The sequence below is a fragment of the Pedobacter changchengzhani genome (assembly GCF_004354365.1).
Taxonomy (GTDB): domain Bacteria; phylum Bacteroidota; class Bacteroidia; order Sphingobacteriales; family Sphingobacteriaceae; genus Pedobacter; species Pedobacter changchengzhani.
Genome location: NZ_SJCY01000004.1, coordinates 1 through 57,671 on the forward strand (window position 1 = coordinate 1; position 57,671 = coordinate 57,671).

Sequence of the window (57,671 nt, forward strand, 5' to 3'; positions counted from 1 at the left end):
ATAAAATATTTAGGTGCCTATATCGGCGGTGTCCACCTCTTCCCATTCCGAACAGAGAAGTTAAGCCCGCCAGAGCCGATGGTACTGCAGTAACATGTGGGAGAGTAGGTCGGTGCCAAATCTTAAAGAAGCCCCTTAACGAAAGTTATGGGGCTTTCTTGTTTTTATTGCAAATCCCGAAAAAAAATTATCAGTACTTCCCTCCCGGTAGCTATCGGGACCGAACAGAGAAGTTAAGCCTGCCAGAGCCGATGGTACTGCCTGGTGCATTGGCGTGGAAGTCCCGCATCCGCGGGATAAAATCCGGTCGGTGCCAAATCTTAAAATGCAGCAGTGCACGTTAACGGAAAACCTTTCAGCTAAAGCTGGAGGGTTTTTTCCGTTCACGACCTTTTTTTTGCATTGCATACTGCCGGATGGAAGTTCACTGTCTGTGGTCCCGTCTTTGTATGTCAGCCTCTGCCTTCCCGATATGCACCGGGACCGGAACGGGAAATAAAGCCCGCCAATCCCTGTGGTACTGTCCTGGTACATTGGAGTGGAAGTTCCCGCATCTGCGGGATAAAATCCGGCCGGTGCCAGGTCATAAACACCCAAAGCGGTATTTAGCAAGAGATCCTTCAGCTAACGCTGGAAGTTTTTTTCGTTCATAACCTTTTTTCCCCGCTTCCCCCCGGTACCGCACCCGTATCAGATGGCCGTTCCTCAATTGACGGGACACTGCCCCCGGCCCGGGCTTTCCCCCCACGGTCCTTTGTTCATAAACCTGATGGGAACGGAAATCCTTTTTGGGAAATACGGATTCCCGTTCCATAACAAGATCCCCCAAAAAGATTGAAGCGGACAGCAGGAACAGGGCCCCGTTTGAAAAACTGCAACTGCTTTTCGAATGATTTGGATTAGAAGACTGCTTTTTTTTTATGTGCAAAGGCTTGAGATTTAAATCATAGTTTGAATAAAGCAACTATGGTATTTGAACCAAGAATTTTTTCGTTATTTGTTTTCGATAGTGTGAATTTTTGTAAAACTCATTGTGTGCAAATATGTTATTATAGTATTGATTGCCATTATATTTGGTTATATTTGTGCATAACACTATAAAAATATACAGATGAGTTTTTTTGCAGATAAGAGAAGGGAAGTAATGATGCATATTGAGAAATATATGCTAGAATCTATGGATACTTATTTAAAACCTATTGATACTAACTGGCAACCATCGGATTTTTTACCTGATTCTACAAGTGACACCTTTTACCAAGATATTAGAGATTTAAGAGATAATGCGAAAGATTTATCTTACGATCTTGTTGCTGTGTTAATTGGTGATACGATTACGGAAGAGGCTTTGCCTACTTATGAATCGTGGTTAGCGATGGTAGATGGGCACAGTGGGAATGAAGAGGGTGGTTGGATGAAGTGGGTGCGCCATTGGACGGCTGAGGAAAATAGACACGGAGATTTATTGAATAAATACTTATATCTTTCTGGACGAGTAAATATGCGTGAAATGGAGATTTCTACGCAATATTTGATAGCCGATGGTTTTGATATTGGCACAGGACATGACCCTTATAGAAATTTTATTTACACGAGTTTTCAAGAAATGGCAACTAATGTATCACACAGAAGGGTTGCTTCTTTGGCAAAAAAGGATGGCGATTCGTTATTATCTAAAATGTGCGGTGTAATTGCTTCTGATGAGGCGAGACATGCAAAAGCATATAAAGATTTTATGAATCGTATTTTTGAGGTTGACCCTAATGAAGCGATGTTGGCATTTGAAGATATGATGCGTAAGAAGATTGTGATGCCTGCGCATTTCTTGAGAGAAGTAGGTTTGAAAATTGGACAGACTTTTGGTCACTTTACAGATGCTGCACAACGTTTAGGTGTTTATACTGCTGTTGATTATGTAGAAATTATGCAACAGCTAATTGAAGACTGGAAAATTGAAGGTATGCAGGATTTGAATGATGCTGGAGAAAAAGCGAGAGATTATATTATGGCATTGCCTTCTCGTTTACTGCGTGTTGCAGAGCGTATGAAAAACCCTACAATGGATTATAAATTTAGCTGGATTGCTGGATAAAAAAATATAAATATGATAAAGCCAGTTACCAAAATGGTAACTGGCTTTTTTTTACTTAAATCTATCGTGGAAGGCTCTGTTTAGAGTTTCTATATGAGATGGATGCGCGATGCTGATTAAAGCTTTTGCTCTTTGTTTTAAGTTCATCCCAAATAAATTTACAGTTCCAAATTCAGTAATAATCCAATGTACATGGCCACGTGTGGTAACTACGCCAGCACCTTCTTTTAAAAAAGGGGTAATTCTAGATATGCCTTTATTGGTTATAGATGGTAGCGCAATAATTGGTTTCCCACCTTGAGATAGTGATGCACCTCGCATAAAATCCATTTGACCGCCAATGCCAGAATACTGATAAGTACCAATTGAATCTGCGCAAACTTGCCCTGTTAAATCGATTTCGATAGCACTATTGATGGCGATCATATCATTATTTTTTCTGATGATACTAGTGTCATTCACATAGCCTATATCTAACACTTCTATTTCAGGGTTATCATCAACAAAATCGTAAAGTTTTCTTGAGCCAGCCATAAAACTGGTGACAGATTTGCCTTTATTAATTTTTTTGAGACTGTTATTTATCGCACCATTTTGAATTAGTGGAATTACGCCATCAGACAGCATTTCTGTATGTAAGCCTAAATTTTTATGGTTGCTAAGGTTTTTTAAAACTTGATCTGGAATGGTACCAATACCCAGTTGTAAGGTTGAGCCATCATCAATTAAACTTGCAATGTTTTTTCCTATTTTGATAATTGCATCTGTTGCACCATCTTCGTAGTTAATTTCTGGTAGGTCGGCTTCGTGCCAAACCATACTATCTATTTGGTTGATGTGAATAAAACTGTCGCCGTGAGTGCGAGGCATTTTTGGGTTAACCTGTGCGATAATAAATTTGGCTACTTCTACGGCTGCTCTTGCAATATCTACTGAGGTGCCTAAGGAGCAATAACCATGTTTATCTGGTGGAGAAACATGAATTATAGCAACATCCACCGGTAGAATATTAGTTTTAAAGAGTTGAGGAATTTGACTTAAAAAAATAGGAACGTAATCGCCATAATTACTGTTTGCGATTTGTCGTGTGTTTGCAGAAACGAACAGGGAATTAATAAAAAAGCTTTTTCTATATTTCTCATCATTAAAATCAACATCGCCAAAACTGGTTATGCTCACCAATTCTACATCTTTTAATTCCTGATGTCTGTTTTGGAGTGCGTGGATGATATGAATAGGTGTGGCTGCACTGCCATGAATAAAAACACGTTGACCAGATTTAATATTTTTTACTGCATCTACTGCACTTATATAATTTAATTGTGACATTATTTTATGGTTTTTAATAAACGTGGCTAAGTTAAATACGGTGCTATAAAAAATGTATCATTATAGTATTGAAATAAAGTGATTTTTATTACAAATGATATTTGCTTTACATATTTCTTCTGTATTGTCCGCCAACCTCATAAAGTGCATTGCTTATTTGTCCTAAAGAACATACTTTACATACTTCCATTAGTTGTTCGAATATATTTTCGCCAGCTACAGCCGATTTTTGCAAGTTTTTTAATAGGTCTCGCGCTTTATCTTCATTCCGGGTTTTAAATTTTTCTAAGGCCGCGATCTGATATTGCTTTTCTTCTTCGGTTGCTCGAATTACTTCGCCAGGAATAATTGTTGGTGAACCATTTTTATTAAGGAACATATTTACACCAACAATCGGGAATTCACCGGAGTGTTTTAAAGTTTCATAATAAAGACTTTCTTCTTGGATTTGACCGCGCTGATACATGGTTTCCATTGCGCCCAAAACTCCACCACGATCGTTAATGCGTTTAAATTCTTCTAAAACTGCATTTTCAACTAAATCTGTTAATTCTTCGATAATGAAAGCGCCCTGAAGTGGGTTTTCATTTTTTGCCAAACCCAATTCTCTATTTATTATTAATTGTATGGCCATTGCCCTGCGTACAGAACCTTCGGTAGGTGTAGTAATTGCCTCGTCGTAGGCGTTAGTATGGAGCGAATTACAGTTATCATATATTGCGTACAAAGCTTGTAAGGTGGTTCGAATATCATTAAAGTCTATTTCTTGGGCGTGCAAGGATCTACCAGATGTTTGGATATGATATTTTAGTTTTTGAGAGCGCTCATTCCCTTTGTATTTATTTTTTATGGCTTTTGCCCAAATTCTGCGTGCCACGCGCCCGATTACTGCATATTCTGGATCTAATCCATTTGAAAAGAAGAAAGATAAATTCGGTGCAAAATCGTCGATATGCATGCCACGGCTTAAATAATATTCTACAAACGTAAATCCATTACTTAGCGTAAACGCCAATTGCGAGATTGGGTTTGCACCTGCTTCTGCAATGTGATAGCCTGAAATAGAAACTGAATAGAAATTTCTTACTTTTTCGTCGATAAAATATTTTTGAATATCGCCCATCATTCTTAAGGCAAATTCTGTTGAGAAAATACAGGTGTTTTGAGCTTGATCTTCTTTTAAAATATCGGCTTGGACAGTGCCACGAACGGCGCTGATGGAGTAGGCTTTAATTTGAGCATATACATCTGCTGGTAAAACCTGATCTCCGGTAACGCCTAAAAGCATTAATCCTAACCCGTCATTTCCTTTTGGCAATTCGCCTTGATAGGATGGTTTAGTTGCGTTTTTACTTTTGTAAATTGCTTCTATTTTCTGTTCAACTTCGTGCTGTAATTTATGTTCGATAATATATTTTTCGCATTGTTGATCGATGGCGACATTCATAAAAAAGCCTAACAACATTGGTGCAGGACCGTTAATTGTCATAGATACAGATGTAGATGTTGCACAAAGGTCGAAACCTGAATACAATTTCTTTGCATCATCTAACGTGGCGATACTTACACCAGAATTGCCAATTTTTCCATAAATATCTGGACGGGTATGAGGATCTTCGCCATAGAGTGTTACCGAATCAAAAGCTGTTGATAAACGGTGTGCAGGTTGACCAAAAGATACATAATGAAAGCGTTTATTGGTGCGTTCTGGCCCACCTTCACCGGCAAACATTCTAGTTGGGTCTTCACCATCTCTTTTTAATGGAAATACGCCTGCAGCGTAAGGAAATTCTCCAGGTAAATTTTCTGTAAGTAACCAACCCAAAATATCGCCCCAATCTTCATAGCGTGGTAAAGAAATTTTTGGAATGTTTAATTTCGATAACGATTCGTAAAATAAAGGTTGTTTAATCTCCTTATCTCTTACTTTATAAATAAAATACTCTTCTTTATAGGCCCTTTTTGTTTCTGGCCATTGGCGAAGTAAACGTTTGCAATTGCCATCGAGCTGTTCATCGAGAAAATCATAGGTTTCGTTTAAAGCCCCACCTAAATCCTCCCCGAAGGAGAGGACTTTTTTGGTATGTTGGACATTGCTATCGTTTAATAAGTCGATTACGCCTCGAAGTTGATAAAGTTTTCTAGCAATTTTACATTGTTTATCAACAAATTCATTATAAGTAGCACTCGCTTCGGCGATTTCTGATAGATAACGAATGCGATCAGGCGGAATAATGTAGATTTTCTCAGACTGATCTGAAGTCAACTCCATTTTTGCATTAAAATCGACACCTGTTTTAAGTTTTATTTGTTTCATTAAAGCCACAAATAAATTATTCATGCCAGGATCGTTAAACTGAGATGCCATTGTTCCATACACTGGAATTTCTTCATTTTTGGCATCAAACAAGTTATGATTTCTTTTATACTGCTTCCTAACATCGCGAAGTGCATCTAAAGCACCTCTTTTGTCGAATTTATTTATGGCAACTAAATCGGCAAAATCGAGCATATCAATTTTTTCGAGTTGTGTTGCTGCCCCAAATTCTGGAGTCATTACGTAAAGAGATACATCGCAATGCTCAGTTATTTCAGTATCTGACTGGCCGATACCTGAAGTTTCTACAATAATCAAATCGTAACCCGCTGCTTTACAAATGTCGATACTTTCTTGTACATTTTTAGAAAGCGCTAAATTTGCTTGTCTGGTAGCCAATGAACGCATGTAAACCCTTGGATTATTAATTGCATTCATTCTGATCCTATCGCCAAGCAAAGCACCACCAGTTTTTCTTTTAGATGGATCGACCGAAATAATGGCTAAAGTTTTATCTTCTACTTCAACCAAAAAGCGCCTAACTAGCTCATCAACTAACGATGATTTACCCGCGCCTCCGGTTCCGGTGATGCCTAAAACAGGCGTATTGTTGTTTTTAGAAAGTTTATTTAGTTCTGTTACAAAGCTTTGCGTGCCTTCGGGATCATTCTCTGCAATTGTTATCGCAGCGGCAATTGCTTTGGTATCTTGCTTCGGAATGGTTTGCAACTCATCGGTAATTGATGATTTGGTTACGTAATCCGTTTTTTGCAACATGTCGTTAATCATGCCCTGCAAACCCATTTTACGACCATCATCAGGTGAGTAGATTTTAGAAATTCCATAAGCTTGCAATTCTTCAATTTCTGTGGGGAGAATAACACCGCCACCACCAGCAAAAATTTTAATATGTCCAGAGCCTTTTTCTTTTAAAAGATCGTACATGTATTTAAAATATTCGATGTGTCCACCTTGGTAAGAAGTCATGGCAATACCTTGAACATCTTCTTGAATGGCACAATTTACAACCTCATCTACCGAACGGTTATGCCCTAAATGAATCACCTCAGCTCCTGACGATTGCAATATGCGGCGCATGATGTTTATGGTTGCGTCATGCCCATCAAACAGGGAAGCTGCAGTTAAAAAACGTATTTTATTTTTTGGCTTATAAATTTCTACTTGTTGCATTTTAAAGGATTTTAAGCGTAAATTGAGCGATAATTACGGCTTGGTCCACTTAATATTTGGTTTACAAATGTAGTAAATTATAAAGTTCGAAGCGTTTTAATAGCCGTGTAGATGTAAAATAAAAATATTTCTATATAACTTCTGCAACAACAAAAGTACTGCCACCTATAAATATCAAATCATTTATACTTGCTTGCTTTAAGGTTGCTTTTTTTGCTTCTATTACTGAAGCGAAACTATTGCCTTTTAAGTGATAGGCAGAAGCTTGAAATTTTAAATCCTCAGCATCTAAACCTCTTTCCAAATTAGGTTTACAAAAATAGTAACTTGCATTTTTAGGCATTAAAGCTAATACCTTTGAAATATCTTTATCGTTAACCATCCCAAAAACGACATGCAGCTTATCGAACTTAGTGGAATTGATATTTTTTACAACCTCAGTTATTCCGGCTTCATTGTGTCCTGTATCGCAAATTATAAGCGGGTTTTTTGCTAAAGTTTGCCAACGACCTTGTAAGCCAGTTAGTTTTTTAACCTGTTTTAACCCATCATAAATGGATGATGAATTAATTTTTATAGAAGAAGTTTCGTTTAACTTTTCGCAGGTTGCTAAAACCGTAAGGATATTTTTAGTTTGGTACGTGCCTGTTAAATCCGTTTTTAAATTTTCGAATTGCAATTGGTTATTTTTGAATACATCGAAATTGAGCACATTCCATTTTTTCTTCGCATTTTGAATGGTATATTCATCATCAGCAAAATATATTGGTGCATTGACCTCTTTTGCTTTATTGATAAAAACCGGTTTAGATTTAGATTGACTTTCGCCGATAACAACAGGAATATTGTGTTTAATAATTCCGGCTTTTTCTCCAGCAATTTCTCTAATTGTATTGCCGAGTAAATTGGTATGATCCAAACTAATGTTTGTTATTACCGAAATTTCTGGTGTAATCACGTTGGTAGAATCTAATCTCCCGCCCAAGCCAACCTCTATAACGGCTATGTCAACTTGATTTTTTGCGAAATGATCAAAAGCCATTGCAACGGTTACCTCAAAAAAAGAGGGTTTTAAATTTTCTATTAAATTTTGTTGATTTTTTACGAAAGACCGCACCTCAGCTTTGCTGATCATTTTACCGTTAATGCGGATGCGCTCGCGAAAATCTTTTAAGTGAGGGGAGGTGTACAAGCCTGTTTTATAGCCATGCGCTTGTAAAATTGAGGCCAACATGTGCGATGTAGATCCTTTTCCGTTGGTTCCGGCTATGTGGATACTTTTGAATTTTCGCTCTGGGTTAGCTAACGCATCACAAAGGGCAATTGTATTTGTTAAATCTTTTTTAAAAGCCGCTGCACCAATCCGAGTAAACATTGGTAGTTTACTGTATAGAAAATCGAGTGTTTGTTGGTAGTTCAATTTATAGGAATGTTTTATTTACTTCTTAACGTTAATAAAAAATCAGACATCGTTAGCATCTTAGTTTTACCGATTTTATTTAAATCTAATAGATCTTTATCTCCAGTTATTAAAAAATCTACATTTCCATCAATAGATAGTGAAAGTAAAAAATTATCCTTTGGATCTCTACAAATATTTACGACAGTTTTCACTTTGGTAAAATCGGCACATTCTTCGATAGTTTCAAGAAAGTTTTCGATCTCTAATTTAGAGAAGAATCTCTTAAACTTCTGACGATTTGCGACCTCAATGAATTCATCAAGTAACTCTGTACTGAATACTAAAATAATTTTACCTGAGAATAAGATGTTATCAATTTTAGCATAATCTTTTGTGATTAAAAAGCTGATCCAGAGATTTGTATCAATAACAATTCTTTTAGCTTTTCTCATAGCGCTTTGCCCTAACCAATTCCACCTCCCTTGTTATTTCTTCAAGCGATGGGGCAGATGCTGAGTTGGCTCTGAGCTTTTTAAGTACAGCTTTAAAACCATTTTTTGAGTTATCTTGAATTGAAATAAGATGTAAGCCAGCTAAATTTTTTAAAAGTTTAACAGCTTTGGGATTTAAAATATCGATTCTTAAAGTATCCATGAATCAAATTTAAGAAAAGAAACTCATGTTTGAAATAGTTAGAAAATGATTCGTGTTAGTATTTGTAGTTAACGGACCGTGAAACAAAAGTTTAGAAGGTCATTTTTAGTTCTGCTTCTCTTCGGTAAATTTCAAAAAGGTTTTTAAAAACCATAAAACAAAAGATAATTTAACTTTATCTGCCTCGCGTTTTAGAAGCTTCTTACAAAAGAAAATTATATTTCAGCAAGAGATATTTTGTACTGCCGACTTGATAACAGAAGATCTGCGACTAATAGATTGACTTCTTTACCAATTTATTAGGTAGAAAATAAAACTTATCATTCCTTAATTTACGCCAAATCTAAAAGTAACTACACCAGTTTGAGTTCTATTGTCATCACCTTCAGCTCTTTTTAATGAAGAACTCAATACAGCCTGAATACATTTATTCACCAATTTTGTATCCGTTGTTGTAGATCCTTTTAAATCTTGGGTTGCTTTAGTAATTTCGCCAGATCTATTAAAGTAAATGCGTATTGCAATTTTACCAGTTACTTGGCCATCATCTTTAGGTACGATCAGGTTTGCAAAGCGCCTAAATTCGATAGGTTTATTACCAAAACCACTACCACCTTCGCCATAATTATTGGCCAAAGGATCGCCATTTACCGAGCCTTGGTTACCTGGAGTTGTTCCTGTGCCATCACCTTGGCCTTGCCCGTTGTTTTTATTTCCTTTATATAACGCAGCTTGGTTTATCGTTTTTGTTGGTTTATCTTCTGATGTAGTTGTAGGCGTTGCATTGCTTACTTTTTTACTCTTGGTTGCAATACTCAACGCTTCTTCCGTATTTTGAGTTTGAATATCTTTATCGCTTGTTTGAGCGGTGGTTTTTGTAACCACTTTTTCATCAGGCACAACTTTATCAGGTAACTTATTATTTGCATTTGGCGCCATTGAAGGCTCTTCCACACTCGTATAATCATCGCCCATTCCTGTAATGGCAGTACCATAATTTACCACCATGCCGCCCATACCTGGTTGTTCTGCAGGTTGAAAAGCTCCAATTACTAAGAAAAAGCTTATCAATAACAAAATACCCATTATACCAGTGGCTATTGCCACTGCTTTTGGATAATTATTTTCTTCTTGTTTAATATTGTCTAATTGATAATTCATTACTTTTTAGGCTCTACTGCCAAAACAAGCTTTAATTTTAAAGTATTGGCCACATCGTATGCTTTCATAATATTTTCTGCCGGAACACTTTTGGCAACATACAAAATAATTGTTAAATCGGGGGCTGCCTTTTGATAAACTTCTATTGCAGTTTGTAAATCTTCAATATTTGTCATTTTCTTTTCGACATAATATTTTAAATTCTCATCTATGGCTACCGTAACGGCTTTTTTTGATGTTGACTGTTGACCACTGGATGACTGAGGTAGTAACAGTTTAACAACCTGGGGGTTAACCACTGCCGATGCCAGCAGAAAAAACAACATTAAAAAGAACATAATGTCGTTTAATGCTGATGTGTGCACTTCTACAGTGCCTTTTGTTCTTTTGCGTAGATTCATTATTTACTCGGTTCTTCTAACAAATCAATAAAATCAATGGCATCGGTTTCCATTCTTAAAATAATTCTTTCTACCATCATATTTAAAATATGATAAAGAATGTAAGCAATAATACCAACGATTAATCCAGATGCAGAGGTTATCATTTTGGTATATAATCCGCCTGAAATAGTCCCTATTTCGATAACGCCTTTAATTGATACTTGATGAAAAATAGCAATTACACCAATAATTGTACCCACGAAACCAAGCATTGGCGCAATACCTGCCACAATACCCAAAACATTAATATTCTTCTCTAATTTAGAAACTTCTAGCTTGCCAACATTTTCAATTGCACCTTCTATATCTTTTATTGGTCGGCCAATTCGCTTTAAGCCTTTTTGTAGCATTCTAGAAAGTGGAGAATTATTATTCTTTAGTAGTGACATTGCGCCATCTAAGTTTCCAGAATGGATGTAAGAACGTATTTGACCAATTAAATTTGATTCATCTTTTGTTGCCTTTTTAATAGTTAAATATCTTTCTACAAAAATAACTAATGCTAAAAATGCCAAAATAGCCAATGGAACCATTACCCATCCACCCATAAATAGCAAATCGATAAAGTGCAGTTCGGGAGTTGGTTTTGTTAAGGCTTGATTAACCGCGCTTGCAGTATCTTGTAATGCTTGTGTTGTGTCTTGAATTAATAAAGTGATCATTTATGGTTGCGTATTTATCTGTTTAATGTCTAATTCTTTTATTTTAACTTTTTTACTTAATGCTGGCCTGGCATCTAAAGCTTCCTGTTCTGTTTTAAATGAGGCAATACTCACTTTTTTATAAGGACCTTCCACAGGTACAATTTTAGCAGTGATGCCGTAGCCTTTCATTTGTTTAACAAACCTCTCGGCCATTTTTGTTGTTCTAAACGATGCGCCAATTACTTCAAAAGTTGTTTCCAATTTTTTGGAATTATTGGCTATTAATTTTGATGTATCTGCTTTGTTTGGTACCAAATTTACCTTTAAAATACTATCGGCTTTTGCAATCGAATCTTGTTTAATTTTGGTTGTATCTGGTATAATAACGGTACGATTAGGAATTATTGCAATACTAGGCTTTTCTTTTGTTGCACTATTAAATAATTCTGGCTTATACAAATAGGTTAAACCTGCAATGATTAGCAATACCAAAATTGCGATAAGAATTTTAGGCCAAATTGATTTAGGTTTTTCTTCTTCATTTGTAGTCAAAGGGTCGTTTCCGAAACGGTTGGGATGCTCTTCATGCTGTTCTTTAATAAATTCTGGGACATCAGATGCAGGGAGCTCTTCTTGTTTATCTTCTTCTAAATTAACATAAGTTTTCGCTAATTCCTGCTCCGCCTCTGGCTGATGACCAAATTGGTTTGGATGCGCCTCATGTTGCTCCTTTATAAATTCTGGTGTTTCAATAATTGTTTCGGGGATGGATTCGGCGTGGCTTAAAGTGTTTTTTAAATCATCTCTAACCTCATCTAAATCAACATTTTCAATTATTGGCTCAACTATTGGCGTAACGTTATTTAATATTTCTGTTGATTCTTTGTCCTCCTCAACAATTATATTTTCATCTTCTACAGCGGATTCAGTATTGGCCATTTGATCAACTTCCTCTTGATGAATTTCTGGAAGAACTGGCAGTCCAAAAAATTCTGAACCATAATTTATCTTCTTAGCGGGTTCAAAACTCAATCCATCGGCCTCTGTATAAAATAGGCGACCAATATTTGTAAGTACGGCTTCGTGTTCTAATTCTAATTTTTGATTGATTTCTTCAATAAATTGATCAACAAAATATTGAGCGCTATCTGCAGAAATATTCCTTTTTTCGGCGATGTAGCTAACTAGTATATCGGCGTTTTTTACTTCGGGTGTAAATTGCAAAGTAAAACTTGGTGGTACAAAAGACTTTTGTTCTTTGTCGTATTTCCCAGCAAATTTCTTTTTATACAGTGTGCCTAAGCCGGTAATGCCAACTTCTTTGTTTTGCAACAAAATTTCCTCAAGGTATAAAATGATATCCATGGCGGTAAAATTAGCGTTTTATTCTAAATCAACACAATATTAATTTTTTGCTTAGAATGAATAGGTTAGTCCTCCAAACATATTGAAACCATTTACTTGATAATATAAATATTTGCTGTAGTTGGTGTTTAAAAGATTGTTTGCCTTTGCAAAAACCGAAAACTTATTGTTAATTCTATATTCGGCACCAATACCTAAATCTACAAAACCCTTAACTGTTACAATAGATTCTATTGCTGTATTTGGCATTGTATATAAACCAGCTGGAACAGGCGCAGCTGTGTATATTTTAGCTTTTGTATCATCTTGAATAACTACAGCGGCGTTAAAACTCAATTTTTTATTGTAAGTATATTAAAAGTTTGAGCTTACTTTTAATCCTGGTTTAAACCAACTATATGTTTCTTGTGATGTTTTATAATCATCAAGGTTTAGCTTACCAGTCCATTTTAATTCATCGCTAACTTGAACAGAAATTTCACCCTCAATTCCGGTTATTTTTGTTTTCCCGAAATCGTAAATCACATCGAACTTATTAAAATCAGTGAAGTTATTAACGAAAAGTGGCATATCTTCTATCTGTTTTACATAAAAACGAGCTTTATATCCAAAACCGGCACCACCTGTGCCTTTAATGCCAGCGCTGATAGTTAATTTTTCTACAGCGTTTTTAATGTTGATGTTTTGGTTAAGCCAAGGGTTTTCGTCGGTAAAGCTTTTTAACGAACTGCGATTTACATCACCTTTAACTTCTCCAAAAATTTGTAAATAATCAGGAATTAGCGTAAAATCTGCAGTAATTGCAGGGAAGATTCTAGCGCTTTTCGCTGCGCCAAACTCGTTTACAAAATTAAGACCTGCAGTTACCTTTACTCCTTCAAGCTGTAAGCGTATATAAGGGTTTAAACGTAAAATATTATTCCCCACACTGGTTAAGGCATCTTTAGTACTTCCAAACTCTGTTGATGCAGCTACACCTAAATTGAAAGAATTAATTCTTTTATTTAAGTAGCCGTTTAAGGTGAAGTAACTTTCTTTGGCGCTAAATTTATCGGTCCACACGTATCCATTTGCTTTTAAAGCATAACTCAAAGCATCATCACTTTCATGATAATTTTTAATCAATTCGCCTTCAGCTTCGAATAATGTTAAAGCTTGTTTTTCTGGATTGGTGTTAAATGTTGGTCGGGCATCATCAATACCATAAAAATAGGTGCCATTCCGTTCGAAATTAATGCGTCCGCTTATTGTATTTTCATCTAAAATGCTTCTTCCGAAAACACTTAATTGCTGGTAACTGCTATTTTGCTTGTTTAATTTCCCATTTTGACTAAAATGTTTGAAATATCCACCTGCTTGTAAACTTTCATCTTTACCTAAGTTAATGTACACTTCGCCTAACAAGGTAGAAAGATTGCCAATACCACCTTTAACGTAATTGTTGATTAATTCTGTTTCCTTTTCGGCTGCTAATTGTTGAGCTTGGAGTTTTTGAATATCACTATTTAGTTCTAATTTACGATCAGTAATGCTATAATTTAATTTTGCTTTGTAGATTTTTACATCGTTTAAGTTTGGACTACGACGTAATTTAACGGCTTCTGCTAAAATGGGTTTATACGGACGCACAACTTCAATTTCTTCTTTAACGGTAACATTCTCTTCTTTTTTATCTTGCGCATTTACTGTTGATAAGCCAGCAACAAGCAAAAATAATGAGCTGTATAAATATTTAATCGACTTCATAATTTTACTTCTTCTGGTTTAATTTTTCCAATTTTTGTTTTGCTGTCGCGATGATGTCGTCAGTTTTGTTTCCGTAATTATCGATAATGCTCAGCAATGTACTTTTTGCTTGTAGATTATCTTTTAGAGCAACATAGTTATCCGATAGTAGAATAAAAGATTTTGCTACCCAATAATCGTAAGATGGCATATTATTAATTAAATCGAAGCATGTTTTTTGTGATGTTTTGTAATCGCCTTTGGTGTACTCCAATAATGCTAAATTATATTTAGCCTCTGCAGCGGCAATAGTTTTAGTAACCGAAACTACGTATCTAAACTCTTTAATGGCCGTGGTGGTATCACCTTTTAATAAATATGCTTTACCAGCGAAAAGTCCTGAACTGTTTTTTTCTTCTTCTGATGCTTTTTCAGATTCTTTAGTGAGTTGGGCATATTTGAGCATGTCATCGGGCATATTTAAAGCGGTGTAAGCTTTTAATAAATTGTTAATGGCATAGCTGTAGTTTGATTTATAATCGGTTGTAGTTTCTAACCTTTTTAAATAAACAACAGCCTCGTTATATTTCTTTTGGTTGAGAAAAAGTTGAGAAATGCTCAACAAAGAACGTTCAGTGTAATCGCTCGTCCAATCATTCAAAATAAATTCATAATCGGCAATTGCTTCGTCGGGTCTTTTCAGTTTTACTAAAGATTCTGCTCTAATAAACTTGCCTTCTTTTTCGTGTATTGGTTTAGGAAATTTATCGAAATAAGCATTAATCGCTAAAAAAGCAGCATTTGCATCGCCTTTTAAATAAAGGTTATTTGCTGCGCTAAAAACGATGTTATCTTGTTCGGCGTTGGTGTAATTTCCTAAAGGTGTAGTGCCCGCGTAGGTAATAAAACCATCGGCATCGCCCTTGTCTATATAAATATTTTTTATCGATTCTAAAGCTTGCTTAGCTTCATCGGCACTAGGATAATCTCTAATTACTTTTTTAAATGATTCTAAAGCCGAATCGTCCTGATCTTGGTTGTACTGAACTAAGCCAATGGTAACTAAGGCTTTAGGTACGTAACTGCTTCGAGGATATTTCGCAACCAAATCAACTAAGTCAGATTTAGATTTATCGAAATCGCCTTTGTTGAAATAAGTATAAGCGGTTTCGAAACCAGCATCATCTGCATAATTAGAATTTGGAAATTGCTTTAACAAACTCTGCATGGTGGCAATTTTGGTATCGTAATCTTTCTGCAAACCTTGTATCATTCCTTTTTGGAAAAGGGCATAATCCTCGGAAGTTGTTTTTCGTTTAATAATGGTATTGTAATTCGCTAAGGCATCGCCATAGTTTTTATTTACAAAATAAGAATCGGCTAAGCGAATTGTGGCATCATCTACAGTTTTTTGATCTTTATCGTTGCCCGCTAAAAACTTCTCAAAGTAATTGGCTGCCTTGGTATATTTTTCATCTTCGAAAGCCGCATAAGCCAAAGCATAATTGGCAAAGTTGTAAATACCGGTTTTATCGGCACCGGGCATTTGCATAAACGATTCGAAAGTTTTAACGGCTTCGGCGTATTTGCGGAGTTCGTACATGGATTCCCCTTTCCAATAGGCCGATAACGCGCTAATTTCATTGTCTAAAGGATACTTCTCAGAACGCAAAAACATTGATAACGCATTAGGAAACGCTCTTTCATTATAAAATTCCAATCCGCGGAAATAAGTAACCTTTTGATAAGCTTCTTGCGCCTCGGTGGTTTTATTGGGCATTGGTTCTAAAATATCAATAGCTGCTTGGTAGTTTTTAGTGGTTAATAATACCTCGGCCAGTAAAGTTTTAACTTCGTTTAACCTTTTAGAATTAGGAAAAGTTTTTAAGAAATTCTGCGTAGCATCGAGCGCCTGTTGATGAAATTCTAATTCGTAACTTAGTTTGGCATAGTTAAACCATGCTTCCTCTTGTATTCCTTTATCAAAAGTTAAGCGCGAGGCCCTGAAAAAAGCACCCTGAGCTTTAGCTTTATCGCCTAATTGTAAATACGTTTTACCCAAAGTATGCATTCCATTTTGCAGGTAAATATCGTCTGTATTTAATTTTTCTAAAACGGTAACGGCTTGGGTATATTTTTTATTTTGAAAAAGCGTATATCCATATTGGTAAATAAAAAGATTGTTCTTGCTTTCGCCTTTATCTTTAGCGTAAAACGCTGCGAAATATTTCTCGGCATTTTTAAAATCCGATTGCGCAAAATACGACGCTGCAACTAAACTTAACATTTCGGGTTCAAATTGCTGTTTTGTTTTGGCCATTGCAGGTATTGCGTATGCAATTACATCATCATAGTGTTCGTCCAAATAATACATTGATGTAATGTAGTATGGATAACTGGCTTCATAAGTAGGGGAGCCTTTAAGCTTTTCGAAATTGGCAAGTGCCGTTTTATATTCGCGGTTTAAGTAATTGATATAGGCGAAATAATATGTAGCGCTTTCTTGATAAGCACCTTTCTCTTTTTTTACCTGCTCAAATAAAGGCTCGGCTTTTTCAAAATTCTTTTGTTCGAAGTAAGAATAACCTTGCTTAAATTGGTATTCGTTACGTTGTTTGCCTGAAAGTGAAGACGGATCTGTTTTTTCGAACCATTCTAATGCTTTGGTGTAGTTTTTTTGATTAAAATAAGTTTTACCCACGTAAAAGTAAGCAAGCTTGGTATTCGGATTTAACGGATAATCGCGAATAAAATCTTGAAACAAACTCTCGGCATCACTATTGGTTAGCTCTAAAGCGCAAACCGCAGCATAAAATTTTGCATTTTCCTTTAGTAAAGATAATTCTGCGTTACTTTCTGATTGCGTAGAAGGTTTGTTCGATTGCTTTTCTACTATTTTAAACTGCTCTGCAGTAGCGTTAAATTTCTCTTTATCTAGTAATTCTAATCCGGTTTGATAATTTTTATTGAGGTTTTGAACTGCGCTAACTTGAGCGTAAGTAACAAAACTTCCTGCTAAAAATAGCGGAATCAGTAAGTATCTTTTATGCATTTGTTTCAAATATGGTTGCTACTAAACTAAGGAATTTACTCCAATGTTATCAACATAAGTAATTAACAACTGTTGATAACACAAATTAACGGAAGTATCTTCAATTTGGTATAGTTTAAATGCCGAATGTGGAAAAAAGAGAGGGGGATTGGTGAAATGATTGATTGTTGAGTTGTTTTTATTGTTAAATTGTTAAATTGTTTGATTGTTGGCGATAATTAAAAAGGCATAACAAGTCTATTTTTATATTGGCAGTAATTTAAACTATTAAAAAGTTAAGCGATGATGGTGTGCGCATGAATAATATTGCTGCCTTCGGTAATTGCTTTGTATGCTAAATAATAAAACCTTCCGTTAACAAACGGCGATTAAGGTTTGAAAATTGATGATATTTATGTTTTAGCTAATAACTTTCGACGCCAAAACTAAAATTTTCTTGGTATCAAATAATGGTTTTGGCACTTTTTAGGAACTTATCATTCAAAACTCATCATCAAATAGGGGTTTTGGCACTCGCTAAGAACTTATCACTCAACACTTATCACTCAACACTAAAAACGCATCATCAAATAGGGGTTTTGGCACTCGCTAAGAACTTATCATTCAACACTCATCACTCATCACTCAACACTCATCACTAAAAAAAACTACCCTTGGCTTGCCAACAAGTACAACACCGCCATTCTAACGGCAACACCGTTTTCTACCTGTTCTAAAATGATAGATTGCTTGCTGTCGGCAACATCACTGGTAATTTCTACGCCACGGTTAATTGGTCCGGGGTGCATTACAATAATTTCTTTATTTAAATTATCCAGTATTTGCTTGTTTAAGCCGTACATCATCGCATATTCTCGTAATGATGGGAAGTATTTAATGTCTTGGCGTTCTAACTGAATGCGCAACATGTTTGCCACGTCGCACCAATTTAACGCCTTTATTAGGTTGTGTTCAACTTTTACCCCAAGTGCTTCAATGTGTTTTGGAATTAAAGTTGTTGGGCCGCAAACCATTACTTCTGCGCCTAATTGTTGCAGACAAAGAATGTTTGATATGGCAACTCTTGAGTGTAAAATGTCGCCCACAATAACCACTTTTTTGCCTTCTACATCGCCCAGTTTTTGGCGGATGGAAAAAGCATCGAGTAAGGCTTGCGTGGGGTGTTCATGTGCGCCATCTCCTGCGTTAACAATTTGAGCTTTTATGTGTTTGCTCAAAAACTGACCCGCGCCTGCATACGGATGACGCATCACTACCATATCCACTTTCATCGATAGGATGTTGTTTACGGTATCGATTAAAGTTTCGCCTTTACTTACTGATGAGGAAGATGCAGCGAAGTTGACCACATCGGCCGAAAGCCTTTTTTCGGCCAACTCGAAAGAAAGTTTTGTACGGGTAGAATTTTCGAAAAATATGTTGGCAATGGTAATATCGCGTAATGAAGGCACTTTTTTAATTGGCCTATTAATTACATCTTTAAAATTATCTGCAGTTTCGAAAATGAGTTCTATATCGTTCCGGTTAATATCTTTAATGCCTAAAAGATGTCGGGTGGATAATCTGTCTGCTGCCATTTTTATATTATTGCTTTTCTGATAATAAAATTACTTTATCTTCTGCGCCCTCACTTGCCCAAGTTACCACTACTTTTTGCGAATCTAAGCTATCTACCTTTTTGCCGATGTAATCAGGTTCAATAGGTAAATGCCTGCTAAATCTCCGATCGATAAGAACTAAAAGCTCTACTTTTTCTGGTCGGCCATAAGCCAAAAGTGCATCCAACGCGGCTCTAATTGTTCTGCCTGTCCAAAGTACATCATCAATTAGCACAACTTTTTTATTTTCGATGATAAAATCGATAGAGTTACTGTTAGCGGTAACCAAGCCATCTTTACGACGAAAATCATCGCGGAAGAAAGTGATGTCGAGGTTTCCTTTTTTAAGGTTATCGATTTTAAGGATGCTTTGGAGTTCCTGATGAATTCGATCTGCTAAATAAATTCCCCTAGGTTGAATTCCAATTAAAACGGTATTAGAAAAATCGTCGTGGTTTTCAATTAATTGATGGCAAAGCCTCTTAATTGTAATCTGAATTTTTTGTCCGTCGAGAAGTGTTTTCTTTTGCATTTTAGAAGGATTGGGCAAATATAAGTTTAAAGTTTAAAGTTTAAAGCAGAAAGTTGTAAGTTTTAGGTGAAAAGTTGTATGTTGTAAGTTATAGGTTATAAGGCAAGGTCCTAAAGTAGAAAGTAAAAAGTTATAAATATAAGTCAGGCTTCAAAAGTTAAATCTGATCGGCGCTTACTAAGGCTAAAAGTGCATCGTTAATTTGCCGGACGACTTCATTTTTACCGTTTCCAATTTGTTTTCCGTCTACTTTAATAATAGGATAAGCATTTTTAGTCGTGCTACTTACAAAAGCCTCTTTCGCATTATAAACCTCTTCTAAAGTAAAATCTCTAATCAAAAATGAGTAGTTTGGGATATTTAGGTTGAGGATTTTATTTCTAGTAATTCCGCTTAATATCTGATTCTTTGGCGTTATAATCTCATTTTCGGTTACAATAAAAAAATTAGCGCGCGGACATTCTCTCACCAAATTATTGTTGTGGTAAAGGAGATCGTCAGCATCATTTTCCTTAACAAAATTTTGCAGCCTTATGGCTTGTAAATAATCGATGGTTTTAACATGTGGAATTTGCCTTTGATGGTTGTAACTAACCAGGCTTAAACCTTTAGTTGGTAATGTATTACTAACAAGCAATGGCGTTTGAACCAATATTAAATTCGGCTTTGCCATTTTATAACCATTCTCAGAAAAGCCACCAGTTAAAATCATTTTAATGCCCGAGTTGGGGATATTATTTGATCTTATGAGTTCATGAATTCCGTTTCTAAGTTGTTCACGATTAAAGCAAACGTCCATATTCATCTCTTTTGCGGAGTTGTAGAAACGGTTAAAATAATCTTCAATAAAAATGGGTTTATTATCTATCGTTTTTAAAAAATCAAAAATGCCAAAACCTCTTTGGATGGATAGATCGGCTACTGAGATTTTGGCGTCTTCTTCTTGATAAAGTTTAAAATTGATTGAAATTTCCATTGATTGGTGCGTTTATTTTTTCAAAATGAATAATTATTTACACAATACTTACGCATTCAGTACTATAAATTTATGCATGGTTAAAATTAAGACATTTGTTTTAAATTTTAGAATATAGTGTGGTATTGTTGAGTAAATTAATTGTTCAATTTTAGGTGCGTTGGAAATTTTAATGCGTTAAAAATGGCCTAAGCAGGCTCCGTTAGCACAGTAAAATATTGGTTGAACTGAAATTTTATCATTTTACCTATTTACAGGTATTTTTTTAATTCTATGTATTCATTACTTTTATAAATCCTTTTGAGGTCACATGTTCCGGAAAATATTATTCTTCTGCTTTTTGTTCTTTGCTTCTGTTGGTGCTATGGCGCAACTTAATCAAGATGCTTTGCGCAAAATATACTTTCGTTTAGCTACAGACAGCACCAAAAAGGATTCTACGCTATTGATCGCTTTTAAAATTAAAGACGCAGCTGTTAAGGAATTTGGCTCTCAGTCTATGGAATATTTTAGGGCTTTAAATAACATTGGTGTAACGTATTCCGAAAGGGAAGATTTTGAAAATGCAGCGATTTGGTGGCGCAAAGCTTATAATGAAATACAAAAAGTAAAAGATTTCGAAAATATCACGACAACGGAATTTATATACAGTAACTTAAAAATGAGGTATTTATATCATGTTAAAAATATTGATAGTGCTAATTTCTTCAGTGCTAAATACTTGGATTTTAAACTAAAAAACACGAGAGATAAGAGGACGAATTTAAATGTAGTTGCGGATGTTGCAAATAGCTTTGAAGAAGCCTTCGGTGCTCAAAGTGCTTCCAGGTACTGTAAACAAGTTTTAATTTTAAGAAAAGAATTATTTGGCAATCGCAATGCAGAAATTATTTACGAAATAGATTCGATTTTATGTAAAAGTAAGTTGAAAAATTTACAAGACTGGCGATATAATCTTTACAGTGTTTTAGATACGGTTTATAGTTTGGCAAAGATTGATTCTATGTCGAGAGCCGAGCTGGATAAAGGTAATTCTTGGAAAAGTATTTACTATGCCAAAGAGATGATGGATCTCACGTCTTTAAATGGTGATACGAGTGAAAAATTCATTGTAAGTTTACAAAGACTTGGGTTGGCTTATCAAGATTATTTAGAACAAGATTCTTTAGCTAAATATTGCATGTTTAAAGCATTAAATATTTTAGCTAAAAATGGATTGCAAAATTCAGTTAAAACAGTAGATGTATTGGCAGATTTACATGCTATATATTTTAAGCAACACGATTTTAAGAATGCAGTTGTACTGGAAAGCGAGTTATTATCCATATCGAAAATGTTGCCAGATAGTTTAAAAACATACGTGGCTGCGCTGAAAGCAATTGGTTCACAATATAATTCTAGCGATGCAAAGTATGATTTAAAAAATTATCAAAAATCTTCTGAATATCTCCGCCAATCGGCAAATTTAGCTTTAACTATATATGGAAATAAAAACAAAACTTACTCGCAAGTTTTAACAAGCTTAGGCGGTACCTACATTCACTATGGGCAGTTGGATAGTGCAGAAATAGCCTACTTAAAAGCGTATTCGGCTTATCATGATGTAAATACTGATCTCACCTATAAGTTAGCCCGGCAATTGCAATATGTGTATGATTATAAGGGTGAAGATGCCAAAAGTAATATTTGGTTGCAAAAGGCCTTGGAGATTAAAAAATTAAACGGAGATACTGTAAATTTTAACTTTATAAATGATTTGTATGGATTGGTAGCAGGTGCAACAGCTTTAAAAGACTGGAAAAACGCCGAGCGCGCGCTTAGCAGAATGGAGAAGATATTGATCGAAAACTTTGATACTAAAAGTCAGGAATATGAGCGGTACAGATCAGTAAAAGTTAGTTATGGACTACAAAGCGGAAATTTTTCGGGTTTAGATACTTTAATGCTAAATAATATTAAACTGATAGAAGACACATCTACTTACGATCAAAATAAGAGTGAGATTTTGAGAAGCAAAAAGAATTACTATCAAATGCTTGCAGAAGTTTATTTAAGGCAGGGGAACCTTAAACTTGCGCAGCAAACTAATGAGTACGCATTTAAGTTAAGTAATTTTGATAGTACACAGGTTTATTTATTCACCCAAAAGGCTGCAATTATGAGTAAACTCCACAAAACAGATAGTGCTATTTTTTACTATAAAAAGGCAATTGTGGCTTTAGGTGATAAAACCAGCAGTAGCAGTGAGATTGCTATTCCAGATGTTAAAATGAGCATGGCTGATGTATATTTTAATGTTGGAAATTATTTAGAGGCGGAAAGTCTTATGAGAGAATCTTTAACTCAGATAAATGATTTTATGATTTTAAACATGGCGGGTTTTAGCGAAAAAGAAAAGCGGTTATATAATAGAACATTGCAAGAGAACTTGTATAAATATTTTTCTGTTCAATCCATTTTGTACAAAAATAAACCCGAAATAAATAAAACAGCATACAATTTTGTTGTTCAAACAAAAGGATTGCTCTTAAATACATCTGATTATTTGGTAAAGATGATTAATTCATCAGGTAACGATACCTTAAAGCAACAATACGCACAACTTAAAGACGTTAGAAAGCAGCTTGCAAGCGCATATCAAAATGGACCGAATAAATTATCCATCAAAGATAGTCTAGAGAATATTGCTAAAAAATTGGAACAGCAACTTTCTTTCAATTCTGAGTCTTTCAAACAATTCCAAGATCAAAATAATATAGATTTTGAAACGATTAAAAATAAATTGGGCGCAAATGAAGCCGCAATAGAATTTGTGGAGTTTCCATATTATAACGGAGAAAAGTTAACCGATTCATTAATTTACGCTGCTTATATTATTAAGCCAAATACAAAATATCCTGAATTCGTGGTGTTGAAGGATGGAAATCTAATCAACAGTTTTGTAAAGAATCAAGGCGTAAATGGTAGGGGAATTCTGTTAGATGACCAGCTAAAAAATCCTGAAGCTTACAAAGCACTATATAACTGTATTTGGCTGCCTTTAAAAAATCAACTCGCTCATGTGCGGAAGCTATACATATCGGCTGATGGAATAACCAACAATGTTTCTTTTGCAAGCTTAGAAGATAGCTCAGGTAATTATTTGATTGATAAATACGACTTGCGGTTTGTTTTAAGCACGAAAGATATTAAAAACAATATTTCTTCAGATTTTAAAATAGACAAATCGATCGCATTATTTGGTGGTGCGCAATATGATCTGGCCAATACGAATATAACCAACGATGCGTTACTGGGCAACCGTTCTTTACCCAGCGATGCTACAGGGCAATCGAAATGGAATTATTTGCCCAATACTTTAAAAGAAATAAATAGCATAACTTCCATGCTAAAAAAAAATAATTGGAAAGTTGATAAATTTGCTGGCGCTGATGCTTCGGAAAGCAGTTTTAAGGAGTTATCAGGGTCTAAATCTCCTTCCATAATCCACATTTCTACACATGGATTTTATTTTCCTTTAAATACAAATATTAGTGGAAAAGCGCTATCATACAACCATTTAGAAAACCCACTGTTGCGTACAGGATTGGTTTTTAGCGCCGCAAACGAAGCCTGGTTGGGCAAAGCGGTAGAGAATGGTAAAGAAGATGGTATTTTAACAGCTTACGAACTATCAAATTTAGATTTGAGCAATACCAAGCTTGCTGTACTTTCAGCTTGTGAAACTGGTGTTGGCGAAAATGTGTCGGGCGAAGGCGTGTTTGGTTTACAGCGGGCTTTAAAAATGGCGGGCGTGGATAAAATGATTGTAAGCTTGTGGCCGGTTCCCGACAAGGAAACTGCAGAAATGATGCAGAAATTCTATGGAAATATTGCCATTGGTAAAAACATTGCGGAGTCTTTCAATTTGGCTCAAACAGAAATGCGTAAGCTTTATGGCGCAAAACCAGCTTTATGGGCCGGATTTGTATTGATTGAATAGTTATTGAGAATATTTAAATTTGCACTATGAGTTTAGAAAAGCCAGTAATTTTTTTTGATGGAGTTTGCAATCTTTGCAATGCGTCGGTACAGTTTGTAATTGAACGGGATAAAAAAAATGTTTTTAAGTTCTCAGCATTGCAAGGCGAGTATGCGAAAGAAATATTGCCGAAATTTAATGTTGATTTAGAAAACTTAAATTCTACGTTACTTTTGGAAGATGGAAAATTGTACACCAAATCATCATCAGCATTAAGAATTACCAAAAATTTAAGCGGATTATGGCCGTTGATGTATGGGTTTATTGTAGTGCCTAAATTTATTAGAGATTGGGTTTATGATATTGTTGCCAAAAACCGCTATAAGTGGTGGGGCAAGCAAGAAAGTTGTTGGGTGCCAACGCCTGAATTGAAAAATAAATTTTATAATTGAGTTTTAATCCTCCTTTTTCTTAGGTGACCAAAGCCACAAACTTAAAATAATAAGTGGAATGGTAATGCTTAAAGCGGTGATTTGAAGTTGAGTTTTTTGTGCGATAATATCCGCGTCTTTCGATAGGAAGAGATATACGGTTTCTTTAATTGCAAAAACGGTGAGGATGGTGCAGAGAACAGCTAAAATTTTTCTCATGGTATAATTTGTATGGTGCAAATATTAGAAAAAAAAATCTATTGTGAGGTTGAAAGTTTGCTGGAAAAATTTCGGCTTTTAAACCTTAAATTCATTTTTTTTGTAGGATTTTATGGAAATTGGTTGGGTATTTAATCATCAATACAAAAAATAACTACCGATGAAAGCCAAATTTCAAATTACCATAGCCGAACCATGTAACCAAAATTGGGATAAAATGGAGAAACGCACAGGAGAGAATTTTTGTGCAGCATGCAATAAAAATGTAATCGACTTTTCGACACATTCGAATGCAGAAATTATCGCCGTACTCAACAACCGTAAAAATGAGATTTGCGGTAGGCTGAGTAAATCACAACTCAACCAAATCAATTATCAGTTATTACTGGTTCCAAAAAATAATGTTTGGATGAAATATTTAGGCGTTTTGGCAATTGGTGTAGGCTTATTTAATCCAACGGTAATGGCATCGCCAATTAAAAGGCCGGTTGAGCTGCATCAAAGCGTTGCACCTTTTAAAATTAATGATAACAAGCCATTAATTATTAAATCAATTTCTGGTTATGTTGTTGATGAAAATAAACAGCCATTAGTGGGTGTAAGGGTTGTAATTCAAAATACAAAGTTATTTGCCCTAACGGATAAAACCGGAAGATATTACATAAAACTGAATGCTGGTTTTAATGCAAAAAACAATTTGTTAAGTATTGAGAGTTTGCGCTTTGGTGGTACCATGCAACTTAACACTACGCAAGAAAAGCAAAATGATTTTGTGGCCGAACGATCAGAAAGTATGATTATGGGTAAAATGATTATGGTAAAACAGCCTGTGAAATCGTTATAGGTAAGAAGACAAAACGCCCATTTTTAAATCGTACGTAGAAAGTTTAAGTTGATTAATCTGTGTTCTACCTAAAACGTAACTGGTTATCAGCGCTGCTACAACAATCATATCAACTCTTAACGGAATCATTCCTGGCATTTCGTGTCGTTGATTGTGGCTAGCGTTAATTAAAGTTGTTGCAACTTTAATATAGTCATCGTATTCAAAGGTGTAACTTATGGCAGTTTCAATATTTTCATCTGAATTATTTTTTTTGATAATAAGCGACGCAAAAGTTTCGAATGCACCAGCAGAACCGATTAATGTTTTTGGGTGATAGGTTTCGCAAATTTCGAATAAATCTGCTAATTCATTTTGCACATGAAATAATATGGCATTTTTATCGCCATCAGAAATTGGGTCTGAATGGAAGTATTGTTGCATCAGCCTTGCGGCGCCAATGTTATAGCTTTTTTTCCAAAAAATATTTTCATTATCACACAATATAAATTCTATGCTTCCGCCACCGATGTCCATTATTAATGCTGTGTTGGTTATTGCGCCGCTTAATTTTACGCCATTATAAATTAGTTGCGCTTCTTCATCGCCGGTTATAATTTTAATTGATATTTGCGCTTCTGCTTTTGCAACGGTTACAAACTCTTCGCCATTTTTAGCACTCCTAATTGCTGATGTTGCTGTGGCGGAAATTTGATCTACATGGTAACTGTTAATGGTTTCGTTAAAACTTTTTAAAGTGTCGATTCCTCGTTTAAAAGCTTCAGGAATAATTAAGTTGTCGTTAATTTTGCCTTCGCCCAGTTTAACGGGCACATTGGTTTTATATAAAATACTAAATTGATGATTTTTAATTTCGGCTATTAAAAGATGAAAAGTATTGGTTCCTAAATCGATTACGGCTACACGCATGGTTTTAATTTTTTTGTTAAATATCAGTTTAATGTTTTAGAATAGAAAATAGGGAATGGGTATAAGGAAATAGGTATTACGCAATAGCTATTAGGCAGTTAGAATAAGGGAATCGGACATAGAGAGTAGGAAATAGTTATTAAGCGATAGGAATAAGGGAATAGGAAATAAGCCAGTAGCGAAAACAGAACTGTGGGAAAGGTTTTACCGCTAGCTAACTCATATCTCATCACTCAACTCTCATCACTACTTACTTATCTTACATCAATGCTTTAGAATAAATGTCGCAGTAAATTTGTATCATAAACAAGAAAGGAAAAATTATGTCACAGTTTATTTTGCACAAAGAAAATACCAGAGGCCATGCAAATCATGGTTGGTTAAATGCGCATCATTCTTTTAGCTTCGCTAACTATTATAATTCTGAACGGATGCACTTTGGTGCGTTAAGGGTTTTAAATGACGATTTGATTGATGGCGGACAGGGTTTCGGTGCGCACCCGCATGATAATATGGAAATTATTACCATTCCATTGGCTGGCGCAATTGCGCATAAAGACAGTATGGGCAACGAAGCAGTAATAAAAGCTGGCGAAATACAGGTAATGAGTGCAGGTACGGGTGTTAGTCACAGCGAGGTTAATGCGCTGCCTAACGTTCAATTAAATTTATTGCAGATTTGGTTATTCCCGAACCAGAAAAATGTTGCTCCACGTTACGATCAACGCATGCTTGATGTAAATGCTAGGCACAACAATTTTCAGCAAATTTTATCTCCAAATTCAACCGATGATAACGTATGGATTCATCAAGATGCATGGTTCTCTTTAGGGAAATTTGATGCCGATTTTGCAACCGACTATAAAATTAAAAAGGCAGGTAATGGGGTTTATGCTTTTGTAATAAGCGGAGAAGTTACCATTGACGGACATATTTTAAATGAAAAAGATGGCTTAGGGATTTGGGAAACCGATGCAATTAAATTTAAAGCAAATACCGCCGATGCAGAAGTATTGTTAATGGATGTTCCGATGGAGTTTTAAATTGGTTAACGGTTGTGAGTTACGGGCTGTAGGTCTAATTGCCTAATTATAAGCTTGTAACTTTCAACCTTTCAGCCTTAGGCTTTTTGCTTTTACCTTTGAAATCAAGAATATGCAAACTACAAAACTTTACATTGGTAGAGATGCCAAAATTACCAAAATAATGAGGCGCTTGCTTAACGCTCGGCCAGAGTGGAATGGTTTTAGTGTTTGCACGGATGATGAAGCGATTTCAATTTGCCACGAACAAGTAGTAGATTTAGTTTTACTTGGCAACGGTATTGATCAAGATTGTGAAGATGGATTAAAGCTAGAGCTCCGTGCGATAAAACCCAGCTTAAAAATAATACAACATTATGGGGGTGGGAGTGGGTTATTGTACGGGGAGATTATGGAGGCGTTGTAATCGCTGCTTTAGCTAGAACCTAATGCTGACCCTAATTTTAACGATTAAGTTCCTTATTTTGTTCTTCAAAAATGGCATCATACAACTCAGAATATCTCTTTTTCAGCCTTTGTTTTGCCTTTTTAACAGCATCTATCGATAAACCTAAAATTCTCGATATTTCTACATTGTTCATGCCGAGTTTGGTTAAAAAGATCAATCTCAAATTTGAGTCTGTAATGCCTGAAAAATTCTGGATTAAATGTTGGTAGTATTCAGGATACGCTTCTATGAAAGATTTTTTGAAAGCTAACCAAGATTCATTGGTTAAAAGGTGAGAGTTTAAGAGCGAAAGTATTTTTTCCGAATGCTGTTTACCTTCATAAGAAGTAGATGTATTTGCTTTTTCTACCTCCATTTCTAACAGTTCTATCTGACTGTTTTTCTCGTCGAGGTAAGTTTTGTAAGCAGCTAATGTTTGCGTACTTGTACTCAATTTCTGTTCAGAATTAACTTTATCCAGTTTAAATGCCAATACGGTGTTGTTGAAATTCGCTTTGTCTGATTTTATGGTTTCTTTATATCGGTTTACCACCAAGATCATGATAATGGATAGAAATGCACAACAAATTATGGCGCCCATTTTCAGTATGGACTCCTTAGCACGCTTATCTTTTTCAGTCTCCACGCTCGCCTGTAATTTTGCTTTTTCTAAATTCCAGCCCATTCGCATTATAATATCCTTGCTATCGAGCGTTCGGAGTTGATTTTTTAATGTTTCTAAATTTCTTCTGGCTGATAATTCATCCGCTACATTTCCGGTTTTCTTAGCGATTTCTAAAATGAGCGTATTTATTTCATAATCATCACTTTTAAACTGAACTTGCGACGACGCCAATTTTCTTGCTAAATTTAAGTTGATAGTTGCCTCCGAAAGGTTATCGCTTGCCAAATAAACTTTGCTAATCAATACTAGCGCGTAAACTGTATTTTGTACATTTCCTACTTTTTTAGAGAGGGTTAAATCTTGTTGTAAACGCTGTAAAGCTAAAGTGAAGTTTTTGTTCTTTAGATTAATCTCTGCTAAATTTCCGAGTGCTTTCCCATAACGAAGCTCATCATTACTGGCTTTTGCGTGTGCCAGTGTTTCGTTAAAATATTTTTCGGCTTCTTCTGGTTTGTTAAGTCTGATGTAGCATAGACCTAGCGCATCGGTTATGCTGGCCAGTTGTACTAGGTCGCCATTAGCATTTTTATTGGCAATTTCTAAATATTCTATGGCTTTATGGTAATCGCCAACTGTACTTAAAAAGTATGCTATTTTTTTATAAGTTTCACCAGGCGATATCACCTCACTATCATCTGCTTTGTCTAAATTTTTTATGCAGTAACTAAAAAATGGGAAAGAATTTTCGTACTTACGATAAGTGTAAAGGTAGAAGCCATACTGTAACGATGCCCAAATCTGCAGTTCCTTTTGCTTTGTTTTCTCGCAATTTAAAATTGCTTTCTTAAATAGATTGGTTGTACTGTCGTTTAGCTTTTGTTGTTTCGATGCAATTAAATTGGCACTAAAAACTTGTTCTATTATAGTTCTGGAAGGGTCAGTTTTCGAGAAGCCATCAAACGCTTGACTTGTAACAATATTCAGGTCTTGTAAATTTTTTATTGATGCACTTTGCTTTTTTATGGCCTCAATAATTTTATTGTTGATTTCTGGAGTATTGTACGCGCGTAAAAATAATGGACATATAAAAAAAATAGAAAGAATGATTAGCTTCTTGGTACTCATTATGTTAATTAAGAGATGTTCAGATCCACCACCAATATCTTAATTAATTCCACCAAATTGAAATGCTGCGGCCTGTTCATTTTCGAAAAGTGTAAGTTAATCTTATAACGTATTGATTTTTTGATATTTAAAATAAGTAAGGACCACGTTTTTTATTTGTCTCTTTTTTGTCCCCCCCTAAAATTTGCACTGTAAACACATTGTTTGCCATTTTTGAGTTCAGTAAACTTTTGCTTATTCTAAATTTATCATTATGGAAAAACCATTACTTATTTGCTTTTCTAACAAAAGACATTTTTCTTTTTTCAAGAAAATTTTATTCATTTCATTACTCGGCGTATTTTGCCAACTCAAAGGTTTTGGGCAAAGTAGCCCTGAAGATTTTGATGGTTTAATTCGTAAGGAAGTAAATGACCTATATTTGAAGATAATTTGGGGCGATTTACCGATGACGGGTGCTGGTGATTCATATGCTCGTCTTAAAATGACTAATTTTATTGGTTACCAAGGTTGGAATTATTACTATGGAGATGTTGAGCACAATAACGGTTATCGAAGTTATCCAGCGGGCAGTAGCTCTAGTAATATTGGCCCATACAGAGATTATAATGTTCAAATATATTACGAATGGGGAAAAGACTGTTCTGGTTGTACGTTAAAATGGGGTACTGTATATCGAAGTGGAACAACACCCAAACTTAAAGCCATTACAAACCTTAACGTAACGGATCAGGTTTTTCCATTACTTACTTGGGCTAAGGGCTCGAATATTGATGATAGCAAGTTAAATTTTGAAGTTTATAGAAATGGAAACTACATAACAAAATTAGCTGGTAATGTGCGGAATTATACCGATAAAACAGTGCCTAGCAGTGGTAATTATGTTTACAGTATACGTACTGTACTTAGTAGCAATGCGCCAAGCGATTGGAATCATAGTGGCAATGCTTGTGAGCCGGCCTTCAATGCTAGTTCCTTTAATTATGTTAAAAAAGCGGTCACTGCAACAACGGATCAGGCAGGTAGAGTAAAATTAACGTGGCCATCGTATAACAGTACGAAGGGCATAGGTGAAATTATTGTGTACAAAGATGGGGAACAGCTCATTAATTTAAGCGAATCAGCTAAAACTTATAGCGATAGCGATGTAATACCAGGTATGTACTACAGTTATACTATTGGGTTTGTTAACGACGATGATGACAGTACACCCGCAATAGACGAAAACTTTAGGTTGCCAATTGTAGATGGGAAAAGCTTGCCAAATGGTAAAATAAGCGGCTACATCAAAGGTAAAACAAATGCAGGATCAGAAGGTATAGTGGTTACCGCAACATCTAAATTGAAAATTTCTGATAATAAAAATTCAGACAAATACACTTATAGCGATACCACAGATGCATCTGGATATTACCAAATTTTGAATGTGTTTTATGGCAACGGTGCTGATTATGTAATGACACCGGCTGTACCGGGTTACACTAAAAAACGTTTCAATCCTGATTCTTTAAGTAGAAAATTAACTTATGATGATGCTAACAAGCAAAATGTAGATTTTACTGATACCGCATCCTTCGCCATTAGCGGGAAGGTATATTTTACAGCCATTAAAGATTCGCTTAACAATGACGTGTTTTTGCCATTGCAAGACGCAGAAGTTTGGATAGATGGGAAATTTAGTACACTTACAACTAAAAGTGATGGTTCTTATAACTTGGGCATTAGTACGCCTGGCCCACATGCTATTCAAATTAAATTTAAAGATCATCGTATTGATTTTGCTGGCACTACCGATACTATTCGGACTGTAAATGTTAATAAATTAATAAACGACTTCAATTTTGTTGATAACGCTACTGAAACGCTTACTATTAAAGTTACGGCCAGTTGCGATGCGCCGATAGGAGAGTATGTAACCCTCAAATTAAATTCGCTTAAAACAGGTACAACTAACGTAAACGGGCCACCGCAGCCGATTAAGTATGGTAAGCTATTGCATGTAAGTTCTTACGATTGGGATAAGGGCAATCCAAGAAACCCTGGCCAACAGAAAATGGGCGAAATTACAATGGTTTTGCCTGCAACAGGTTTCGAAGGACAAATTGTTCAGGTTTATGAAAACACTGGAATTAATTCCAACAAACTTGAATATTTTACTAAAACCTATAATTTACTGAAAGTAGATTTAGCACAAAAAGATACTACAAAAAATATTCAGAAAAGTATAAAAATTAACACAATACCTGCTGATACTACATTTAGACCAGATGGCTCGATCTATAAAATTGTACCTTCTCGAAAAGATTCAGTTTTAATAAGTGATACAACTTACGTTGCAAGCGTGCCGAAAATGGAATTTATTTATCATGATAAATTACAATTATTAATAAATGGTGGCAATCCAGCTTTTGCTGATTCAGTTAGATTTAATCCCGGTGGTGTTTATAAATATCTGTTAGTACAAAATGATAAACATGTTTTAGATGTTAAAATAAGAGAAAGTTATTCTTATCGAGATGTTAACTACGCATGTATTTTAGATACAGGTGATGTTTACATCTATGATGCCATATCTGATCTTGTAGATCGGAAAGAATATAAATTAGATAGCTTAACGCATGCTGTAAAATATAAAGTTAAAGTAGGTGCACCAGTGTTGGAAGCGCCCTATCAAAAAACAATTCAAATTGTTGGCAAGGTAGGCTCGAGGGAAGCCAATCAAATCATCTCAGTGGTTGTAGAAGGAGAACGAGCCCGTAGTGCCACGTTTGTAACCAAAACACCAGAAATACCATTATTTGTACTCCACGACCCACCAGGCGATAAATCCTTCGCTACCATAAGCAAAGGTACAACCATGAGTACTAAAATGACAACCCAATATGCGGGTGGCGCAGGTGGTGGTGCTTATACAGATTTAAAAATAGGTGTGGGTGCTGTTGCGCCAATAAGTGGCGAGTACAGTGCAGCTGTGCAGGTAACTGCACGAGTGGAAGCTGGTGCTGATAAGAGTTCCAGTACAAGTACTACATTTACCAATACGTTTACAGAGGATTTCTCTACCTCGGGAGAAGAAACATTGGTGGGTGCAGATGGTGATGTTTATGTTGGTGCATCGATGAATATGGTGTATGCCCTAACGGATATTTTAAAATATGATGCGGTAAAGATGGACATGGTAAGAGATACGGCTTTAGCTGCCGATCTTAACAATTTTAACACAACGTTTTTATATACCGAATATCACATCAAAAATATTCTATTAAAACAGTTAGAAACTTTATACTCCATTTCCAAAAACACTTTTGATGTTACGCAACAGAAATTTGATAGTGGAGATAAAAGTATAACCATTCAAAATTTAATCGATTTAAATAGGTCTCAATTAGAATATAAAGCCAGTATTGCAGCATGGCAAAAAGCGCTAGCCAATAATAAAACGAATAGAGATAAAGCGGGTGCGGTAAAATTGCCTGTCGGTACCCAAGGTGTAGTGGGCGATAATATATCGCTAAGTGCAGGTGCGGTGTATGACAACTCAATTAGTATGGAGAGTGATACTACGAGTTCTAGCGAAGTATCTGTTTACTTAAATGGCGAAATAACCGTAGGTGGTGTTGTAAAAAGTGGGGCGGCAAACGAGAAAACTTTCGGGGGCTTGGCTACTTTTAGATTTAATTGGTCAGAAGCGAACGAAACTAGCGCTATAAAAACCACCACAACGAGTTATCACTTAGAAGATAACGATTTGGGCGATTTTATCTCCATCGATTTAAAAAAGGATAAAGTTTATGGTACACCAGTTTTTAAAGTGATATCTGGCTCTACCAGTTGTCCACATGAAGACAACACACAATACCGCCATTTGCCAGCAATGCAGGTTAGTGGAGCAAGTGAGCAACGCAACGTGCCTTCAGATCAGGCCGCAAAATTCGAGATTTTAATTTCGAATAGAAGCGAAAGCGATGAAACGGTAGAATATGCAATTAAATTAAATCCTTTAAGCAATCCAAACGGTGCAAGAGTTTTAGTAGGTGGACAAGATGTTACCAACGGACAGGCCACCTATTTTATCCCAACAGGAAAAAGCTTTAAATTACCAGTAGAAGTTTTTAGAGGTCCACTTTCTAGTGTGTATGAAGATTTATCATTGGTAATTTTTTCTACATGCGACAACACCTTGGATGATATTTCTGATGCAAATATTGCGAAACCATCCGTTAAGATAAATGCTTATTTCCAAAATAAATGTAGTGATATAGATTTGTTTGTGCCTGGGAATAATTGGTTAGTCAATCAATCAAACAGCAATAAATTATTTGTAGCATTTAGCAAATACGATGCTTCGGCAGCATCTCCACTCACTACCGTTGGTTTGCAGTACCGAAAAATTAATCAAGATTATGAGAACTCGTTGTGGCAAACGGTTGTTACAGTTCCAAAATCAGATTTAAAAGACAAATATTACGATTACACTTTCGATGTAAGCACTTTGCCCGATGGAAAATATGAAATCAGATCGATAGCAGTTTGCCAGAGCGTGGATGTTAACTATTCGCCGGTGTACAGCGGAACGATAGATCGAGTATCGGCAGTAGCATTTGGTTTGCCCACACCCGCAAATGGTATCTTAACATCAAGCGATGTTGTTGGGGTTAAATTTAACAAAGATATTGTTTACACCAATTTAGCCAATCCCGTAAAAGTTATTTTAAAGCGAAAAGACAACGGACAAATTATCCCGGCAACGGTTACAGGCGATGGTAGAACATTTATTGTAAAAACCATACCAGAATCTGCCATGAGCGATTACGAAAACGTAGAGCTGACCGCAATTGTTAAAAATTTACTTGATTTGAGCGGAAACAAGGTTGCCGATAGCGTAAAATGGGATTTTGTTGTTAACCTTAGTCCGGTTTACTGGGCGCCAACAAATGTTAATATAAATGCAATAGAAAATGTGCAAAGTAACTTCAGCGCAAAGCTGAAAAATAAATCTGCGCTCGTTCAAGATTTCAGCATCGTAAAATATCCCGCTTGGTTAACGCCATCGTACAAAGCAGGTAAATTGGTGCCTTTAGGCGAGCAGAACATCGATTTTATTATTGATAAAAACCTTAATACAGGTACTTATACCGATACCGTTATTACAATGGCCGATAACAAAAGGCAGTTGTTGTACGTAATCGTTAATGTATTGCGTACACCTCCAAATTGGACGGTTAATCCATCAAACTTTAAGTACAACATGAGTTTAACTACTCAGTTTAGTTTAAACGCTACCGATACCCTTACTTCGATTGATGTGAGAGATAAAATGGGTGTATTTGTTGGCGATGAGTGTAGAGGAGTTGCTGATATTACCTATGATGCCAATTCGAAAAAATATGTGGCGTTTATCACGGCATATTCTAACGCAGCCAACGAAAGTTTATCGGTACATTTTTGGGATACCTATCCTGGTATTGAGTACCAAGGCTTAGAGCGAATTAACTTCGTGCCAAATGGAACGGTTGGAAGCGCCGATAATACATTTATTCTTCATCCCGAAGGTGTTTACCAAACCATACCACTCAAAAAAGGCTGGACATGGATTTCGCTGAATGTAAAAAATAGTGACATGAGCCTTAAAAAAGTATTGGCGAGTTTAAAACCTACCGAAGGCGATGTTATTAAAACTTTGAATAGCAATAATGTTTACAGTCAGTACAATAAAAAGTTAGGTTGGGCAGGTTCATTAGATAGCTTAAATGTTTACAACAGCTACATGATATATTTAGCTAAGCCTGATAGCTTGAGGGTGCTAGGACAGTTTATTACTAAAAATGTAAATGTTCAGTTAAACAAAGGTTGGAATTGGGCAGGTTACCCGCTGGCTGTTAATATGGAATTGAAAAATTACCTTAAAAACTATAAGCCTGCAGATGGTAGTCAAATGGTGAGTCAAGAAGAGTTTGCGCAGTATAATGCTGCTAGCGATTCTTGGTCGGGTAGTTTAAAGTACTTAAGGCCAGGTAAAGGTTATAAATTTTATAGCAATGGCGATGGATTTACAATACCAGCAGTTGTTTACGATCCGGAAGTAAATATTATACCTATGCCAGATGTGAGTCCGATTAAAGACAGTACTACGCCTTTAGTTGTAAACAACAGCAATACGATAATTAATAGCACGGTTAATAACAATATGTCGGTAAATAGTACCAATTACGAAACCAACATGTCGGTAACATCTGTAATTAATCAAGGCGGGCAAATTGTAAACGATACCACAAACAGGTACGAAACGTATGTTTATGTAAACAATAACTTAGTCAACATTGTAAATCAAACTACCTTGCAAGATGGGCAGGCGGTTGGCTTTATCCCGGTTACCGGAAATACTGGTGATGAGAATAAAAATGTTGTAATTAAAGTGTACGACAAGGAGGAGAAGAAGGAATATACGGCTAAGGTAACGCAACCAATAACCAATCAGGGCGATAATATTATTGGAACCATTGCCGCGCCAATAACGCTTGTTTTAGAAGGTAACGCCGATATTATGGTAAGCAACCAAATTAGTAAAATCCGTGTTAATGTTGGCGATACGTTAAAATACACATTAACTAATAAAAATATGGGGCCAGATTTGGCCGTAAACACGGTGCTAATTGATACACTTAGTAAAGCTTTCGAATTTGTTTCGGCAAGTAGCGATGTAGTGTACGATTTTGCAAACCATACCATCAAAATCAATACCTTAAAAATTGCGGTTAATGAATCTGTAAAAAGCGAAGTTATCTTAAGAGCACTAAAAGTTGGCACTCAAACTCTTGGTAAAGGTAAGGTAACTGTAAATAACGATGGCAACCTAAGCAACAATTTAATACCAGCAAATACGGTTTTTGTAGTAGATAAAAGGGCAAGCGAAGCTAAAATCCTTATACCAACTTTATTTACGCCTAACGGTGATGGAATTAATGATGTGTTTGAAATAGTAGGTTTAAACGATTTCTACGTCAGTAATTCGTTAACCATTTTTAACAAAAGCTACAATATCGTTTATAAAAAGCAAAACTATCAAAACGATTGGAATGGAGATACGCTCCCAATGGGATCTTACGGGTACATTTTGAAAGCCGTAGATAAAGATGGTAAAGAAGTAACTTTTAGAGGTTTTATAACCATAGTTTATCAATAGTGTGGTATTTAGTTTAATGATTATAAAAATGAAAATATTTTTAAAAAACATGATGATGGTTGCTTTAACCATCATCATCTCGAGTACTGTTGCTAAAGCGCAATTGGAAATGCAAGGCAGCCAATTTATATTAGATAAAACTTTTATAAACCCAGCATTTATGGGTACCGAAAGCCAGGCAATGGGTAATGCTCAATATCAAGCGGTAAGTGGTGCACAGGGCAGTGGCGCCAAAGCATACACGCTATCGGTTGGTGGAAACGTGAATTTGCCCAAAGTAAAATCAAGTATTGGTTTTAATGCGGTCAAAAATACTTTTGGCAACGATAGTTACACCGTGGGTTATGGCAATTATGTGTATCACCTGCCGGTTTCAGAAAATATGGTGCTTTCATCATCCATAGGGATTGGCGTACAGCAGTTCGATATAAATTTATCAGATTTAGTTACCGTTAAGGATGGAGATCCGTTAGCGAGGCGAAATATTTATAGCTCTAAGTTTGATGCTAGATTTGGCATTGCAGGACGCATCAACAATAAATATTATTTTGGTTTATCTTTCGATAATATTTTATCGCTTTACACCAATAAGGATAGTTATTCCAACCAAGTGCCGGCAACTTTCCGCAAAATAAATTTGTACGCCATTATGGGTGCCAATCTGCCTATTCAGGGTAATTTAATGTTAACTCCCACGTTCCTGTTCATCAAAAACATGGGTGGCATAACCTCTATAGATGTAAATGCTCAAATTTTAATGAATAGGTCTTTGGCCTTTGGTATTGGTTTCAGACAAAGAATAGAAGAGGTGTCAACCATAACGGAAGATAATGGACGAAGCTTAACTCAATCCATAATCAGACCGATGCTGTCTTATCAGCTAAATAACGCGAAAAACAGTATAAAAATCGGTTACTTATATAATTTCAATGCTTCTAGCAGTGTTGGGCTAAATGTTGGTACACACGATATTTCTTTGGCTTTCATCATTCCGTAAACCGAAAGTAATTAGCAATTATTTTACGTGCAAAACGGGTTTGATACAATTTGTGCCAAACCCGTTTTTATTTTTGCTATTTAAACTTAAGTCGATAATTGAAATTTGATTATTAGAGTTCGATAGCAATCCCCCTCACGCCCTAATTTCGAAAATCCTAACCGATTTTATTTTTAAACGCCCAGCCCAGATCTCGAAAATCCTAAAATCTTTCTAATCCTTACCCTAGCTAATATACGCCCTATCTTCATCACTCAATTCATTTTTCTTCAAGTTTTGAAGGTTTTTTTCAATCTCATCATCATAACTTTTTACAGTTTTACGTGGTCTGCCGGCAACGAAGCCTATTATAAAGCCAACTAAAATACAAATCCCAATAACTAAGAGTTTAGAAACGGATAGTGTGGTAACTAAAAAATCGAAATCTACAGGTTCTGTGTTTACCATTAAAAAAATGGTTAATAACACAGTTAAAATAATAATGAAAATGGTTTTTCCGCTCATGCGTTTAAAAGCTATAATTAAATGAAAACTCTAATATTGGATTTTGATTGTAAATTTTGTTAACAAAAATCAAACGTGCGCCTAAATCTACAACAGGCTGATACCTAAAAAGGTTTAAACTAGTATTTATTTCTACACCAAAAGTTTTTGGTTCGGTAATTTTAGTGTTAATACCAAGGTTTTCATAATGGCAAAATAACCCTCCTCTAAAATTGCGGATGTAAGCCAGCGATCCAATTTCCCAATCGGGGTAGGCAAAAGGAAAGCGGTAATTAAAAAGCAATGTATTTTGCATTTTGTTTTTTGCCAAAATATTATTATAACCGTAAACTGTAGAAATTTCGGTAGCATACTGATTTACACCTGTACCTTTTTGATAATTAAAACTTGCCAAAAAAGAATGATTTTTAGCAATGCCAGGAAAATAGAAGAAACTCTCTAAGCCCAATATTTCGCCTTTTAAATTTTTATCAAAAGGCTGGTGGTCGTAATTAACTCGCAAAATTTGAGCAAATTTTGGTGCTACATCTCGCGCTGCGGTACTGGTGCTGTGGTTAAAGGTAAAACTATACTCAAGCGGGAATTTTACCTCTGTAATCAAATTTGAGGGCAAGTTCTCAAACAGGTACCTTTTGGTGTAGCTGGTTGCTGCATTTAGCGAAATTGAATAGTTTTGGTTGCGAACGCTAAACGATACTGGCAGCGAAACATTCAATTTTACATAGTTCTCTCTCCAGTCGCCTTGCTGCGGGCCATTTTTAGCGCTGTAGAACAACCTTTTCGGCCTATTGCGATAGGCAAGACTTAAAACCGGATACAGTGCTTTATAGCTCATATCTGCTGTATATTCAACTCTTTTTAAATCGCTGTGGTATTTTGCGCCAGTAGAAAAATTCATGGTGTTTAAAAGATTGTTCGATTGTAATGCTAATCCATAAGTATATTCATCATCAATTACCGGAATAATACTATGGAAATTGAAAAGATTTTCTAATTGATGATAGGGTTTGGAGGTGAGTAGTGTGTCTGGTTTTGGGATGTTCTTAAAAACATCAATCGAATCTTTTTTTACGGTTGAGGATAAAAAATTTACGAATTCATCTTTTCCAACTTCTTTCTCCTCCAAATTTGTTTCGGCAATTTCGTAGCCATTAATTTTATAATTGTTAAAAGTGATTTTCCCCTTATCGGATTTTTTTACATTAAAAGCGCCGTATTTAGAAGCGGTTAAGGCGCTTATTTTTTTTGAATCGACGTCTATGTCATAAATGTTATCAATTCCATTGTAGTGCGCGTTAAAAGCTATTCTATCATTAATAAAAATCGGCCTGCTTAATTGCTGTCTCACGTTAGTAATTAAGATTGTGTTTTCTGAGTTTTCCAAAACGTTTAAACTTTTTCCTTTTTCGCTAACGCTGATGTAAGCAATCTTATTTCCCGATTGATTGAAACTTGGAGTTTGCAAAATGAAATTTTCTGGATTTGGATAGGTCTTCAAAATCGAACCATTCACAGCATCCAATTCTACTAAATTAAATTTGTTGCTGAGGTCAACCTGCACGGCAACAATTTTTTTTCCGTCAACTGATAAACTAGGAGAGAATAGGCGAGTTTTGTTTGTGAGTTGTTTGAATTTTTTTGTTGCTAAATTATAACTACAAATTACGCTGTAACTCCTTTGCTTAAACCTTGCATCGTATCTAATTTCATCCCACACCAAAATGTTATTTTCAAAGCTGAACCAGGGTTGCTCTTGGTAGCCAATTCCGAAAAGTCGGCGCTCGGATTTATCTGCATTTATGAGTACGAAATATTTGGCTTCGGCCTTGCTTTCTTTAAGTGCTAAAATTTGATTTTTGTTTACCCGAACAGGTAAAAAATAGTCGGTGGCAAAGGTTGCTTTTTTGTTTAAGCTAGCGTACTTTTCAGTCTGCGAATTTTCAGCTTGTTTTTGCCATTTTTCTTCGATTTTATTTTGAGTAGCGAGGTAAAATTTACGCGTGTTTTTGCCAGTATATTTTTTTAAAGTCTGCGAAAAGGGATACAATCTTAGCGGTCTTTTCTTGATGTCTTGTAGCAAGCTATCCGAAATGAATTTTCCATATTGCTGGTTTAGGTTTGCCACCATTAAATAACCGGTTTGATAATAGCCCGGTGTTACACTTTTATCCGATCCAAAATAGGCCTTACTGTAAGATAATTTTTTCCCTTCTAAAACCGAAGTCCGAAAAGGCATAATCCAATTTGGTTGTCGTCCTCTGCCCGAACTTGTTAAAGCGGTCTCGTTCACAACCGCATCACCTTCGAAAAACCATATCGGTATGGCAGCACCAAAATAAGCAAAGTACACCAGCTCAGGGAAAGGGTTTTTTTTATTTCCTGTCAATTTGTCAAATTGTGCAACATGCCTAAGTTCGTGTATCGCTAGGTTGTTTAGCCAATCTTGGCTGTCGAAATATTGGGGTGGGGTGGTATAGAATTCCGATTTCTTTGGGCCGAGCTGGACGAAGCCATTTGCAACCGTTCCGCGGTTCTGAAGCACGATGGGTATCGCTGTTTTTTTAAGGTGATACCCGCTTGCAGTAAAGGGATAAATGTAGGGTAGGGTATAGCCCATCCGTTGTGCCTCTTTTTCAAGCTCGGCAGGATAGATAATTTTAAAGCCACCTACCTCAATTGTCCGCCAATTTACACTAAGTGGGTTTTGATCTGCACTAAAAATCTGCCCAAAAACCGATAATGAAATAAAACTTAAGGTAAAGCATGTTAAGTACCTGATAAATAACATTTTGTCTTGTTTGGTTAAATTCATCTAAATCGTTTGCTAAAATATTTAGTTTTTTGAAATTTGGATATATGTATTATTGTAAATTTTAACTTTAGTTTGTTAAAAAAAACAAACTGATTATCAATAATATATGATATTTAAATAAATCGGTAAAACCTTTATTTTTTCGATTCTACAATTTATTTTTATTAAAATTATCACCCAAAAATGTAACTTAAATATGCGTTATTAATTCAGCTATTAAAGTACACTTAATTATCTGTTTTCCTCGAAAAAAAAATCAATAAACTTCGTTGATGCATACGTATTCCGGGAAATAAAAGATTTTGAATCCACTTTAAATCTTGATCAAATTTCAATCTTTCGGTCGTTTTCTTGTCGTGAATTTTGGTGCGTTTTAAGTTTATTAAATCGCTACTCTACAACTTCTAATCTTGGTAAAATTAGGTTGTAATTCTATCTCTTTTCAAAGTTTTTGGGAAGAGGTCTATTGGAAAATTTCGCGGGCGAAATTGAAAATCAAATTAACTTCATGTTTGCTCATTTTTCAATACTATGCCAGTTTGGCATATTAATTTCTGAAGACTACTACATTTTTTGAAAGCTAAATTTAATAGGGTTTATATCTTTTTCGCTTTAGTGTTGAGTCAATATTAGTTTGAAAATAAGATTTAATGACGACAAGAGCCCGTCGATTTTCTTGAAATAAATTGCAGTCATTTCAAAATTTTGTATGATTTAAGCTCTTAAAATAGTTGGTTTTTCATCTAAATTCGCATCGTTAACGGTTCTGTAAGGATGTAATCGGAAGAAAAGACAACGTAAGTGGATTTTGAAGCACTTACTTTAAAAGTGTCTAATAGTGGCTTTATGCGCTGGAATAGCAGCTTATCTTATTTTTGATTGGCTGTAAGAAAGTGATGTTAATTTTAGCTGTACTACGCATTTTCCCGACTTTTTTTGAGTTATAATGAACGTTTAAGGTTGGTTTGGGTTATAGGATTACGCGTAGTATAATAGATTAATTCAGGTATAATAGACTGCGTCCATGGCAAAATTTGCCTGCTAAGTGTTTCGGGAAATAGGGCTTTAAACCCTCAAATTATAGCGAGTTGTTTCGATTTTTGTAAATCGGATATAAGATAACTGCTGCCAATATTATGATCGAACCAAAGTAAAATCCAGTGGTCATTTGTTCAGAATCCTTAAAGAAAATTAATGCTAAAATGATGCCATAAACGGGTTCTAAATTGCTTACCAATGATACCCGGAAAGCCGACATTGTACGCATTACGGATACGCCAGCAACATAAGCCACTGAGGTGCAAATACTGCCCAATATAGTTAGGTAAATCCAGTCGGAAGTTGATAACATAAAGCTCTTATTTAAGAGATTTACATCCCAAAATTTGTATAAAGTAATCCAAAATAAACCACCTGCCAGTTCATAAAAACTGATGATTGATGGGTCGCATTTTTGAACAAATGTGGAGTTTATAGTGGAGAATAAACTGGCTGCAACCGCTGCTAAAAGACCAAATATGATGCCTAAAGTATATTTAGATTCGAACTTAAAAATCATAAAAATACCAATACAAATTAAAATCCCAACCAAAATATCGGGAATTACAATCTTAGTTTTTTTAATTAGTGGTTCTATTATAGATGTAAATAAAGTAAAGGATGACATGCAAACAAGCGTTACCGATATGGTAGAAACATGGATAGAATAGGAAAAAAATATCCAATGAAGGGCTACAATTCCGCCTGTAAGTACAAATGAAATGAATTGTTTTTTAGTGATTTTTAAGCTTTTTTTAGTAAGCGCAAACCATAGAATCAGCGTTGCAACCGCAATGATTAAGCGGTACCAAACAATCGATACAGCATCTATTGTGATTAGTTTTACCAATACGCTAGTAAAACCCCACACAATTACCGTAGCATGTAATATGATTAGGTTTTTATTGCCTTTTAGCATGCTTATTTTGGGGCTTTCTTAATTAAAATAAGGCCGAGGATGGTAAAAAATATAGTTGGCAGTAGCACAGCGATAAATGGTGGCAAGCCTCCTTTGAGAGAAAACATTTGTGTAAACTGGTTAAAAACGATGTATGCAAAACTTAAAAATATACCAATACCTAACGATACGCCAACACCGCCACGAACCTTGCGGGAGGAGAGAGCAACGCCGATTAGCGTGAGTACAAACGCAGATAATGGCGTAAGGTATCGCTTGTATTGTTCAAATTGCAGATCGTTCATAATACCAGTTCCGCGTATTTTTTCCTTCCTAATTTTTTCCGAAAGCTCCGTTGTACTTAAGTTCTGCACCACGTTGTCGTAAGCAGAAAGATCATCAGGCCGCATATCCAAAATGGTATCTTTCTGTTTGCCGTTGCCGTAAATCATCGATTCTTTTAAGCCATTAATGTTCCGGATAGAGTAATTGCTTAATTGCCATTGCCTTTTCAGCGAATCCCATTTAATGTTTTCGGCAACAATTTTTTTAGTTAATACGTCTCCATTAAAATTATCCAATGAGAAATGATAGCCAGAGTTTGTTTTATTATCGAAACTCTCGATAAAGACGTATGTTTTTTTATCCAGTTTCATGTGGATGTTGCTCTTGCTCGATGCATCATTCGTGCGCACGTACGTATTCTCGAATTCGTTTTTAAGCTTGTTGGTGTACGGCAAAAGGTATAAATTCGATAATAAATTTGCGGAGAATATCACAGATGCAGCCACGAAATATGGAAATAAGAAACGGTTAAAGCTTATGCCTCCACTCAAAATAGGCACAATTTCTGTTTGATCGGCCATTTTAGCGGTGAAAAATATGACCGCTATAAAGTTGATTAACGGCGACAACATATTTACATAAAACGGAATAGAACCTGCGTAATACTTAGATAAAATGCCCCATAACGTTAAGCCACTTTTTAAAAAGTTGTCTAGTTTCTCCGAAAGGTCGAACACTATAATTATAATTACGAAAATAGCCAACGTATAAATAAATGTACCCAAGTATTTGCCGATGATGTATCGATCTATAATTTTTACGCGACCTTTTAGTATATTCATTTTTAAAGTTTGTTGCCCAGCACTTTAACCATTTTGTTTTTCCATTCGTAAAAATCGCCAGCAATTATCCGTTTCCTAGCTTCTTTAACCAACCATAAATAGAAATGTAGGTTATGAAGGGTTGCAATTTGGGCGCCAAGCATTTCTTTACTGTGTATTAAATGCCTCAAGTACGCTTTACTAGTAACTAAATCTACGTGCAAATCGCTATCTGCATCCAATGGAGAAAAATCATCTTCCCATTTTTTATTTCTAATGTTTATTAGTCCATTTCGAGTAAATAACATGCCATTTCTGGCGTTTCTAGTCGGCATAACACAGTCAAACATATCAATGCCCAACGCAATATTTTCTAACAGGTTTATAGGTGTACCTACACCCATTAAATAACGCGGTTTTTCGTAAGGTAATATATTGCACACTACTTCGGTCATTGCATACATCTCCTCGGCGGGTTCGCCTACCGATAAACCACCAATGGCATTACCCTCTCTGTTCATGTTGGCAATAAATTCTGCCGATTTTTCTCTTAAATCTTTATAAACAGAGCCTTGCACAATCGGAAAAAGTGTTTGATCAAAACCATATTTGGGCTGTGTATTATCAAAACGGGTACAGCAACGTTTTAACCAACGATGTGTCATTTTTATGGATGCTGCGGCGTAGTTATAATCGCATGGATATGGCGTACATTCATCAAAAGCCATAATAATATCAGCCCCAATTGTACGCTGGATATCCATTGCATATTCGGGGGTAAAAAGATGTTTTGATCCGTCAATATGCGAGCGAAAAGTTACACCTTCTTCCTTTATTTTACGAACTTTGCTTAAAGAATACACTTGGTAACCACCGCTATCGGTTAAAATTGGGCGGTCCCAACCAATAAATTTATGCAAACCGCCGGCTCGCTCTAAAATATCAAGTCCGGGTCTTAAATATAAATGGTAAGTATTGCCTAAAATAATTTGCGCGTTTATATCTTGTTCAAGTTCTCGTTGATGTACTGCTTTTACCGTTCCGGCAGTACCCACAGGCATAAAAATAGGAGTTTCTATTTCGCCGTGAGCAGTAGTAATTGTTCCTGCCCTGGCTTTCGAAAGCGGATCTTTAGCTTCTAAACTGAATTTCATCTATGTTTTATTAATCTTTTCAATGCTCAAAATAGCAATTTCTGCTCCAAATGAGGGGTAAATTAATTTGACTTATTATTAATTATATTTAACCTGTAATAGGTTTAATTGCCGTCAAAAATCTCACAAAAATAACAAAAATAGGCTTCATTTTTTTGTTTAATTTTTTATCAACATAAAGATGTATTATAGATTAAAAATCAGAGATTTGCGCCTATTTAATTTAACATCGTGATATTATCAATAATAGAAATTATTCTGCTTTCGATATTTGCTTTTTGCCTTTTAGTACAGTTATATTTCGTACTTTTTGTTCATTTAAGGTTAACAAATACTCAAATAGAGGCATTACCCACAACGGCTTCTAAGCCTGTAAGCGTGATTATTTGTGCCCGAAATGAAATTGTCAATTTAAAACAATATTTACCGATTGTATTAAGTCAAAATTATCCTGAATTTGAGGTGGTTGTGGTTAACGACCGATCGTGGGATGGAACAGAAGATTACTTGGAGGATTTAGAAAAAAAGTATGATAATTTAAAAATCGTTAAAATATTAGATAGTGATAAATTTCTTGCAGGGAAAAAGTTTGCTGCAACCATGGGCATTAAGGCAGCAAAATATGAGTGGATGGTGTTTACCGATGCGGACTGTGTGCCCGAATCGGAGAATTGGTTGAGATACATGCAACAATCTGATCGTGAGGAAACTGAAATAATTTTGGGTTTTTCGCCCTACATAAAAACTAGGGGTTTGTTAAATGCGCTAATTCGGTTCGAAACTTTTTTTACAGGCGTAAACTACCTTTCGTTTGCGCTAAAGGGAATGCCATATATGGGTGTTGGACGGAACTTAGCCTACAAAAAGCCTCTTTTTTTTAAGAATAAGGGCTTTGCAGCACACATGCACATCCAATCTGGTGATGATGATTTATTTGTAAACGCAAACGCAAATGCATTTAATACAGAGATAAGAATTAGTAGCGACAGCCAAGTATGGAGCGAGCCTAATAGCAGTTGGAGAAGTTATTTAAGGCAGAAGAAGCGTCATTTTGGGGCAGGAAAACTTTATAAAAGCAAGCATAAATTTATCCTAAGTGTGCAGATTATTTTCCAATTTTTGTTTTATTGTGCATTTACAGCTTGTATGTTTTTCGGCAGAGATGCGCAATATATTGCTGGCGGCATATTGTTGCTTAGCATTATTATTAAGTGTTTTGTGTATCTAAAACTACTAAAGCGTTTAAATTGTGGCGATTTGCGCTGGTGTTTTCCTATTTTAGATATACTTTTATTCCTATTTTTGTCGATAAATGGATTTTTTGCACTTTTCGGTAAGAAAAAAGTAAATTGGAGATAAAATTTTTTAGAAATTAAACAACATGGCTGATATAAAACCTGATATCATTTTAAAATACTTTCCTGATTTATCAGCAAAACAAATTGATCAATTTTCTCAATTATTTGATCTTTATAGCTTTTGGAATGCACAAATCAATGTAATTTCTAGAAAGGATATCGAAGAATTATACGAAAGGCATGTGTTGCACTCTTTAGGCATAGCAAAAATTTGCAGTTTTAAAGCGGGCGAATCTGTATTGGATGTAGGTACTGGAGGCGGATTTCCAGGCATACCTTTGGCTATTTTATTTCCCGATACACAGTTTCATTTGGTAGATTCTATCGGTAAAAAAATTAAGGTTGTTAAGGAAGTGGCTTCAGCTTTGGGGTTAGAAAATCTTAAAGCTGATCATTTGAGGGCTGAGCAGATTAGAGAAAAATTTAACTTTATAGTATCAAGAGCGGTAACGCGTTTGAACGAATTTTACCCTTGGATACAAGGTAAATTCAAACAAGATTCAATTAATGCTATTCCGAATGGTATTTTATATTTAAAAGGTGGCGATTTGACCGAAGAAATTGCAGAATCAAAACTGAAAGCAACGTTGTATCCGCTTTCAGATTATTTTGAGGAAGACTTTTTTGAAACTAAATACGTGGTTTACGTAGCCCAGTAATTAGAAGGTTAAATTCTTATATTGTTCATTATCAGATAATTGTTTAAAGTATTTGTCTAAATATGGAATCTGATTCCCGATTTGGACAAATATTTTTTATATTTGCACTATGATAGAGCGTGTTGGAAAAATAAAACTGAAACAATTAGCTTCAAAATTTAGAGTTGTAGCAGTTGTTGGTCCAAGGCAAAGTGGTAAAACAACTATTTGCAGAACAACTTTTCCTCGCAAGCCGTATGTTTCTTTAGAAAACCCTGATGTTGCTGAATTTGCCACTACAGACCCAAATGGTTTTTTAAAGCAGTTTAAAAATGGTGCTATTTTAGATGAAGTTTAAAAGTTACCACATTTATTCTCTTATATCCAACAAATTGTAGATGAGAAGGACAAACCCGGCTTTTTTATACTAAGTGGCAGCAATAATTTTTTAATGCAAGAAAGTATTTCGCAAACTTTAGCAGGTAGGGTTGCATACTTACATTTGCTTCCTTGCAGTTTAAAAGAGCTAAAAAAGGCAAAATTAATTGCTAATTACGAAACTCAAATTTTTAACGGAAATTATCCAGAACCGATTTATAAAGATATTTCGCCAATAGATTGGTATCCAAATTATATTAATACTTATGTAGAGCGAGATGTAAGGCAATTGAAAAACATAACCGATTTGGCACTGTTTATGAAGTTTTTAAGGCTTTGTGCTGGTCGGTGCGGACAGCTATTAAACATGCAATCATTAGGTAACGATTGTGGCATAGACGCTAAAACGGTGCAAGCTTGGTTGCATATTCTACAATCTAGTTACATTGTATATCTTCAAAAACCATATTTTAATAATTTCAATAAAATAATTGTTAAATCTCCAAAGCTTTATTTTTATGATACAGGCGTTGTTTGTAGTTTATTAGGTATTCAAGATGCACAACAGCTAAGTACACACCCTATAAAAGGCGCATTGTTCGAAAATTTAATGGTTGTAGATTTATTAAAACAGCGCTTAAATAAGGGTTTACAAGATAATTTATACTTTTGGAGAGATAAAACTGGTAATGAAATTGATGTGCTTTTAGATATGCCATCGGCAATTACAGCCATAGAAATTAAAGCTGGCGCCACCATGAATAAAGATTTCCAGAAAGGATTGCTCTACTTTAAAAAATTGGCAAATAAAAAAAATATAGAAACCATACTTTGTTACACGGGTACTGCTACACAGCAAAGAAGCAATGGTATTATGGTTAAGCCTTGGGGCAAAATGTTTTAATCTGAAAGCAGAATTATACCCGCTTTCAGATTATTTTGAGGAAGATTTTTTTGAAACTAAATACGTGGTTTACGTACCGCAGTAGCATTAATTATCTTAAGCTTATGTAGCCCTGAATGACTTTTGCCTTGCTTTTCTCAGTTTTCGCGATAGTTATGACATAGCTATAGTTTCCAGCAGGGAGACTTTTCTTGGTGTAAAAATTTACTTTTCCATCCCAATCATTTTTATAGTTATCTGTTACAAAAATTTTTTCACCTCTTTCACTGTAAATAGATACCGACTTTTCACCTTTTTCGGAGTCTGGAGCTATTAATTTTTCACCTTTTGTTCTATCTAAAATTAAATCTATTTTATAAGTTTCTCCTTTATACTCGCTTTTTTTAGGCTTAGGTGGCGGAGCTAAAAGTATAGTTTTTTGAAGTGTAGGCGTATGATCAAGTTCTTTTATGGTTGCGGACTTAGCAACACTTTGTTTTAGCTTGTTTTTTTTATTTATACTATCTTGTTGATTGAAATCTAATTTTTCACCTTTTGAATACAAATCTATTTTTGAATAGTTTTTTGTAAATGCCATAGTTGATAAGGAAATAAGCCCTACGACTAAAGGCAAAATAAATAGAAATTTGAGCCTAGCCCAACTTGACGATTTTTTTTGATTTAACATGTTAATTCTTTGTTTTAAAATTGATGAACTGAATATTTGATTGGTTAGATTGACAATATTGATACGCTGTGAATTTTGGATAAGAAATATAGCGTAATCGTATTTTTCTACTTCGTTTTGCGTAGTCGCTTCGTCAGCTAAATACTCGTGTATAAGTTTTATATCTTTTTTTAATAAATAGCAGAATGGATTAAACCAATTTATGCTTTGAATAATTTCAAAAAATAGCACATCTAAACTATGTTTTTGCCTAATGTGAACTAATTCGTGTTTAATAATTGTGCTCCTTTGTGATAAGTTAGAATCCAAAAAAAGCAGGTTGAAAAATGAAAAAGCTATGCCAGAGTTTTTTAGATAAATTAATTTAACATCATTTTCTATTATATTAAACGGCTTCTTTATTAACTTAAATATACTAAATAAGCCTACGCAGAGTTTGCAAAAAAATAAAATAGCAACAAAAGCATATATTGTCAAAATGAAATTCTCAATTGTGAAAAAGGACTGTTGAATGGTTGTTATCGCGCTATTGATTGGTAGATTAACTTGTTCAATCGATTCGATCCGTGAGGTTAAAACTAAACTATTAGCTTGCTTTAAAAATCCTAATTGAAAAAAAGGGATAATGAAAGCAAAAAACGAACTTAATATCAAGTAATATCTGTTCAACGAATAGAAAGTTTCCTTACGTAGAAATAATCTGTAAAAGCAATAAAATATGGAAAGATACAGATTGGCTTCGAGCAAATAATATAGCCAGCTCATCATTTATCTTTTTTAAGTTTTTCTGCCAATGCAATTAATTCATCCAGTTCATTCAAATCCATATTTCTATCTTTTACCAAAAATGAAACTAGGCTTTCATAAGAATTTTCGAAGTAGTTGTTCATTACTTTATCTAAAGCAAATCGTTTATAATCAGCTTCTTTAATAATAGGGAAGTAGATGTAGGTATTGCCAATTGCCTTATGGTCTAAAAATCCTTTTCCTTCTAAAACCCTAATAACTGTAGAAACGGTATTATAAGCGGGCTTAGGTTCTTTCATTTTTTCGATAACATCTTTAACTAATGCTTCTTCCATTTCCCAAAGAATAAGCATTATCTGCTCTTCTGCTTTTGTGAGTTCTTTTAACATGGTAACTACTTTTATAGTTTGATTAAATAAAGTTACTACTATAAAGATAGTTTGCAAACTATTTTTATAGTTTTATTTTAAAGTTATGATAATCAAGTTGTTATTTTTTTAAATGATGATTAGATCAAATAAAAAAACCTGCTCTTTAGGCAGGTTTGTAATTATTGCGAGGCAGTTTCTAAAACCGTTGTGATTTTCTAGGGTTATCCATCATAATCATTTTATCTTTCAGGCTGTTTTGAAATCCACTTTGCTGATCTATATTTTTAACCACTTCTAAAACTGCGTTGGTAGCGTTATTATAAAACGGCAATGTTAAAGTTGCAAACTTATCACTTGGTTGGTGATAATCTTTATGGTCTTCTACGCCGAAATATAAAAATGGTATATCTTTAGCGTTAAACGAACCTTGGTCGCTTTGGTTTGTCCAATCATCGTGACCCATTTTCGGATCGTCATGCCCAAAAATAATTTTTATATTAGGGTTGTTATTAACCACATATTTTTTCAAATCGGGGTATTTAAAAGTGCCACAAACGTAAAGTTCATTTTTATCGTTGTGCCCAATCATGTCCATATTTAAATTTATTGCAATGGTATTAATGTTAACAGGCGGATTTGCAACAAATGCCTTAGAGCCTTGTAAACCTATTTCTTCAGCATCAAAAGCAGCAAATATAATGGTGTTAGTAGGTTGATTTTTTGAAAAATAAGCAGCGATTTTTAAAAGCGCAGCCGTACCCGAAGCATTATCATCTGCGCCATTGTATATCTGGTTTTTCACAATACCCAAATGGTCATAATGGGCAGAAACAACAATTACATTGGTGGTTTTACCTGGAATGTAGCCAATAATATTAGTTCCGTTTATTTTGGCTCCATTTCTCGAATTAAAAGTGAACTCCTGCGCATAATTAACGTTTTGAGGGTGAGATTTTAACCCTAACTTTTTAAATCGATCAACAATGTACTTTCTCGCCATTTCTGCACCTTTAGTTCCGGTTTTTCTGCCTTCATAAACATCAGATGACAATACCTCAACGTCTTTGATAAGTTGTTTGTCTAATTGATCTGAGTTGGTATTCTGATTTTTTACTGAAGAACAGCAACTTAGCATTAGGGCTAAGGGTAAAATAAAGAGGATTTTCATAATGTTGAAGTTACTGCCAAAATAATTTAAGCAGATTTGGATAAAGTTTAAATTTTTCATCAGCAGATAATAATGTCGCATCAATTTCGATAGCCGATGAGATAGGTAAGCGGTCAAAAGGATCTCTATAGCCACTTAAAAGTGGAACATCCCCATAATTGAATATAGCAGAATTTTCTATGGATAGATACGTAAAGCCATCTAATAAAGCTTGATTGTACAATTTCTCGATAGTAGTATCGAAATGAATTAACTTGCCTAAGGATTGTTTTATTGAGATTTTGAAGAGACTTATTTGACTGAAATAGATCGTGTTATTGATGTTTTGAACAATGTTCATTACCCCTTTTGGTATTCTAGGATTATTTTCTTGAAACCAAATTAAGCCATGAGTATCTAAAATATAATGATTAGAAGCCATTACATATATTTTCTTAAATCCTCCAATGGCTCATTAAAATCATCAGAGATAGATATTTTCCTTTTAAAGCACCTGGGATTCTTTTAAAAACTTCCAAAGGACTGTCGGTTAAAAAGGTTACGACAACTTCTGTTTTTGACTCAACAGGAGCCTTCTCTCTTAGGGTTATTTTTCCTTTTTCGTAATATCCTTTAACGCTGGCCAACATAATTATGAATTTTTATAACAAATATACATTTTTTAAACGCAATTTCTTGTTGCGTATTGCAACAGGGCAATCGCATTTAAAATGCTGTTATTTTAATATGTTGTTGAGTTTTTGGATTAAAGCCTATTTCACATTCGATTTTAATCGCCAAATCTGCGCTAAAATTATTTGCTGGCTTTAGGCAAAATGATAAGAAGTATTTTTCTTGATGGTGAGCAGCTGATTTTAAAAATGGTATTGGCTGATGTTCAAAATCAAAAAAGTTTTAGCGTCCTTACTATGCAAAAACATAATAAAGTTGCCAAAACTTATTTAACCGTATATACAAGTACTAGATTTTTTCTATTCCTTATTTGTAACTGTATTCATTTTTAAGCTGATCGTCTTTGTATCGCCAAAAACAATTTCCTTGTTTGCATTAGTCGGCTCGGTATTCCATAAACATTCTCTCACCGTTAGTTTTTGTGTTGCAGGATCTATAGAGATGAGTTGAAACGATAATCGGGTTTCATCTTTACTCGAATATTTGCCTTTCATCGGACTATCTACTCTAAAAACTGGTAAGTTTATATCGTTATCTGGTCCGTGGTAATTGTAAAACTCGTTCCAATTGCTGTTGCCATGAAAGTAGGCTTTAATGTTTTTATGTGCTTTTAAAAATGTTATTAAACCGTTTTGCTCAATATTGGTGTCAAAGCCTTTCGGCATCCTCGATTGGGTTTCTTTATAATGTTCGGCTAATAAATTTTCGAATTTCCGGTTGGGTACAATTTTAAAAGGGAAAATTGGATTGGTGAAATGTGATGCTTCTGCAGTTGGCTGGTCGTGTGTGAAAAGTATTACGGGCATACTTTCTGGTACTGTTTTTAAATCTTTTTCCATCCAAATTCGCTCTGCAGAATCAGGCCACAAAGTGATAAACATAAAATGAATGTTGGAAATGTTTAAAGAGTAATTTATTTTATGGATTGCATAATTGTATGTTTCATTTGTGAGTGGAATTTCTGGTTTCATCATCAAATTATAAATGTTAACCATCGTTGTTGGATCGGTTTTGGGTTGCATCGTTTTATAAGAACCAATTGCATTGGAGATATCATGATTGCCGGGAGCCAATAAAATTTGGGTAGGGTTACCCGATGGTGCTTTTAACGTTAATTTACCATAATAATCGCTTGCAAATTGTTGCCACGATGCGGTTGCACTTTGATAAGGAATCTCCATTCTATTAGAAATGTCGCCAGTTTCTATTAAATAATCTACACCAGCAATTTTTTGGTTTGCATCCACGCCATTTCCGATGGGCAAAGTAATTGTTGTAATTGTATTGATGGCATTAATCATGGCACGATTTACCTTTTGTGCACTTACATTTTTTTCGCCTCGAAATAATTTTCTAGTAATTCCATAATGGGCATCAGAAGTGAAAACGAAATTTAGCGTTTTATTTTGGTCGCTGGTTTGAGCAGTTACTGAGGTAACGGAAATAGTATTAATTAGCAAGCCCAAAACAAAAATGGGCAATATCTTTTTTAACATTTTAAAATTACTTAATTGAAATTTAGTGTAGATATTAATGATGGTTTCCTGTTCCATCTGTTTGGAATGCACCTATATCTCTACCCGGCGGTGTCAATTCTGTTGCGCCATATATTAAATCTATGGGTACATCGCCCTTGGCTTTAAAACCTGTAAAACCTTTACCAATGCAAGGCGATGTTAATTTTAAGGCAAAATTATAGTTGCCAACGGTAGAAATATCAACTAAGCTTGCGCCAGCTGGAAGTGGTATTGGGCCATTAATAAATTGAGGATTGTTTGCGCCTAATATGGCAGTATTAGCAGTGTAGGTATCACCTGGGTTCCAACCTGCAGGTAAAAAATCTGCTGGTTTCGGTATATCTGTTGGTTGGGCTTTTGTAATGGCTACACTTAACGATTTAGATGGATAAATTTGGTCTGCCACAGTCGCAATATCTGCATAAGTGTAATTGTAACCGTATTTTGTATTTAAGGTATCGGCCATTGGGTTTTGTACAATGCGGATTCCAAATTTACAATTAACCATTAAATTGTTGTAAGCCATCCCTGCGGCATCCTGTTCGAGGTTTATCGAACCACCACGGCCAGCTGCCGATCGGCGATAACCGCAGTTTACGATGGTGTTATTGTACATACGCACGTTCGTTCCGGGTACACCAGGAAGCGCACCAGAGTTTGATAGTTTAGGCCCATTTGTGGCAATGCCGATACATAAATTGTAGGCAAAATCGCCAATTGTTCCGCCTTTTGCATTTAAAGCTTCGCCACCTGTGTAACCACATTTTTCAAAAGTATTTCTCATAATGGCAATTTTTCCTCCAACCGTACGAATTGGATCATCAATACTGCCATAAATCCAAGAATCTTCAAAAACCAATATGCCATTTGGGTTTTGAAAAAATAATGGATAAGAATTTTTTGACAGCGTTGCTAAATCGCCACTTGGCTTACCGCCAGCAAATTCTATATGTGCCCATTTTAAAATAATTTTATTTGCCGTTGGTCCGCCAATAATACCTGTCCATCTACCTTCAAAAGCGACATCTTTAGATGGATCGGCACCAATTTGATCGGTTTTTACAGCACCTGGCGAAGTGAAATAAATTGGTTTGGCTTTTGTACCTAAGCAAATTAACGTACCTTTTACACCAATGCCATAGTTGCCATTAAAATTAATGGTAACACCTTCTTGCACAATTAAAGTGTCTTTAACATCCACAATTACATTACCGCAAATGTTGTAAGTTTTGCCCGCAAGCATTGTCCCTTTAATACCTGCAGATATGGCTGGTGCAGTAGGCGCAATGCAACCAACATCACTAATTGGTGATGAAATTAAAACTGAAGGCTCAGAAAGCGCTTTGAAGTCTGCTTTTTTAGAACAAGCACAAATATTTATGCTAATAAAAGCCACAGCAATTATATAAGTTAATTTTTTCATGATTTTTATAGTTTATAGCGTAGGCCAATTAAAAAACTGGTTTTGAAATAATCTTTTTGAACAATAATATTTTCATCTGGGTTAGTTTGTAAGTTTAATGGACGCGCCCCGGGCGATTGTAAATACATATTATACGATTGTTTTAACCTAAGAATATAGGGCGTGTTTGTTAGGTTATTTATCTTACCGTAAACGGAGAATTTTTTTGCAAACTTTTTCTCAACCGAAAAATCTAATTGCTTTGTAGGTGCCTGCCAATAATCTAAACCAAAATACGGACTAACCAATGCAATTCTTTCTCCGGTATAAACGAATGCGGTTTGTACATCAAAACCCAGTTTAGGGTTTTTGTATATTAAGGCCAAATTGCCAATATTTTCCGACTGGCCTTGTAATGGGCGGGTTTCTGATTGGATGCGAGAACTTACTTGCCCTGCATCATTTCGGTAAGAAAATAATTTATCGGATGTGATTTTGGACTGTGTATAAGTGTAGTTGGCCACCACACCAAAAGGACCAAAGTATTTTGTATATACAGCCTCAAAGCCGAAATTACGTGCATCGCCAAAATTTTGAGGAATTAAAGTTTGAGTAGTTACCCCAGTTTTAACTGCTGCAAACTCAATCGGATTTTGAATATTTTTATAAAAAACGCCCAATAAAAGCTCATCAGCATTTTTTGGAAAAAGCTCATATCTAAAATCTATATTATCGGCCGTTGTGTGGTTTAAACCTACTGGGTTTCCAGATTCTTTAAAAATTTCGCCTTGTTGTCCATCTGGAATTAACTCTGCAAAACCGGGACGTGCCAATGCGCGATAATATGATAATCGCAAATTTTGATTGGCATTTAATTTATATTTAAAAATACCACTTGGCAAAAAGTCGGTATAAGTTATTAATCCGTTTTTTGCAGCTGTACCCAAAGGCAATTCGGTGGTGTAATTTTGCTTGGTATGTTCTATCCTTAAACCTCCGGTAGCAGTAAGTTTTTCAGTTAAGTGCCACTCTGCTTGCGCATAACCTGCAAAAACATTTTCGGTAAAATTGTAATTGTTTCCATTAGGAGAAACTTTGCCACCATCGGTTTCTTTAAATGTATAACTCGCATTGTTTATACTGGTATATTCTTGTGTTTTATTATCTATTAAAACTGGCGTAAGGCCATAAGAATTAAAGTAAGAATTTCGGGTTTTATTTCGTTCTACACCGCCAATTTGTAACTCAAATTTTTTGCCTAGTAAATCGAATTTCTTGTGTAAGTTTGCGTAAGCAGCATAATCCTGATCGCTGTTATGTGTCCAAATGCGCGTCATGCCCTGCAAAATATCCTGACTTGTTTCTGTTTTATTTATTGAGTATTCATGTGTAAAATCTGCTTGATCTGGCACACTGTTGTTGGCCGTAGAATAAGATAAAGACCAATCAAACTTAAAATCGTTTGCCATTTTATGTTCGCCTTTTAACGCCGAGCTAAAAATGGATTGGTACTGCCATCTACTTCTACTTTGTGCATCAATTAATGAATTTAGTGCAATGGTATCGGCTACAATCCTAGTTTGATAATCATCTAACCGCACAAATACGTTAATTAACGATAATTTATTTCTATCGTTAAATTTGTAATCGATTTTGTTATTGATACCTATGCGTTTACTCTGTTGCGAATATGCACGAGATTGAAGTTGGATAAATTGAGGGATATTATTTATGCTAGGTTGGGCATTTGGTAAAAAAAATGTTGAGTTGTTGCCCGTTAGTTTATCTTGATAACTACCAGAAAGCAAAAATCCTAATTTTTTGTTAACTCCAAAGCGATTGCCGTAAGTAATGCCGAAAGTAGTATTAATCGGCGTATTTTTATCAGAGTAATTTAAATTATTTACTGGGAAATCGGAGGGTTTTGCGTTGTAATCACTCCCAAATCGTTCTGACGGCGCAAGTTTGTTAATCGTACTTTTATCAAATTGCTGATAGGGGCGGTTGCTAAAAGCGGTATTGTATCCTGTGGCAACGTTAATTTGTAGCAATTCTCTAGCGGGCGCATCTTTCATTACTAAATTAATTGTTC

At 35.3% G+C, this 57,671-nt stretch carries 42 protein-coding genes, 1 rRNA gene and 1 pseudogene (1 of these 44 running past the window's edge); 13 read left to right on the forward strand and 31 right to left on the reverse strand.

The genetic code is table 11. The annotated features are described in order from the left end of the window. The first annotated feature begins 9 nt into the window (after nucleotides 1–9). Both rrf and EZJ43_RS07150 read left to right on the forward strand, forming a co-directional pair. Nucleotides 10–121, forward strand: a 5S ribosomal RNA gene (gene rrf, locus EZJ43_RS07145). Nucleotides 122–1,111: 990 nt separating this feature from the next. Further along, entirely contained in the window at nucleotides 1,112–2,092 is a 981-nt protein-coding gene (locus tag EZJ43_RS07150) for an acyl-ACP desaturase (RefSeq protein ID WP_133262027.1), read from the forward strand. Between the two features lie 51 nt (nucleotides 2,093–2,143). Here EZJ43_RS07150 and EZJ43_RS07155 read toward each other — a convergent pair whose 3' ends face one another. The 15 genes from EZJ43_RS07155 to EZJ43_RS07220 form a co-directional block, all read right to left on the reverse strand. Then, nucleotides 2,144–3,421, reverse strand: coding sequence for an acetyl-CoA hydrolase/transferase family protein (locus EZJ43_RS07155; protein ID WP_133262028.1), 1,278 nt, complete (start codon nucleotides 3,419–3,421; stop codon nucleotides 2,144–2,146). Between the two features lie 106 nt (nucleotides 3,422–3,527). Further along, nucleotides 3,528–6,929 carry a methylmalonyl-CoA mutase family protein gene (locus tag EZJ43_RS07160; RefSeq protein WP_133262029.1) on the reverse strand — a complete coding sequence of 1,134 codons (3,402 nt, stop codon included), beginning with the start codon at nucleotides 6,927–6,929 and terminating at the stop codon, nucleotides 3,528–3,530. A gap of 130 nt (nucleotides 6,930–7,059) precedes the next feature. Next, nucleotides 7,060–8,304, reverse strand: coding sequence for a bifunctional folylpolyglutamate synthase/dihydrofolate synthase (locus tag EZJ43_RS07165; protein WP_133262030.1), 1,245 nt, complete (start codon nucleotides 8,302–8,304; stop codon nucleotides 7,060–7,062). A gap of 59 nt (nucleotides 8,305–8,363) precedes the next feature. Beyond that, nucleotides 8,364–8,783: a putative toxin-antitoxin system toxin component, PIN family gene (locus EZJ43_RS07170; RefSeq protein ID WP_133262031.1), complete on the reverse strand. Its 420-nt coding sequence runs from the start codon at nucleotides 8,781–8,783 to the stop codon at nucleotides 8,364–8,366. Further along, on the reverse strand, nucleotides 8,770–8,985 hold the full coding sequence (locus EZJ43_RS07175; RefSeq protein WP_133262032.1) for a hypothetical protein: 216 nt from the start codon (nucleotides 8,983–8,985) through the stop codon (nucleotides 8,770–8,772). Before EZJ43_RS07175 ends, EZJ43_RS07170 begins: the two co-directional genes overlap by 14 nt. A 327-nt stretch (nucleotides 8,986–9,312) precedes the next feature. Beyond that, on the reverse strand, nucleotides 9,313–10,146 hold the full coding sequence (locus tag EZJ43_RS07180) for an energy transducer TonB (protein WP_133262033.1): 834 nt from the start codon (nucleotides 10,144–10,146) through the stop codon (nucleotides 9,313–9,315). Continuing rightward, the gene (locus EZJ43_RS07185) at nucleotides 10,146–10,547 is read right to left on the reverse strand and encodes an ExbD/TolR family protein (RefSeq protein WP_133262034.1); all 402 of its coding nucleotides are present in this window, start codon (nucleotides 10,545–10,547) and stop codon (nucleotides 10,146–10,148) included. The genes EZJ43_RS07180 and EZJ43_RS07185 overlap by 1 nt, the downstream gene beginning before the upstream one ends. Beyond that, nucleotides 10,547–11,251, reverse strand: coding sequence for a MotA/TolQ/ExbB proton channel family protein (locus EZJ43_RS07190; RefSeq protein ID WP_133262035.1), 705 nt, complete (start codon nucleotides 11,249–11,251; stop codon nucleotides 10,547–10,549). Before EZJ43_RS07190 ends, EZJ43_RS07185 begins: the two co-directional genes overlap by 1 nt. Beyond that, nucleotides 11,252–12,598, reverse strand: coding sequence for an HU domain-containing protein (locus EZJ43_RS07195; protein WP_133262036.1), 1,347 nt, complete (start codon nucleotides 12,596–12,598; stop codon nucleotides 11,252–11,254). Between the two features lie 51 nt (nucleotides 12,599–12,649). Further along, nucleotides 12,650–12,934: a TonB-dependent receptor gene (locus tag EZJ43_RS17470; protein ID WP_243718053.1), complete on the reverse strand. Its 285-nt coding sequence runs from the start codon at nucleotides 12,932–12,934 to the stop codon at nucleotides 12,650–12,652. A gap of 18 nt (nucleotides 12,935–12,952) precedes the next feature. After that, nucleotides 12,953–14,344, reverse strand: a complete 1,392-nt coding sequence (locus EZJ43_RS07200) for a TonB-dependent receptor (protein ID WP_243718054.1) — start codon at nucleotides 14,342–14,344, stop codon at nucleotides 12,953–12,955. A 4-nt stretch (nucleotides 14,345–14,348) separates the two neighbouring features. Beyond that, complete coding sequence (locus EZJ43_RS07205; RefSeq protein ID WP_133262037.1) at nucleotides 14,349–17,375, reverse strand: tetratricopeptide repeat protein; 3,027 nt, start codon at nucleotides 17,373–17,375, stop codon at nucleotides 14,349–14,351. A gap of 647 nt (nucleotides 17,376–18,022) precedes the next feature. Beyond that, nucleotides 18,023–18,952, reverse strand: coding sequence for an aspartate carbamoyltransferase catalytic subunit (locus EZJ43_RS07210; protein ID WP_207924582.1), 930 nt, complete (start codon nucleotides 18,950–18,952; stop codon nucleotides 18,023–18,025). Between the two features lie 7 nt (nucleotides 18,953–18,959). After that, nucleotides 18,960–19,505 carry a bifunctional pyr operon transcriptional regulator/uracil phosphoribosyltransferase PyrR gene (pyrR, locus tag EZJ43_RS07215; RefSeq protein WP_133262039.1) on the reverse strand — a complete coding sequence of 182 codons (546 nt, stop codon included), beginning with the start codon at nucleotides 19,503–19,505 and terminating at the stop codon, nucleotides 18,960–18,962. Between the two features lie 157 nt (nucleotides 19,506–19,662). Then, nucleotides 19,663–20,481, reverse strand: a complete 819-nt coding sequence (locus EZJ43_RS07220) for an aminotransferase class IV (protein ID WP_133262040.1) — start codon at nucleotides 20,479–20,481, stop codon at nucleotides 19,663–19,665. 310 nt (nucleotides 20,482–20,791) lie between these two features. Between EZJ43_RS07220 and EZJ43_RS07225 the strand changes: the two genes are divergently transcribed. Further along, nucleotides 20,792–24,463 (forward strand): CHAT domain-containing protein, encoded by a 3,672-nt coding sequence (locus EZJ43_RS07225; RefSeq protein WP_133262041.1) that lies wholly within the window; start codon nucleotides 20,792–20,794, stop codon nucleotides 24,461–24,463. Nucleotides 24,464–24,489: 26 nt separating this feature from the next. Beyond that, nucleotides 24,490–24,894 (forward strand): thiol-disulfide oxidoreductase DCC family protein, encoded by a 405-nt coding sequence (locus EZJ43_RS07230; protein ID WP_133262042.1) that lies wholly within the window; start codon nucleotides 24,490–24,492, stop codon nucleotides 24,892–24,894. Nucleotides 24,895–24,897: 3 nt separating this feature from the next. Here the strand turns inward: EZJ43_RS07230 and EZJ43_RS07235 are convergent, their stop codons facing one another. Then, nucleotides 24,898–25,092, reverse strand: coding sequence for a hypothetical protein (locus tag EZJ43_RS07235; protein ID WP_133262043.1), 195 nt, complete (start codon nucleotides 25,090–25,092; stop codon nucleotides 24,898–24,900). 160 nt (nucleotides 25,093–25,252) lie between these two features. Here EZJ43_RS07235 and EZJ43_RS07240 point away from each other — a divergent pair, with 160 nt between their 5' ends. Continuing rightward, nucleotides 25,253–25,936: a carboxypeptidase-like regulatory domain-containing protein gene (locus tag EZJ43_RS07240; RefSeq protein WP_133262044.1), complete on the forward strand. Its 684-nt coding sequence runs from the start codon at nucleotides 25,253–25,255 to the stop codon at nucleotides 25,934–25,936. On the opposite strand, the gene EZJ43_RS07245 is transcribed toward EZJ43_RS07240, so the two are convergent. Next, nucleotides 25,931–26,845, reverse strand: a complete 915-nt coding sequence (locus EZJ43_RS07245; RefSeq protein ID WP_133262045.1) for a Ppx/GppA phosphatase family protein — start codon at nucleotides 26,843–26,845, stop codon at nucleotides 25,931–25,933. The genes EZJ43_RS07240 and EZJ43_RS07245 overlap by 6 nt on opposite strands. Nucleotides 26,846–27,168: 323 nt before the next feature. On the opposite strand from EZJ43_RS07245, the gene EZJ43_RS07250 reads away from it, so the two are divergent. After that, nucleotides 27,169–27,888, forward strand: coding sequence for a pirin family protein (locus EZJ43_RS07250; protein WP_133262046.1), 720 nt, complete (start codon nucleotides 27,169–27,171; stop codon nucleotides 27,886–27,888). Between the two features lie 112 nt (nucleotides 27,889–28,000). After that, nucleotides 28,001–28,294: a hypothetical protein gene (locus tag EZJ43_RS07255; protein WP_133262047.1), complete on the forward strand. Its 294-nt coding sequence runs from the start codon at nucleotides 28,001–28,003 to the stop codon at nucleotides 28,292–28,294. Between the two features lie 37 nt (nucleotides 28,295–28,331). On the opposite strand, the gene EZJ43_RS07260 is transcribed toward EZJ43_RS07255, so the two are convergent. Continuing rightward, nucleotides 28,332–30,065, reverse strand: coding sequence for a tetratricopeptide repeat protein (locus tag EZJ43_RS07260; protein WP_133262048.1), 1,734 nt, complete (start codon nucleotides 30,063–30,065; stop codon nucleotides 28,332–28,334). Between the two features lie 253 nt (nucleotides 30,066–30,318). Here EZJ43_RS07260 and EZJ43_RS07265 point away from each other — a divergent pair, with 253 nt between their 5' ends. Then, nucleotides 30,319–37,248: a T9SS type B sorting domain-containing protein gene (locus tag EZJ43_RS07265; protein WP_133262049.1), complete on the forward strand. Its 6,930-nt coding sequence runs from the start codon at nucleotides 30,319–30,321 to the stop codon at nucleotides 37,246–37,248. Nucleotides 37,249–37,276: 28 nt separating this feature from the next. Beyond that, a complete protein-coding gene (locus EZJ43_RS07270; protein WP_165953099.1) occupies nucleotides 37,277–38,245 on the forward strand; it encodes a PorP/SprF family type IX secretion system membrane protein in 969 nt (322 codons plus the stop codon). Nucleotides 38,246–38,470: 225 nt separating this feature from the next. Here EZJ43_RS07270 and EZJ43_RS07275 read toward each other — a convergent pair whose 3' ends face one another. From EZJ43_RS07275 to tgt, 5 genes are all read right to left on the reverse strand, one after another. Further along, nucleotides 38,471–38,749, reverse strand: coding sequence for a lipopolysaccharide assembly protein LapA domain-containing protein (locus EZJ43_RS07275; RefSeq protein ID WP_133262051.1), 279 nt, complete (start codon nucleotides 38,747–38,749; stop codon nucleotides 38,471–38,473). A gap of 4 nt (nucleotides 38,750–38,753) precedes the next feature. Next, nucleotides 38,754–41,561 (reverse strand): hypothetical protein, encoded by a 2,808-nt coding sequence (locus EZJ43_RS07280; protein ID WP_133262052.1) that lies wholly within the window; start codon nucleotides 41,559–41,561, stop codon nucleotides 38,754–38,756. Nucleotides 41,562–42,639: 1,078 nt separating this feature from the next. Further along, nucleotides 42,640–43,518, reverse strand: a complete 879-nt coding sequence (locus EZJ43_RS07285) for a DMT family transporter (protein ID WP_133262053.1) — start codon at nucleotides 43,516–43,518, stop codon at nucleotides 42,640–42,642. A gap of 2 nt (nucleotides 43,519–43,520) precedes the next feature. Continuing rightward, nucleotides 43,521–44,624: an LptF/LptG family permease gene (locus tag EZJ43_RS07290; protein WP_133262054.1), complete on the reverse strand. Its 1,104-nt coding sequence runs from the start codon at nucleotides 44,622–44,624 to the stop codon at nucleotides 43,521–43,523. 2 nt (nucleotides 44,625–44,626) lie between these two features. Continuing rightward, a complete protein-coding gene (gene tgt / locus EZJ43_RS07295; RefSeq protein ID WP_133262055.1) occupies nucleotides 44,627–45,757 on the reverse strand; it encodes a tRNA guanosine(34) transglycosylase Tgt in 1,131 nt (376 codons plus the stop codon). Between the two features lie 231 nt (nucleotides 45,758–45,988). Between tgt and EZJ43_RS07300 the strand changes: the two genes are divergently transcribed. The 4 genes and pseudogenes from EZJ43_RS07300 to EZJ43_RS07310 all read left to right on the forward strand — a co-directional run bounded on the left by EZJ43_RS07300 (nucleotide 45,989) and on the right by EZJ43_RS07310 (nucleotide 49,035). Next, nucleotides 45,989–47,116, forward strand: coding sequence for a glycosyltransferase (locus EZJ43_RS07300; protein WP_243718055.1), 1,128 nt, complete (start codon nucleotides 45,989–45,991; stop codon nucleotides 47,114–47,116). A gap of 22 nt (nucleotides 47,117–47,138) precedes the next feature. Then, nucleotides 47,139–47,774, forward strand: a complete 636-nt coding sequence (gene rsmG, locus EZJ43_RS07305) for a 16S rRNA (guanine(527)-N(7))-methyltransferase RsmG (protein WP_133262056.1) — start codon at nucleotides 47,139–47,141, stop codon at nucleotides 47,772–47,774. A 109-nt stretch (nucleotides 47,775–47,883) separates the two neighbouring features. Beyond that, a pseudogene (locus EZJ43_RS17330) lies at nucleotides 47,884–48,270 on the forward strand (ATP-binding protein); the annotation flags it as partial. Next, on the forward strand, nucleotides 48,256–49,035 hold the full coding sequence (locus EZJ43_RS07310) for an ATP-binding protein (RefSeq protein ID WP_262708858.1): 780 nt from the start codon (nucleotides 48,256–48,258) through the stop codon (nucleotides 49,033–49,035). The pseudogene EZJ43_RS17330 and the gene EZJ43_RS07310, both read left to right, overlap by 15 nt. A gap of 91 nt (nucleotides 49,036–49,126) precedes the next feature. Here EZJ43_RS07310 and EZJ43_RS07320 read toward each other — a convergent pair whose 3' ends face one another. The 8 genes from EZJ43_RS07320 to EZJ43_RS07355 all read right to left on the reverse strand — a co-directional run. Further along, entirely contained in the window at nucleotides 49,127–50,356 is a 1,230-nt protein-coding gene (locus EZJ43_RS07320) for a M56 family metallopeptidase (protein WP_165953100.1), read from the reverse strand. Nucleotides 50,357–50,466: 110 nt separating this feature from the next. Further along, nucleotides 50,467–50,838: a BlaI/MecI/CopY family transcriptional regulator gene (locus EZJ43_RS07325; RefSeq protein ID WP_133262058.1), complete on the reverse strand. Its 372-nt coding sequence runs from the start codon at nucleotides 50,836–50,838 to the stop codon at nucleotides 50,467–50,469. A 178-nt stretch (nucleotides 50,839–51,016) separates the two neighbouring features. Beyond that, nucleotides 51,017–51,988, reverse strand: coding sequence for a M28 family peptidase (locus EZJ43_RS07330; RefSeq protein ID WP_133262059.1), 972 nt, complete (start codon nucleotides 51,986–51,988; stop codon nucleotides 51,017–51,019). A gap of 10 nt (nucleotides 51,989–51,998) precedes the next feature. Beyond that, nucleotides 51,999–52,409 carry a type II toxin-antitoxin system VapC family toxin gene (locus EZJ43_RS07335; RefSeq protein ID WP_133262060.1) on the reverse strand — a complete coding sequence of 137 codons (411 nt, stop codon included), beginning with the start codon at nucleotides 52,407–52,409 and terminating at the stop codon, nucleotides 51,999–52,001. Between the two features lie 13 nt (nucleotides 52,410–52,422). Beyond that, nucleotides 52,423–52,617, reverse strand: coding sequence for a hypothetical protein (locus EZJ43_RS07340; protein WP_133262061.1), 195 nt, complete (start codon nucleotides 52,615–52,617; stop codon nucleotides 52,423–52,425). A gap of 342 nt (nucleotides 52,618–52,959) precedes the next feature. Then, nucleotides 52,960–54,156, reverse strand: coding sequence for a metallophosphoesterase family protein (locus EZJ43_RS07345; RefSeq protein ID WP_165953101.1), 1,197 nt, complete (start codon nucleotides 54,154–54,156; stop codon nucleotides 52,960–52,962). 34 nt (nucleotides 54,157–54,190) lie between these two features. Continuing rightward, entirely contained in the window at nucleotides 54,191–55,600 is a 1,410-nt protein-coding gene (locus EZJ43_RS07350) for a hypothetical protein (protein WP_133262063.1), read from the reverse strand. A gap of 5 nt (nucleotides 55,601–55,605) precedes the next feature. Further along, nucleotides 55,606–57,671: the 3' portion of a TonB-dependent receptor gene (locus EZJ43_RS07355; RefSeq protein ID WP_133262064.1), read on the reverse strand. It continues 700 nt past the right edge of the window; 2,066 of the gene's 2,766 nt are visible here — the last part of the coding sequence; its start codon lies off the right edge, out of view; the stop codon is at nucleotides 55,606–55,608.

Coding starts and splice junctions, on each gene's coding strand:
- EZJ43_RS07325 (WP_133262058.1), bottom strand. CDS start 50,838: ATGTTAAAAGAACTCACAAAAGCAGAAGAGCAGATAATGCTTATTCTT.
- EZJ43_RS07250 (WP_133262046.1), top strand. CDS start 27,169: ATGTCACAGTTTATTTTGCACAAAGAAAATACCAGAGGCCATGCAAAT.
- EZJ43_RS07175 (WP_133262032.1), bottom strand. CDS start 8,985: ATGGATACTTTAAGAATCGATATTTTAAATCCCAAAGCTGTTAAACTT.
- EZJ43_RS07330 (WP_133262059.1), bottom strand. CDS start 51,988: ATGAAAATCCTCTTTATTTTACCCTTAGCCCTAATGCTAAGTTGCTGT.
- EZJ43_RS07155 (WP_133262028.1), bottom strand. CDS start 3,421: ATGTCACAATTAAATTATATAAGTGCAGTAGATGCAGTAAAAAATATT.
- EZJ43_RS07235 (WP_133262043.1), bottom strand. CDS start 25,092: ATGAGAAAAATTTTAGCTGTTCTCTGCACCATCCTCACCGTTTTTGCA.
- EZJ43_RS07225 (WP_133262041.1), top strand. CDS start 20,792: ATGTTCCGGAAAATATTATTCTTCTGCTTTTTGTTCTTTGCTTCTGTT.
- pyrR (WP_133262039.1), bottom strand. CDS start 19,505: ATGCAAAAGAAAACACTTCTCGACGGACAAAAAATTCAGATTACAATT.
- EZJ43_RS07150 (WP_133262027.1), top strand. CDS start 1,112: ATGAGTTTTTTTGCAGATAAGAGAAGGGAAGTAATGATGCATATTGAG.
- EZJ43_RS07190 (WP_133262035.1), bottom strand. CDS start 11,251: ATGATCACTTTATTAATTCAAGACACAACACAAGCATTACAAGATACT.
- EZJ43_RS07195 (WP_133262036.1), bottom strand. CDS start 12,598: ATGGATATCATTTTATACCTTGAGGAAATTTTGTTGCAAAACAAAGAA.
- rsmG (WP_133262056.1), top strand. CDS start 47,139: ATGGCTGATATAAAACCTGATATCATTTTAAAATACTTTCCTGATTTA.
- EZJ43_RS07275 (WP_133262051.1), bottom strand. CDS start 38,749: ATGAGCGGAAAAACCATTTTCATTATTATTTTAACTGTGTTATTAACC.
- EZJ43_RS07255 (WP_133262047.1), top strand. CDS start 28,001: ATGCAAACTACAAAACTTTACATTGGTAGAGATGCCAAAATTACCAAA.
- EZJ43_RS07350 (WP_133262063.1), bottom strand. CDS start 55,600: ATGAAAAAATTAACTTATATAATTGCTGTGGCTTTTATTAGCATAAAT.
- EZJ43_RS07220 (WP_133262040.1), bottom strand. CDS start 20,481: ATGGAAATTTCAATCAATTTTAAACTTTATCAAGAAGAAGACGCCAAA.
- EZJ43_RS07335 (WP_133262060.1), bottom strand. CDS start 52,409: ATGGCTTCTAATCATTATATTTTAGATACTCATGGCTTAATTTGGTTT.
- EZJ43_RS07285 (WP_133262053.1), bottom strand. CDS start 43,518: ATGCTAAAAGGCAATAAAAACCTAATCATATTACATGCTACGGTAATT.
- EZJ43_RS07340 (WP_133262061.1), bottom strand. CDS start 52,617: ATGTTGGCCAGCGTTAAAGGATATTACGAAAAAGGAAAAATAACCCTA.
- EZJ43_RS07260 (WP_133262048.1), bottom strand. CDS start 30,065: ATGAGTACCAAGAAGCTAATCATTCTTTCTATTTTTTTTATATGTCCA.
- EZJ43_RS07185 (WP_133262034.1), bottom strand. CDS start 10,547: ATGAATCTACGCAAAAGAACAAAAGGCACTGTAGAAGTGCACACATCA.
- EZJ43_RS07240 (WP_133262044.1), top strand. CDS start 25,253: ATGAAAGCCAAATTTCAAATTACCATAGCCGAACCATGTAACCAAAAT.
- EZJ43_RS07180 (WP_133262033.1), bottom strand. CDS start 10,146: ATGAATTATCAATTAGACAATATTAAACAAGAAGAAAATAATTATCCA.
- EZJ43_RS07230 (WP_133262042.1), top strand. CDS start 24,490: ATGAGTTTAGAAAAGCCAGTAATTTTTTTTGATGGAGTTTGCAATCTT.
- EZJ43_RS07170 (WP_133262031.1), bottom strand. CDS start 8,783: ATGAGAAAAGCTAAAAGAATTGTTATTGATACAAATCTCTGGATCAGC.
- EZJ43_RS07205 (WP_133262037.1), bottom strand. CDS start 17,375: ATGCATAAAAGATACTTACTGATTCCGCTATTTTTAGCAGGAAGTTTT.
- EZJ43_RS07270 (WP_165953099.1), top strand. CDS start 37,277: ATGAAAATATTTTTAAAAAACATGATGATGGTTGCTTTAACCATCATC.
- EZJ43_RS07290 (WP_133262054.1), bottom strand. CDS start 44,624: ATGAATATACTAAAAGGTCGCGTAAAAATTATAGATCGATACATCATC.
- tgt (WP_133262055.1), bottom strand. CDS start 45,757: ATGAAATTCAGTTTAGAAGCTAAAGATCCGCTTTCGAAAGCCAGGGCA.
- EZJ43_RS07245 (WP_133262045.1), bottom strand. CDS start 26,845: ATGCGTGTAGCCGTAATCGATTTAGGAACCAATACTTTTCATCTTTTA.
- EZJ43_RS07200 (WP_243718054.1), bottom strand. CDS start 14,344: ATGAAGTCGATTAAATATTTATACAGCTCATTATTTTTGCTTGTTGCT.
- EZJ43_RS07265 (WP_133262049.1), top strand. CDS start 30,319: ATGGAAAAACCATTACTTATTTGCTTTTCTAACAAAAGACATTTTTCT.
- EZJ43_RS07210 (WP_207924582.1), bottom strand. CDS start 18,952: ATGGCAGCAGACAGATTATCCACCCGACATCTTTTAGGCATTAAAGAT.
- EZJ43_RS07165 (WP_133262030.1), bottom strand. CDS start 8,304: ATGTTTACTCGGATTGGTGCAGCGGCTTTTAAAAAAGATTTAACAAAT.
- EZJ43_RS07280 (WP_133262052.1), bottom strand. CDS start 41,561: ATGAATTTAACCAAACAAGACAAAATGTTATTTATCAGGTACTTAACA.
- EZJ43_RS07345 (WP_165953101.1), bottom strand. CDS start 54,156: ATGTTAAAAAAGATATTGCCCATTTTTGTTTTGGGCTTGCTAATTAAT.
- EZJ43_RS07160 (WP_133262029.1), bottom strand. CDS start 6,929: ATGCAACAAGTAGAAATTTATAAGCCAAAAAATAAAATACGTTTTTTA.